53 protein-coding genes (1 of these 53 only partly in view) are annotated in these 57,417 nt (G+C 71.2%); 13 read left to right on the top strand and 40 right to left on the bottom strand.

The window, feature by feature from the left end; all coding sequences use genetic code 11:
• The 3 genes in view from solA to KBO27_RS27015 are tightly spaced (at most 18 nt apart) and all read left to right on the top strand, a layout consistent with a single transcriptional unit that may run on beyond the window.
• Positions 1–823 carry the 3' portion of an N-methyl-L-tryptophan oxidase gene (gene solA, locus KBO27_RS27025; protein WP_210972672.1) on the top strand. It extends 305 nt beyond the left edge of the window, so 823 of the gene's 1,128 nt are visible here — the last part of the coding sequence; its start codon lies off the left edge, out of view; it ends in the stop codon at positions 821–823.
• An 18-nt stretch (positions 824–841) separates the two neighbouring features.
• A complete protein-coding gene (locus tag KBO27_RS27020) occupies positions 842–2,275 on the top strand; it encodes a sodium:solute symporter family protein (RefSeq protein WP_210972671.1) in 1,434 nt (477 codons plus the stop codon).
• Positions 2,272–3,441, top strand: a complete 1,170-nt coding sequence (locus tag KBO27_RS27015; protein WP_210972670.1) for an NAD(P)/FAD-dependent oxidoreductase — start codon at positions 2,272–2,274, stop codon at positions 3,439–3,441. Before KBO27_RS27020 ends, KBO27_RS27015 begins: the two co-directional genes overlap by 4 nt.
• A gap of 364 nt (positions 3,442–3,805) precedes the next feature.
• Here KBO27_RS27015 and KBO27_RS27010 read toward each other — a convergent pair whose 3' ends face one another.
• The 4 genes from KBO27_RS27010 to KBO27_RS26995 all read right to left on the bottom strand — a co-directional run bounded on the left by KBO27_RS27010 (position 3,806) and on the right by KBO27_RS26995 (position 6,609).
• Positions 3,806–4,489, bottom strand: a complete 684-nt coding sequence (locus tag KBO27_RS27010; RefSeq protein ID WP_210972669.1) for a dienelactone hydrolase family protein — start codon at positions 4,487–4,489, stop codon at positions 3,806–3,808.
• Positions 4,490–4,577: 88 nt separating this feature from the next.
• Complete coding sequence (locus KBO27_RS27005; RefSeq protein WP_246538135.1) at positions 4,578–4,970, bottom strand: VOC family protein; 393 nt, start codon at positions 4,968–4,970, stop codon at positions 4,578–4,580.
• Positions 4,971–5,003: 33 nt separating this feature from the next.
• Positions 5,004–5,408, bottom strand: coding sequence for a DoxX family protein (locus tag KBO27_RS27000; RefSeq protein WP_210972668.1), 405 nt, complete (start codon positions 5,406–5,408; stop codon positions 5,004–5,006).
• A gap of 97 nt (positions 5,409–5,505) precedes the next feature.
• Positions 5,506–6,609, bottom strand: coding sequence for a J domain-containing protein (locus KBO27_RS26995; RefSeq protein ID WP_210972667.1), 1,104 nt, complete (start codon positions 6,607–6,609; stop codon positions 5,506–5,508).
• A 526-nt stretch (positions 6,610–7,135) separates the two neighbouring features.
• Between KBO27_RS26995 and KBO27_RS26990 the strand changes: the two genes are divergently transcribed.
• Together KBO27_RS26990 and KBO27_RS26985 are read left to right on the top strand one after the other, a co-directional pair.
• Positions 7,136–8,032 (top strand): dihydrodipicolinate synthase family protein, encoded by an 897-nt coding sequence (locus KBO27_RS26990; protein ID WP_210972666.1) that lies wholly within the window; start codon positions 7,136–7,138, stop codon positions 8,030–8,032.
• Positions 8,032–8,805, top strand: coding sequence for an SDR family oxidoreductase (locus KBO27_RS26985; protein WP_210972665.1), 774 nt, complete (start codon positions 8,032–8,034; stop codon positions 8,803–8,805). The genes KBO27_RS26990 and KBO27_RS26985 overlap by 1 nt, the downstream gene beginning before the upstream one ends.
• Before the next feature lie 84 nt (positions 8,806–8,889).
• On the opposite strand, the gene KBO27_RS26980 is transcribed toward KBO27_RS26985, so the two are convergent.
• Positions 8,890–9,699, bottom strand: a complete 810-nt coding sequence (locus tag KBO27_RS26980; protein WP_210972664.1) for an SGNH/GDSL hydrolase family protein — start codon at positions 9,697–9,699, stop codon at positions 8,890–8,892.
• 319 nt (positions 9,700–10,018) lie between these two features.
• Between KBO27_RS26980 and KBO27_RS26975 the strand changes: the two genes are divergently transcribed.
• Complete coding sequence (locus tag KBO27_RS26975) at positions 10,019–11,578, top strand: aldehyde dehydrogenase family protein (protein ID WP_210972663.1); 1,560 nt, start codon at positions 10,019–10,021, stop codon at positions 11,576–11,578.
• Positions 11,579–11,651: 73 nt separating this feature from the next.
• Here the strand turns inward: KBO27_RS26975 and KBO27_RS26970 are convergent, their stop codons facing one another.
• The 4 genes from KBO27_RS26970 to KBO27_RS26955 all read right to left on the bottom strand — a co-directional run bounded on the left by KBO27_RS26970 (position 11,652) and on the right by KBO27_RS26955 (position 15,051).
• On the bottom strand, positions 11,652–12,191 hold the full coding sequence (locus tag KBO27_RS26970) for a GNAT family N-acetyltransferase (RefSeq protein WP_210972662.1): 540 nt from the start codon (positions 12,189–12,191) through the stop codon (positions 11,652–11,654).
• A gap of 20 nt (positions 12,192–12,211) precedes the next feature.
• Complete coding sequence (locus KBO27_RS26965; RefSeq protein WP_210972661.1) at positions 12,212–13,522, bottom strand: FAD-dependent oxidoreductase; 1,311 nt, start codon at positions 13,520–13,522, stop codon at positions 12,212–12,214.
• A complete protein-coding gene (locus tag KBO27_RS26960) occupies positions 13,519–13,836 on the bottom strand; it encodes a (2Fe-2S)-binding protein (RefSeq protein ID WP_210972660.1) in 318 nt (105 codons plus the stop codon). The genes KBO27_RS26965 and KBO27_RS26960 overlap by 4 nt, the downstream gene beginning before the upstream one ends.
• A 240-nt stretch (positions 13,837–14,076) precedes the next feature.
• Complete coding sequence (locus KBO27_RS26955) at positions 14,077–15,051, bottom strand: M28 family metallopeptidase (RefSeq protein WP_246538133.1); 975 nt, start codon at positions 15,049–15,051, stop codon at positions 14,077–14,079.
• A gap of 268 nt (positions 15,052–15,319) precedes the next feature.
• Here KBO27_RS26955 and idi point away from each other — a divergent pair, with 268 nt between their 5' ends.
• Complete coding sequence (gene idi / locus KBO27_RS26950) at positions 15,320–15,898, top strand: isopentenyl-diphosphate Delta-isomerase (protein WP_210972659.1); 579 nt, start codon at positions 15,320–15,322, stop codon at positions 15,896–15,898.
• A 60-nt stretch (positions 15,899–15,958) separates the two neighbouring features.
• Here the strand turns inward: idi and KBO27_RS26945 are convergent, their stop codons facing one another.
• The 7 genes from KBO27_RS26945 to KBO27_RS26915 form a co-directional block, all read right to left on the bottom strand.
• Positions 15,959–17,257: a GNAT family N-acetyltransferase gene (locus KBO27_RS26945; protein ID WP_210972658.1), complete on the bottom strand. Its 1,299-nt coding sequence runs from the start codon at positions 17,255–17,257 to the stop codon at positions 15,959–15,961.
• A 96-nt stretch (positions 17,258–17,353) separates the two neighbouring features.
• Positions 17,354–18,001 carry a class II aldolase/adducin family protein gene (locus KBO27_RS26940; protein WP_210972657.1) on the bottom strand — a complete coding sequence of 216 codons (648 nt, stop codon included), beginning with the start codon at positions 17,999–18,001 and terminating at the stop codon, positions 17,354–17,356.
• 10 nt (positions 18,002–18,011) lie between these two features.
• Entirely contained in the window at positions 18,012–18,488 is a 477-nt protein-coding gene (locus tag KBO27_RS26935; protein WP_132685848.1) for a ribose-5-phosphate isomerase, read from the bottom strand.
• The gene (locus KBO27_RS26930; RefSeq protein ID WP_210972656.1) at positions 18,485–20,215 is read right to left on the bottom strand and encodes a dihydroxyacetone kinase family protein; all 1,731 of its coding nucleotides are present in this window, start codon (positions 20,213–20,215) and stop codon (positions 18,485–18,487) included. Before KBO27_RS26930 ends, KBO27_RS26935 begins: the two co-directional genes overlap by 4 nt.
• 1 nt (position 20,216) lies before the next feature.
• The gene (locus KBO27_RS26925; RefSeq protein ID WP_210972655.1) at positions 20,217–21,677 is read right to left on the bottom strand and encodes an FGGY-family carbohydrate kinase; all 1,461 of its coding nucleotides are present in this window, start codon (positions 21,675–21,677) and stop codon (positions 20,217–20,219) included.
• On the bottom strand, positions 21,674–22,729 hold the full coding sequence (locus KBO27_RS26920; RefSeq protein ID WP_210972654.1) for a 2-hydroxyacid dehydrogenase: 1,056 nt from the start codon (positions 22,727–22,729) through the stop codon (positions 21,674–21,676). The genes KBO27_RS26925 and KBO27_RS26920 overlap by 4 nt, the downstream gene beginning before the upstream one ends.
• Positions 22,730–22,771: 42 nt before the next feature.
• Positions 22,772–23,464: an HAD family hydrolase gene (locus KBO27_RS26915; protein WP_210972653.1), complete on the bottom strand. Its 693-nt coding sequence runs from the start codon at positions 23,462–23,464 to the stop codon at positions 22,772–22,774.
• A 122-nt stretch (positions 23,465–23,586) separates the two neighbouring features.
• Here KBO27_RS26915 and KBO27_RS26910 point away from each other — a divergent pair, with 122 nt between their 5' ends.
• Complete coding sequence (locus KBO27_RS26910; protein ID WP_210972652.1) at positions 23,587–24,375, top strand: DeoR/GlpR family DNA-binding transcription regulator; 789 nt, start codon at positions 23,587–23,589, stop codon at positions 24,373–24,375.
• 273 nt (positions 24,376–24,648) lie between these two features.
• A complete protein-coding gene (locus KBO27_RS26905; RefSeq protein ID WP_210972651.1) occupies positions 24,649–25,992 on the top strand; it encodes an RbtT/DalT/CsbX family MFS transporter in 1,344 nt (447 codons plus the stop codon).
• Here KBO27_RS26905 and KBO27_RS26900 read toward each other — a convergent pair.
• From KBO27_RS26900 to KBO27_RS26890, 3 genes are read right to left on the bottom strand one after another with little or no spacing between them, the layout of a single operon-like run.
• On the bottom strand, positions 25,989–27,638 hold the full coding sequence (locus tag KBO27_RS26900) for a PIG-L family deacetylase (RefSeq protein ID WP_210972650.1): 1,650 nt from the start codon (positions 27,636–27,638) through the stop codon (positions 25,989–25,991). The genes KBO27_RS26905 and KBO27_RS26900 overlap by 4 nt on opposite strands.
• A complete protein-coding gene (locus tag KBO27_RS26895) occupies positions 27,635–30,064 on the bottom strand; it encodes a GtrA family protein (protein WP_210972649.1) in 2,430 nt (809 codons plus the stop codon). The genes KBO27_RS26900 and KBO27_RS26895 overlap by 4 nt, the downstream gene beginning before the upstream one ends.
• Positions 30,064–31,002: a glycosyltransferase family 2 protein gene (locus tag KBO27_RS26890; RefSeq protein ID WP_210972784.1), complete on the bottom strand. Its 939-nt coding sequence runs from the start codon at positions 31,000–31,002 to the stop codon at positions 30,064–30,066. Before KBO27_RS26890 ends, KBO27_RS26895 begins: the two co-directional genes overlap by 1 nt.
• Before the next feature lie 484 nt (positions 31,003–31,486).
• Between KBO27_RS26890 and KBO27_RS26885 the strand changes: the two genes are divergently transcribed.
• The gene (locus tag KBO27_RS26885) at positions 31,487–33,565 is read left to right on the top strand and encodes a S9 family peptidase (RefSeq protein ID WP_210972648.1); all 2,079 of its coding nucleotides are present in this window, start codon (positions 31,487–31,489) and stop codon (positions 33,563–33,565) included.
• Here KBO27_RS26885 and KBO27_RS26880 read toward each other — a convergent pair.
• From KBO27_RS26880 to cmk, 5 genes are all read right to left on the bottom strand, one after another.
• The gene (locus tag KBO27_RS26880; RefSeq protein ID WP_307870636.1) at positions 33,562–34,632 is read right to left on the bottom strand and encodes a sensor histidine kinase; all 1,071 of its coding nucleotides are present in this window, start codon (positions 34,630–34,632) and stop codon (positions 33,562–33,564) included. The two genes, KBO27_RS26885 and KBO27_RS26880, sit on opposite strands and share 4 nt — an antisense overlap.
• A 5-nt stretch (positions 34,633–34,637) precedes the next feature.
• Entirely contained in the window at positions 34,638–35,315 is a 678-nt protein-coding gene (locus tag KBO27_RS26875) for a response regulator (protein WP_210972647.1), read from the bottom strand.
• Between the two features lie 91 nt (positions 35,316–35,406).
• Complete coding sequence (gene der, locus KBO27_RS26870; RefSeq protein ID WP_210972782.1) at positions 35,407–36,819, bottom strand: ribosome biogenesis GTPase Der; 1,413 nt, start codon at positions 36,817–36,819, stop codon at positions 35,407–35,409.
• An 11-nt stretch (positions 36,820–36,830) separates the two neighbouring features.
• Positions 36,831–37,502, bottom strand: coding sequence for a lysophospholipid acyltransferase family protein (locus KBO27_RS26865; RefSeq protein WP_210972646.1), 672 nt, complete (start codon positions 37,500–37,502; stop codon positions 36,831–36,833).
• A complete protein-coding gene (cmk, locus tag KBO27_RS26860) occupies positions 37,499–38,212 on the bottom strand; it encodes a (d)CMP kinase (protein ID WP_210972645.1) in 714 nt (237 codons plus the stop codon). Before cmk ends, KBO27_RS26865 begins: the two co-directional genes overlap by 4 nt.
• Before the next feature lie 183 nt (positions 38,213–38,395).
• Between cmk and KBO27_RS26855 the strand changes: the two genes are divergently transcribed.
• The gene (locus tag KBO27_RS26855) at positions 38,396–38,878 is read left to right on the top strand and encodes a cation:proton antiporter regulatory subunit (protein WP_210972644.1); all 483 of its coding nucleotides are present in this window, start codon (positions 38,396–38,398) and stop codon (positions 38,876–38,878) included.
• An 82-nt stretch (positions 38,879–38,960) separates the two neighbouring features.
• The gene (locus tag KBO27_RS26850) at positions 38,961–40,136 is read left to right on the top strand and encodes a cation:proton antiporter (protein ID WP_210972643.1); all 1,176 of its coding nucleotides are present in this window, start codon (positions 38,961–38,963) and stop codon (positions 40,134–40,136) included.
• Between the two features lie 71 nt (positions 40,137–40,207).
• On the opposite strand, the gene KBO27_RS26845 is transcribed toward KBO27_RS26850, so the two are convergent.
• From KBO27_RS26845 to KBO27_RS26770, 16 genes are all read right to left on the bottom strand, one after another.
• Positions 40,208–40,981 (bottom strand): pseudouridine synthase, encoded by a 774-nt coding sequence (locus tag KBO27_RS26845; protein ID WP_210972642.1) that lies wholly within the window; start codon positions 40,979–40,981, stop codon positions 40,208–40,210.
• A complete protein-coding gene (scpB, locus tag KBO27_RS26840) occupies positions 40,971–41,642 on the bottom strand; it encodes an SMC-Scp complex subunit ScpB (protein ID WP_210972641.1) in 672 nt (223 codons plus the stop codon). Before scpB ends, KBO27_RS26845 begins: the two co-directional genes overlap by 11 nt.
• The gene (locus tag KBO27_RS26835; RefSeq protein WP_210972781.1) at positions 41,642–42,496 is read right to left on the bottom strand and encodes a segregation and condensation protein A; all 855 of its coding nucleotides are present in this window, start codon (positions 42,494–42,496) and stop codon (positions 41,642–41,644) included. The genes scpB and KBO27_RS26835 overlap by 1 nt, the downstream gene beginning before the upstream one ends.
• Positions 42,497–42,543: 47 nt before the next feature.
• A complete protein-coding gene (locus KBO27_RS26830) occupies positions 42,544–42,903 on the bottom strand; it encodes a hypothetical protein (protein ID WP_132675727.1) in 360 nt (119 codons plus the stop codon).
• On the bottom strand, positions 42,900–43,841 hold the full coding sequence (locus tag KBO27_RS26825; RefSeq protein ID WP_132675729.1) for a ParA family protein: 942 nt from the start codon (positions 43,839–43,841) through the stop codon (positions 42,900–42,902). Before KBO27_RS26825 ends, KBO27_RS26830 begins: the two co-directional genes overlap by 4 nt.
• Before the next feature lie 174 nt (positions 43,842–44,015).
• Complete coding sequence (gene xerD / locus KBO27_RS26820; RefSeq protein WP_210972640.1) at positions 44,016–44,963, bottom strand: site-specific tyrosine recombinase XerD; 948 nt, start codon at positions 44,961–44,963, stop codon at positions 44,016–44,018.
• Positions 44,960–45,607, bottom strand: a complete 648-nt coding sequence (locus tag KBO27_RS26815; protein ID WP_372448885.1) for an NUDIX domain-containing protein — start codon at positions 45,605–45,607, stop codon at positions 44,960–44,962. The genes xerD and KBO27_RS26815 overlap by 4 nt, the downstream gene beginning before the upstream one ends.
• An 85-nt stretch (positions 45,608–45,692) precedes the next feature.
• Complete coding sequence (pyrG, locus tag KBO27_RS26810; protein ID WP_372448884.1) at positions 45,693–47,408, bottom strand: CTP synthase; 1,716 nt, start codon at positions 47,406–47,408, stop codon at positions 45,693–45,695.
• A gap of 236 nt (positions 47,409–47,644) precedes the next feature.
• On the bottom strand, positions 47,645–48,589 hold the full coding sequence (locus tag KBO27_RS26805; RefSeq protein ID WP_210972637.1) for a copper transporter: 945 nt from the start codon (positions 48,587–48,589) through the stop codon (positions 47,645–47,647).
• The gene (steA, locus tag KBO27_RS26800) at positions 48,586–49,770 is read right to left on the bottom strand and encodes a putative cytokinetic ring protein SteA (RefSeq protein WP_210972636.1); all 1,185 of its coding nucleotides are present in this window, start codon (positions 49,768–49,770) and stop codon (positions 48,586–48,588) included. Before steA ends, KBO27_RS26805 begins: the two co-directional genes overlap by 4 nt.
• 307 nt (positions 49,771–50,077) lie before the next feature.
• Positions 50,078–51,874: a DNA repair protein RecN gene (gene recN / locus KBO27_RS26795; protein ID WP_210972635.1), complete on the bottom strand. Its 1,797-nt coding sequence runs from the start codon at positions 51,872–51,874 to the stop codon at positions 50,078–50,080.
• Positions 51,875–51,975: 101 nt separating this feature from the next.
• Positions 51,976–52,863, bottom strand: coding sequence for an NAD kinase (locus KBO27_RS26790; protein WP_132675740.1), 888 nt, complete (start codon positions 52,861–52,863; stop codon positions 51,976–51,978).
• Positions 52,860–53,714, bottom strand: a complete 855-nt coding sequence (locus KBO27_RS26785) for a TlyA family RNA methyltransferase (protein WP_210972634.1) — start codon at positions 53,712–53,714, stop codon at positions 52,860–52,862. The genes KBO27_RS26790 and KBO27_RS26785 overlap by 4 nt, the downstream gene beginning before the upstream one ends.
• Positions 53,715–53,718: 4 nt before the next feature.
• Positions 53,719–53,949 (bottom strand): hypothetical protein, encoded by a 231-nt coding sequence (locus KBO27_RS26780; RefSeq protein ID WP_207918964.1) that lies wholly within the window; start codon positions 53,947–53,949, stop codon positions 53,719–53,721.
• A gap of 91 nt (positions 53,950–54,040) precedes the next feature.
• Positions 54,041–55,039, bottom strand: coding sequence for an HAD-IIA family hydrolase (locus KBO27_RS26775; RefSeq protein WP_210972633.1), 999 nt, complete (start codon positions 55,037–55,039; stop codon positions 54,041–54,043).
• Positions 55,036–55,761: a tetratricopeptide repeat protein gene (locus KBO27_RS26770; RefSeq protein WP_307870635.1), complete on the bottom strand. Its 726-nt coding sequence runs from the start codon at positions 55,759–55,761 to the stop codon at positions 55,036–55,038. The genes KBO27_RS26775 and KBO27_RS26770 overlap by 4 nt, the downstream gene beginning before the upstream one ends.
• Positions 55,762–55,800: 39 nt before the next feature.
• Between KBO27_RS26770 and KBO27_RS33980 the strand changes: the two genes are divergently transcribed.
• The gene (locus tag KBO27_RS33980) at positions 55,801–57,090 is read left to right on the top strand and encodes a hypothetical protein (RefSeq protein ID WP_246538131.1); all 1,290 of its coding nucleotides are present in this window, start codon (positions 55,801–55,803) and stop codon (positions 57,088–57,090) included.
• The last annotated feature ends 327 nt before the right edge of the window (positions 57,091–57,417 follow it).

The raw sequence follows: 57,417 nt of genomic DNA, 5'->3' as shown, positions 1-57,417 counted from the left end.
CCGCTGCGCCGAGGACGCCGGTCTCGACCACGAGGTCCTCGACACCGCAGAGGCGCGAAAGCGGTTCCCTCAGCACCGGATCGACGACGGCGAGGTCATGGTGCTCGACCCGGCGGCAGGCGTGCTGCGACCGGAACCCGCCGTGCAGGCCGCGCTGCGGTCCGCCGAGGCGGCGGGGGCTCGGATCCTGTCCTACCACCCCGTCACCGACGCCACCGAGACCGCGAACGGCTGGCGGATCACCAGCAACGACACCACCTTCGACGTCGACCACGCGGTCTTCGCACCCGGCCCGTGGGCGCGACAGCTCGCGCCACTGCGGGACCTCCCCGTCCAGGCTCGGCTGATCACCGCCTACTGGTTCGCCGCGCGCGACGTCGCGGCGCACTCACCGGAGTCGCTTCCCATCGCCATCCGCAGGCACCCCGAAGCCGGGTTCTCCTGCTTCCCCGCCCTCGACGGAGTCGCGATCAAGATCGTGCCGCACCACCTCGGGTGGACCGACCTCGAGGGCCCCGACGACCTCCCGCGCACCTCCACCACCGACCACGCACGAGCCGCTTCGGCCGCCGCCGCGCGACTGCTGCCGGGGGTGACACCGCACCCGATGCGGACCGGCACCTTCGCCGAGGGCTTCACCCCCGACGACCACGCCCTGCTCGGTCCGCTCCCGGGCCACCGCCGGGCCACCGTCATGACCGGGTTCTCCGGGCACGGCTTCAAGCTCGCGCCCGCCTTCGGCGAGATCGGCGCGGACCTCGCGCTGACCGGAGGCACCTCGCACGACATCGCAACGCTCGACCCGAACCGCTTCCCGCTGTGAGCCCACTGGAGGCCAACCATGCTCACCGGTTCCACCGGCCAGATCGCCGGGATCATCATCGCCAGCCTGCTGGTCATCGGATTCGGCATCGGCATGTCCGTCTACTTCGGACGCAAGGCGAAGAACTCCGCGGACTGGCTGTCCGCGGGTGAATCGCTGCCGCTGATCGTCGTCATCATCACGCAGTTCGCCACCGCCACCGGCGGCGGCGTGCTCATCGCGCACGTCGGCATCGGCTACCGCTCCGGGTGGTCGGTCTTCCTCTACGAGGGATGCGTGCTGGTCGGATTCCTGGTGCTGATGTGGATCGCGAAGTGGCTGCGCGAGCAGCGCTTCACCACCGTTCCCGACATCATCACCAAGCTCTTCGGCCGCAACCGGCTGGCCATCGCGATCGCCGCGCTGGCCGCCCTGGTCGTGCCGTTCGGCTGGCTCGCGACCCAGTTCGTGGCGTTCGCGCAGCTCTTCGGTCAGCTCACCGGTGTGTCACCGACCACGCTCATCCTCGTGATCATGGTGGCGTCGCTGCTGTTCGTGCTGCCCGGCGGCCTGACCTCGGTCGCCTGGACCGACTTCGTGTTCGGCATCTTCATGATCGCCATGTCCCTGGGCGTGGCCGCCTACGCCGTCCACCTCGCAGGCGGTTGGGGCCAGATCACCGCGACCGTCCCGCAGCAGCTGTGGGGCTGGGAGGGGTTCACGGCGGCCGGCTGGGACCAGATCTGGCTGTGGGTCGCCGCGATCCTGCCCGGAACCCTCACCAACCAGCTCTACTACCAGCGCGTCTTCGCCACCAAGAAGGTCTCCGACGCCCGTCGCGGGCTCGGCCTGTCGGGCCTGACGATGCTCATCGGGGGCGTCTACGCCGGGTGCATCGGCCTCGCCGTTCACTCCATGAACCCGGGCCTGGCCAACGAGGAGGACGCCGCAGGCTGGCTGCTCACCCAGCTGCCGGCTTGGCTGGTGATCGTCTTCGGCGCGTTCCTGGTGTCCACCATCATCTCCACCACCGGTGCGGCGCTGCAGTCGGTGGTCGCCAACCTGACCCGCGACGTCTACCAGAACATCGCGGGCAAGCAGGCCGGTGAGCGGCAGACCGTGACGCTCTCGCGGATGATCACCGTCGGCGTGTCGGTGCTCGCCGCGGTGCTGGCGATCCTGTTCCCGAAGGCGTTGACCTGGCTGGTGGCGACCTACGCCTACTCCGCGGCGGCGCTCGCGGCGCCGATCTTCCTCGGGTACCTGCTGCACCGGCGACGCCGGCTCACCCCGGCCGCCGCCATCGCGGGCATGGTCGCAGGCATCCTGGGGTGCGCCCTCGCCCAGCTCGCCGACACCACCGTGCCCTACGCGGTCTACGGCATCGCCGTCTCGGCCGTGGCAGTGCTGGGAACCGCGCTGCTGACCCCCACCCGTCCCGCAGTCGAGAACGAAAGGGCAGTCCGAGCATGAACATCGCCGTGATCGGCCTGGGTGTCCTGGGCGCGGCAATCGCGCGCTCGCTGAGCCTCGCAGGTGCCCAGGTCACCGTCTTCGAACGCACCGCGCCGCTGGCGGGCACCTCGAACACCTCGTTCGCCTGGGTGAACTCGCACAGCAAGAACCCGCGCCCGTACCACGACCTGAACGTGGCGGGCATGGCCGAGCACGACGTCCTGGCGGCCTCGCCGGGCCGGTGCGCGCCGTGGCTGACGCTGGGCGGGAACATCGAGTGGGCCGCGGACCCGGCCGGGACCGAACGGCTGGCCGCCTCGGTGCGCGAACTGGAGGAGCGGGACTACCCGGTGGAGTGGATCGGGCCGTCGCAGGCCCGCGACCTGGTGCCCGACCTCCTCGTTCCGGACGGCGTGCGGGACATCGCCCACTACCCCACCGAGGGCCACCTGATCCCGGCTCTGCTGGTCGCGCGCTTGTGGGGAGAGGCCCGCGAGAACGGTGCCGAGCTGCGGTGCCCGGCCGAAGTCGTCTCGGTGTCCGAGACCGGGGACGGGGTGCGGATCACCCTGTCGGACGGGGAGGTCGCCACCGCCGACGCGGTGGTGTTCGCGGCCGGGCGGTGGACCGAGGCGCTGACCACGACCACCGGGCACCGGGTGGCGATGGCCGATCCGGACGTCGCCGGATCGGCCACCGTCGGACTGCTGGGCTACACCGCTGCGCTGCCGACGCGGCTGGACGCCGTGCTCACCACGCCTGCCCTGAACGTGCGCCCCGACGGCGGCGGGCGGCTCGTGGTGCAGGGCCTGGACCTGGACGCCGACGCGGATCCGGCGAATCCGCCTGCGGTGGACGGCCACCACGCCCAGGAGCTGTGCCGGCGGCTGAACGACCTGCTGGCGGGGACCTCCGGCGCGGTGCTGGAGTCCTTCCGGGTCGGACAGCGGTCGATGCCCGGTGACGGGTTGACGGCGGCGGGCTTCCTCGGCGAGACCGGTCGGGTCTACGTGCTGGCCACGCACAGCGGGGTCACGCTGGGACCGCTGCTCGGCAGACTCGCCGCGTCCGAGGTGCTCGGTGGTGGAGCCGCTCCCGAGCTCCGGGACTTCCGCCCTGACCGGCTCGTCGGTCGAGACTCGTTGCCGCCCTTGGAGAAGGTGCGGTTCGCGGGCCAGCAATGACGGTCACTCCGCAGTGGTGTGATGAAACGCTCTCCGCTCCAATCGATTTCGGAGCGTGATCAGGTGGATCATCCCATCCAGCGATCGCCATTCGCTCGCGTTTTCGAATGCGCGGCGGCACAATGGGCACATGAGTTCGACGACTCGGGCACTGACCCGACACCGGTTGCGAGCACCTGGATGCGGTGGCGTGGCGAGGAATTCCGCCCAACGCGACGTGACTCACCTGCTGGTCCCCAGACCACGGGATCACGAGCCAGGCGCCGTCAGATGATCACCGAGGACCGGCCTCCGCGGAGACCGGTCCACCCGGTACGCCCCTCCAGAGCACGGCTGTTGTTTGACAACTCCACAGCGGGAAAGCTCAGCCCAGGTGGCGGTGCAGGAAGTCCAGGGTGCGCGGCCAGGCGACGCGGGCCGATTCCTCGTGGTACGAAGCGGGGTTCTGGTCGTTGAAGAACGCGTGGCCGGCCGCGTACACGTGGATCTGGGGGTGGACGTCCGTCTGCTTCTTGATCTTGTCCGCCACCTCGCCGACGGCGTCCACCGTGACGCCGCGGTCGTACTCGCCGAAGTGTCCGAGCATCGGTGCCGTCATCGCGGAGAAGTCCGTCTCGACCGGCGGAATCCCGTAGAAGGGGATGACGGCGCCGATGCGGTCACCCTGCTGAGCGGCCAGGACCAGCGCGAACTTGCCTCCCATGCAGAAGCCGACCGTGCCGACGGCCGACCCGGTCACCAGCTCGTGCCCCAGCAGGTAGTCCACCGCGCCTGCCAGGTCACGCGCCGCCCGGTCGACCGGCAGCTCCTGCATCATCCGGGCGGCTTCCTTCGCGTCGTGCGTGGTGTGGCCGCCGTAGAGGTCCGGGGCCAAGGCCACGAAGCCCTCGGCGGCGAAGCGGTTCGCGACATCGGCAACGTGGTCGGTCAACCCCCACCACTCCTGGATCACCACCACTCCCGGGCCCGGTCGCCCGGGAGTCGCCAGGTAGCCGTGGGCGGTCCGCCCGTTGCTGGCGAAGCTGACGTTCTGGTGCGGGTTCGTCACGCTCGTGCTCCTTCGTCGGAGGAAGACCGTTCGCCGGGGCCGCTCGTGCCCGCACCATGATCCCGCCGCGAACGGCTGATCGCAGCCCTCAGTCGAGCGGCATGTGGAAGATCTCCCAGGTGTGCCCGTCCGGGTCCTCGAAGCTCCGGCTGTACATCGGGCCTTCTTCCACGACCTCCCCGATGCGCGGCGACCCCGCCTCGCGGGCCTTCGCCACGAGCTGGTCCACCTCCTCGCGCGAGTCGGCGGTGAGGGCGGTGATGAACTCGGTGACCTTGGTCGAATCCGCCAGGTCCTTGGTGATGAAGGACTTGAAGAACGGTTCCACGAGCAACATCGCGTAGCTGTCGTCGTTGATCACCATGCAGGTGGCGTTCTCATCGGTGAAGTTCTGGTCGAAGGTGAACCCCAGCGCGGTGAAGAACTCCACCGAACGATTCAGGTCCTTGACGGGCAGGTTGAGGAAGGTCTTCATGGCCATCGTCATCACTCCACTCAGTTGAGGTCGGAACTGTCAGGATCGGGCGAGGAAGGGGACGGTGCCGCGCCGAGCCCACGCGACGAGCAGCAGCACCACGCACAGCACCAGCGGCGACAGGGCCACCACGGGGGCGCCGAGCGGGAAGATCTGCGCCAGCACGGCGCCCACCATCACCAGCGCCAGCCCGAACGCCGCGAGCCCGCACAGCCGCGGGATCAGCAGGCCGATAGCACCGAGCAGTTCGACCGACCCGGTCAGGTAGCGGAACCACTGCCCGAAGCCGATCAGGTCGAACATCTGCACGGCCATCGGATCACCGAGCAGCTTCGGGACCGATGCGAAGACGAAGAACGCGGCGAGCAGCACCTGCAGCACCCAGAGCCCGATGTTGACCGCCCGTCCCGGCGGAGCCTTGGTCTCGTTCGCACTCGTAGTCATTCGGACGCACCCTTCCCAAACGCGCTGTTGAGATTCGATCGCAGGTATCGACTCGACGCGCGCTGGAAACTCATCGGTGTCGCCGACGAAAGGGGTGTCAGTCCACCAACTGGTCGAGCACAGTGGTGAAGACGTCGCGGTCCACGGTGACCGGGTCTTGGGCGAGCCAGTGCCCGATGTCCTTGACGAACTGCGCCGGGGTCATCGGCACCACCTGCTCGTCAGGTTGCTCGACGGTGGTGATCTCGCCTGCTCGGCTGGGGTAGATCAGCACCGCACCGCGCACCTCGACCTCGGGCAGCAGCGCCTCGAAGTTGGCCACGCCCTCGTTCAGCCGGGTGACGCCACCGCGGAACGGGTGCCCGTTGCGCCACAGCGACCCCTTCTCGTCGGTCGTGTAGTGGCCGGGCAGCCAGCTCTTGGACTCCACGAGCACCAACCGGCGTCCGCACAGCACCGCGTGGTGGACGTCCTCGAACACCGAGTCCGGCCAGGTCAGACCGTGGAAGACCCGCACACCGGGCAACCGGATGAGGTACTTCGCGCACAGCTCGGCGGTGAGCAGCTGGGCCCGCTCGTGCTGGATGTCGGGCAGCCCGAAGATGCGCTGGTTGCCGAACTCGGCGGTGAACATCCGGTGCTCCCGGTGGGCGCCGATGTGGCGGCGCAGGAGCACCACGATCACGACCCCGGAGCTGATCAGCAGTCCCAGCCAAGTGGCCATCAGCACCGCGTTGAGCTCGACGGCCATCCCGGCCAGCAGCAGCAACGACCAGGCGCCGACCAGCGCGAACGTCGGCATCCGGTCCGGGCCGAGAACCGGCAGGTACTGCACTCGCGCCTGCGGGTCGACGCCGTCCCACCAGTCGAGGTCGTCGAGCCGCACCCGCGGCATCCGGGGCACGTAGTCGGGGTCCTCCCCGAAGTCGCGGCCGGGCCGCCTGGTTCCCCCCGGCCGTCGCGGACGCCTCGGCGGAGCGGCCTCTGCCTCGACCGGACGGCGCCGAGCGCTGTCGTAGGAAGCGCGGCGCACCGGGTCGGTGAGCGTCTCGTAGGCCTCCTGGAGGAGCCGGAACGCACCGTCGCTACCCCCGACGTCGGGGTGCATGCTGCGGGCGAGCGTCCGATAAGCCGATTTGATCTCGACCGGTGTCGCGTCGCTCCCCACACCGAGGAGTTCGTAGTAGTCGACCCCGCGCACTACCCTCCCCGCCTCCCGGACCGCGCGGCAACAACGAGCTGCAATGAGAACGCCCGGCAATGATAGGACGTGAGCCGAGATCAAGATCAACCGACCGGCAGGAAATCACCACGAACCGGACCACCAACCGCCCTGCGGGAACGAAAAAACCCGCTGACCTGCTTGGCCAGCGGGCTCTTCCACGCGGATGACCGAGGCGGCGCTCCGCCGCCCCTCCCTTTTGGCCATCCGGGAGCCGGGCTCGGTCCTGGATGGCGCCTGGGACCGGCTCGGCCTGCTGTGCGGTGCGCGACCGCGTAAGTCTGGGTGAGTGCTCGGCGGGCGGGGACCCGTCCGGCATCGCCGTCCACCATAGCCGATGGAGGCCGCGTTGTGGGCGAAATCGACTTCCGAACCGGCGAGCCGTTCGGCCGGATGCGCTGTGGGCGCCCCCTCGGACTGGCCGAGATCACGGGGCGCGACCTTGACGCGATCTGATTCGACGTGCATAAGATCGCCGGTCGAGCCGCTGGCTGAAAGGGTGCAGATGGCTGCGGATCCGCTCGCTCCCGGCGTCTGGGGCGTGGTCGCCACCCCGTTCACCGAGTCCACACAGGACGTCGATCTGGCGTCGCTGGCCACGCTCGTCGGGCACTACCGCCGGATCGGCGTCACCGGGCTGACCGTGCTGGGCGTCTTCGGCGAGGCGGTGCGCCTGTCGGCGGCCGAGAAGCGAGCGGTGCTCGAAGTCGTGGTGGAAACCGTGGACCTGCCGATCGTGGTGGGTGCCTCCAGCACCTCGCCGGCACCCGTGACCGAAGAGGTCGAACTGGCCACCGACGTGGTCGGCGACCGGCTGGCCGGGGCGATGGTGCAGGTCAACACCCCTGACCCGGCGCTGCTGGCCACCCAGCTCAACGCGTTGCACGCGGCGACCGGCGCCGGCCTGGTCGTGCAGGACTACCCGCTGGTCACCGGCGTGTCGATCAGCGCGGTCGACCTGGCCTCGGCGGTCGAGCAGGTCGAATCGGTGGTGGCGGTCAAGGCCGAGGCCCCGCCCACTCCCCCGACGATCGCCACGCTGACCGCGCGCACCGGTGTGCCGGTCTTCGGTGGGCTCGGCGGCGTCGGACTGCTGGACGAGCTGGCCGCGGGCTCGGCGGGAGCGATGACGGGGTTCTCGTTCCCCGAAGGGCTCAAGGCCTGCGTGGACGCGTGGCGGCGAGGTGGCTACCAGGCAGCGCTCGAGGCGTACCTGCGGTACCTGCCGCTGGTGAACTTCGAGGCTCAGGCCCGCATCGGGCTGGCGATCCGCAAGGAGGCGCTGCGCCGGCGGGGCCTCATCGCCGAATCGCGGGTGCGAGCACCTGCGCCCGGCATGCCGGAGAGCCTGGAGAAACAACTGGATCGGCACTTGGCGGCCGTGGAGAACATGGAGAACTGATGGATCTGGGAATCGCCGGCCGCAATGCGCTGGTCTGCGCCTCGACAGGTGGACTGGGTGAGGCGACCGCGCGGGCGCTGGCAGCCGAGGGCGTCAACGTGGTGGTGTCCGGCCGTCGCGGTGAGCGCGCGCAGGCGATCGCCGCCGAACTGCCCGGTGCCACCGGCGTCGAGGTGGACCTGACCGCGCAGGGCGGGGCCGAGAAGCTGCTGTCGGCGGCGCAGGACGCGCTGGGGCAGATCGACATCCTGGTGCTCAACGGCCCCGGGCCGCGCCCGGCCAGCGCCTCCGAGGTCGGTCCGGACGACACCGCCGAGGCGGTGCGGAACCTGCTGCTGGTGCACCAGAAGCTGGTCGGCGGCGTGCTGCCGGGGATGCGGGAGCGCCGTTGGGGCCGGCTGCTGGCGATCGCCTCCAGCGGCGTGGAGGCCCCGATCCCGAACCTCGCGCTGTCCAACATCGGTCGCAGCGCGCTGGCTGCCTACCTGAAGAGCCTGTCCATCGACGTGGCCGACGAGGGAATCACCGCCAACCTGCTGCTGCCGGGCCGGATCGCCACCGACCGCCTGTCGTCGCTGGACGGCGCCACGGCGGAGCGCGAACGCCTGCCGATCGAGGAGGTCCGCGCCCGGGGAGAGTCTGCGATTCCGGCCAAGCGCTACGGCGAGCCCGCCGAATTCGGCGCCACGGCGGCGTTCCTGTGCAGCGCCCACGCCTCCTACATCACCGGGACCGCGATCCGCTGCGACGGGGGCCTCGTCCCCACCTTGTGACACCAGCGATGGCTGCACGAGGCGTGCCGCACGGAACGACGGGAGGTTTCTCCGCGCGACACGCCTCTTCCGCCTCCGGGAGTGTCAGCCGGTGACGGAGTTCAGGGTCGGCAGGTACGCGTTGGCGTGCCCGTCGACATCGGGGTGGAAGGACTCCTGGATCGGGTTGCTCGGCCCGTTGATCCACTCGTCGGAGGCGCACACGCCGTGCCCTTCGAAGGCGCTTCGCGGGTCGGCGAAGGAGAACCCGGCGGCCGAGGCTCGTTCGGAGATCACCGAGGCGAGTTCGTCGGCGCCCTCGTTGATCCGCTGGCGCTTGTACTCGGAGTAGAACGGGATCCCGCAGTCGCCCATCTCGTTGATCTTCGGGTACCCGAGCACCACGACCTCGGCGTTGGGCGCGGCGGAGCGGATGTTGGCGTAGGTGGTGTCGAGCTTGGCCGGCAGCTCGTTGTGGGCCTTCTCGGAGGCGTCGTTGACGGCGTTGTCGCAGCCCTGGTCGGTACCGGCGACGCAGCTGGTGATGACGTCGACGAATCCGATGTCGTTGCCGCCGATGGAGATGGTGACCAGCGTGGTGTCGGCGCTGAGCGAGCCGAGCTGGTCGGCGTTGACGTCGTCGGTGACGGCACCGGAGCAGGCCGCGAACTCGAAGCTGGCGACTCCGTGCGAGTCGGCCCACAACTGCGGATATGCCTTGGGGCTTCGAAGACAACTCCCGCTGTCCTCGAAGTACTCCCGGGTGCCGGTTCCCGAGGCGTAGGAGTCGCCCAGGGCGACGTAGTTCTCGGCGGCGGATGCGGAGTCGGAATCAGCTGCGAAGGCCGGTGCGGCCGTGCCCGAGACGACCGTGCAGGCTGCCACCGCACCGATGAGGTACCTTGCGTGACGCATGTTTTCCTCCGTTCGGAGCGCGAAAAGCTCCTTCATTCAAGGAAGTCCGCGCCGAATTTCGGAGAACTTGGCGAGTACCCGCCAGTAACCGGCTCTCGCGGCAGCTCGAACGTCACACCGGTAGCCGCCATCAGGACAATTCCGGGTTCCGGTTTCGCCGGTTTTCCCAATCCCGGCGGAGCGGCGAGGCCCTGAAAGGGCTCACAAGACGCACGTACGTTTTGTTCGAATTCGTACGATTGCAGCAGGCGCGGCGCCTCACGACCTGGCATAGTCCTATGCCTCCCGGCACCCCATCCCAATCTTTTGAGGAGGGCGTATGACACTCCGGGTTCCCGATCACCACACCGCTTCGGCGGTGCTCTCGCGGGCCATCGCCGCAGTGCCGGAGGCGTTCGACGACGGCGTGCCCCGCAACCTCATCGACCGCCGCTGGCAGGCCGTCGGGGAGCCCGCCCCGCAGGTCACCCCGGTGGACGGCACGGTCTTCTCCCAGCTGCCCAAGATCGACGCCGCGACCGCGCAAGACGCCGTGCGCGCAGCGGCCAGGGCCCACCAGGCGTGGGCGCAGACGACCTTCGAGCAGCGTCGCGAAGCGGTGACCAGCGCGGTCGAGGCCATGTCGCAGGTCCGCGACGACCTCGCACTGCTGCTCGCCTGGGAGATCGGCAAGCCGTGGAAGGCCGCCTGCGCCGACGTCGATCGCTGCCTCGACGGCGTGCGCTGGTACGCCGAGCACACCGAGCAGATGCTCAACCAGGACGTGGAGGGCGCGCCGTACAAGCGCCAGCCGCTGCCCGGCCCGGTGAGCAACATCGCCAGCTGGAACTACCCGATGAGCGTCCTGGTGCACGCCGAGCTGGTGCAGCTGCTCGCCGGCAACGCCGTGATCGCCAAGACACCGACGCAGGGCGGCGCGGTGACGCTCACCGTCGCACACGCGCTGATGGCCCGCGCCGGGCTACCGGCCACGCTGCTGTCCGGGGACGGGTCGGCCCTGTCGGACCCGCTGGTGCGCTCGCCCGAGGTGGGCGCGCTCGCGTTCGTCGGCGGACGATCCAACGGCGGCAAGATCGCCGCGCAGCTGGTCGACACCGGCAAGCGGCACATGCTGGAGCAGGAGGGCCTCAACACCTGGGGCCTGTGGGAGTTCTCCGACTGGGACGGACTGAGCGCGCACCTGCGCAAGGGCTTCGAGTACGCCAAGCAGCGCTGCACCGCCTACCCGCGGTTCGTGGTGCAGCGGAAGCTGGTGGACAAGTTCCTCGCCACCTACCTCCCGGTGGTGCAGTCGGTGCGCTTCGGCCACCCGCTGGCCGGCGAGAACGGCGAGCCGCCCGCGCTGGACTTCGGCCCGCTGATCTCGGCGGCGAAGGCGACCGAGCTGGAAGGCCGGGTCGCCGAGGCGTTGCGCCACGGTGCCGTTCCGCTGCACCACGGCGACCGCTCCCAGGGGCACTTCCTGGAAGGTCAGGACGTCTCCGCCTACGCCGCACCGGTGACGTTGCTGGCGCCGCCGGGCGCCAGCCGGCTCATGCACGAGGAGCCGTTCGGGCCGGTCGACACCATCGTCGTGGTCGACACCGAGGCCGAGCTGCTGGCGCAGATGAACGCCTCCAACGGCGCGCTGGTCGCCACCGTCGCCTGCGACGACGAATCGTTCGCCGCCGAGCTGGCCGAGAGCGTCCAGGCGTTCAAGGTCGGCATCAACAAGCCGCGCTCGCGCGGTGACCGGGACGAGCCGTTCGGCGGCCGGGGCGCGTCGTGGAAGGGCGCGTTCGTCGGGGGCCAGCACCTGGTCCACGCTGTCACCCAGGGGCCTCCGGGAGAGCAGCTCTACGGCAACTTCCCGGGCTACCACCGCTATCCGCAGACCTGATCGCGGCGCGAGCGAACGGGGAACCCCGCTGCGGCGGGGTTCCCCGTTCGTCATCGGTGGGAGGCCGGCGCGATCACCAGGGTTCGCCGGGGCGGGGGTCGCAGGTGAGCGGCATGCTGCGGTCGAGGGCGGCCCCGGCCGGGTAGTAGTAGATCCAGCCGTCCTCGTCGGGCGTCGGGTGGATCCCGGTGGGCGTGAGAGCCCTGGTCGGCGCGGGCCAGGGCTTCCAGCCCCGCGCTTCGTAGAAGGGGCGGCCGGCTTCGCTGGCGCCGAGGGCGCCGAGGTCGTAGGCCGCGCGGATCATGCGCTCGACCTCGGCCATGAGGGCGGCGCCGATGCCCTGGCCCTGGCGGTCTCCTCGCACCGCGACGCCCTCCACGTAACCGGTGCGCAGGGCGCGGTCGCCGAGCAGCAGGCGCCGCATCACGAGCGCGGCGTGCCCGACCAGTTCATCACCCTCCCAGGCGAGCACGTGCATGCCGCCGAGGCAGTGCTCCCAGTCGGCTTCGGTCATGGCGTCGTCCTCGATGAAGACGTCCCACAGCAGCCCGCGCGCCGCGCGCAGGCTCGCCACGTCGAGATCCGCGGTGTGCGCTGTCCGCAATTCGGCCATGCGGCACATGATGGCAGGAATCAGGCGACCGGGGGCTCTTTCGCGGACGTCCGGATCAGGTTCTCGGCGAGCTCGCTGGCGTTGCGCCCGCACATCCGCCCCTGGCAGGACCCCAGTCCGACGCGGCAGGACAGGTTCAGCGAGCTCGCGTCGCGCTGGGCGGGCGCGCTGTCCCGAAGGGCCTGGTAGGGAACCTCTTCGCAGCGGCAGACGACGGTCTGCGGGGTGAGCCACTCGTTCCAGTCCTCACCGATGCGGGTCGCCGACGCCATCGCCCTGCCGAAGCGCTGTCCACATCGGACGACGAGCATGGCTCGGCGAGCGGATTTTTCGACCTCGCGCCACGCGGCCGCCTCGACGTGCACCGCTGCGGCGAGGCCCGCGACGGCGCCCTCGGCCGCTGCGGCTCGGGCTCCGGCGATGCCGGTGGCCTCACCAGCCGCGAACACCCACGGCGTCGAGCTCCGCTGCGCTCCGTCGACCCGCACGAAGCCGTCCTCGATCGCGCAACCCGCCGCTCTCGCGAGTTCCAGGCGCGGTTCCAGGCCGTGGGCGACGCAGATCGCGTCCACCGGGATCCTCCGGTGCGTGCCCGGGACCGGCCGCCACCGCGCGTCGAGCTTGGCGACCACGGCTTCCTTGACCCGTTCCTCGCCGACCGCCGCCACGACACCGGCCCGGGTGCGGAACTGCGTGTTGCCGACGAGCCTGCGCAGGTAACCGGCGAACCCGGCGAGCTTGTCCCACTGCCCGGCCAGATCCGGTGCTCGCCGCAACCAGGCCGCCGGGCTCCCCGCGTCGAGCACGGCCACCACGTCGGCTCCCACACCCAGCAGCGATTCGGTGACCGGCAGCAGCAGCGGCCCGGTTCCCGCGACCAGCACCCGACTTCCCACCGCGATCCGCTGGCCACTCGCCAGCGCGTGCGCGGCCCCAGCGGTGAACACGCCGGGCAGCTCCCAGCCCGGGAACGGCAGCACCCGGTCGTGCGCTCCGGTGGCCAGCACCAGCGCGTCGGCGTGGGCGGTCTCCCCCGCGCCCCCGGGGCCGGTGGTCACGTGGACGTCGTGCCCGTCCAGCGATCTCACGCCGCCGGACAACCGCCGGATGCGCGGGTGCGCGCCGACCTCCTCGGCGAGGGTCGTGACACTCCCCTGCCCTCGCCGGATCCGCTGCGGTTGGGCGAGGCCGAACTGCTCGGGCGGGGCCTGGTGGTACTTCCCGCCCAGTGCGGTCGAGGAGTCGACGAGCAGCACCTCGGCCCCGGCTCGGGCTGCGTTCAGGGCGGCGGTCATGCCGGCCGGGCCCGCACCCACGACGACGACGCTCATCCCCGCTCCTCCCTGCCGCGGGTGCTGATCACGTCGCCGGGTTCGACCGACCGCAGGCAGGCGCGAACGCCCGGGGTTCCGTTGACCAGCAGCACGCATTCGGCGCACACGCCGATCCCGCAGAACAGCCCGCGCCTCCGGCCACGACCGCCGGATTCGCGCCACGAGGTCAACCCCAGCGACATCAGCACGGCGGCGACCGTCTGCCCGGCGTGCGCGGTGATCCGGCGTCCGTCCACCTCGACGGCGAAGCTGGCCTGGTAGCGCGGTTGCGCGGGGTCCAGGTGGGCGGGCAGCAGGTACGGTCCGGTCAACAGCCGCCCACCTCCTGGATCTGCACCGGCACGGCGCTCTCACCCGGTGCCCGGTGCGCTCGGTTCCCGATCGAACCGACAGGAGAAATTGAACTGCCCCAGAACAGATCGCGCATCAATCCATTGATGTAGGCCCGTCAGACATGGGACTGATGCGCGAGAACAGCCGTCCCCGGCAGCCACCGCCTGCGCTGCGGTGCTGCCGGGGACGGCCTCTTCCCTCTCCCGATGGCTTGAGATCTACGGCTGCGGGAACTGCGCCGCGTAGGTCTTCACGGCGTTGGCGATGGCCGCGAAGTTGCGTTCCAGGGCTTGGGCGTCGACGTTCTCGACGGTGTCGCAGGCCTGGTGGTAGCAGGCGTCGAACGCCTCACCGGCCTGGCCGCCCCACTTCTCGGCCTGCTCCGGGCTCTTGGTCTGCTCCGCGCCGGTGAAGGTGCCACCGGCTGGGATACCGACCTCGATGAACGGACCGTAGTCGGAGCGACCGTCGAAATCGGTGCCCTCGGCGGGCGCACCGGCCGCACCCAGCGAGTCGTTGAGCAGCTTCTCGATCTGCGCCGAGCCCTCCGGGCCCGGACCGGCGCCGACGCCGTCGGAGTCGTCGCCGTCGTAGGTGAAGTAGCCGGCGTTGGGCGAGCCGACCATGTCGAAGTTCAGGTAGGCGGCGATCTTCCCGCGCTCGGCCTCCGGCAGCGTCTCCACGTAGTGGGTGGAGCCCACCAGGCCCTCTTCCTCCGCGCCCCAGAAGGCGAAGCGGAGCTTGTTGGTCGGCGTGTCACCGCCGGCCGCGTAGTCGAGCGCGGCCTGCAGGATCGCGGCCGAACCGGTTCCGTTGTCGTTGATCCCCGGCCCCTCGCCCACGCTGTCCAGGTGGGCGCCGAACATGACGACCTTGTTGGCGTCGCCACCCGGCGTTTCGGCGATCAGGTTGTAGGTGGGACCGCCGAGGGAGTCGAACTCCTGGACCGACGTGGTGAAACCGGCTTCGTCGAGCTTGCCCTTGATGTAGTCCAGGGAAGCCTGGTAGCCGGGCGTGCCGGCGGCTCGGTTCCCGCCGTTGGCACCGGCGATGTTCTGCAGTTCCTGCAGGTGGTCCTGCACGGCCATGGCACCGGCGCGTGCGCTGTTGTCGGCAACGGCCGCGGTGGGCAGCACCAGCGCTGCGGCCGCCGCGAGCGCGGCAGCGGTGGCGAGCATCGGGCGGTTCGGCATCTCCGCGATCCCCTTCGTCGATGTCGGAGTCGATCTCGATCGATCGCGTATTCGCCAGGCGAACGTATCGGCGGAAATCACGAGGGAGACCGTTTTGACCAAAAGTCGCCTCAGCAACACGTTTTTCCCGTATTCGCGGCGGGATTTCACGGTTGCGGAGCACAACCGGACGCTCGGTGCGCTCGGCCCGATCGGGGCTCGCGTTGTTCTCCCGGCGGTGCTGAGGCAAGCTGGGGCGACACCCCACTACCCCATGGAGGTACCGCACGTGGAACAGGTGGTCCTGCTCGACGAAGCCGGCCAGGCGATTGGCGTCGAGGACAAGGCGACCGTGCACCACCAGGAGACGCCGCTGCACCTGGCGTTCTCCTGCTACGTGTTCAACGACCACGGCGAATTCCTGCTCACCCAGCGGGCGCACCACAAGCGGACCTTCCCGAGCGTGTGGACCAACACCTGCTGCGGGCACCCGGCTCCGGAGGAGGAGATGAAGGCCGCCATCACCCGCCGGCTCGGTGAAGAGCTCGGCCTGGAGGTGCGCGGGCTCGAACTGGCGCTGCCCGCGTTCCGCTATCAGGCCACAATGGACAACGGGGTCATGGAGAACGAGATGTGCCCTGTGTTCGTCGCTTTCACCGACAGCACCCCCGCGCCGAACCCGGACGAGGTCGCCTCGACTCGGTGGTTGGGTTGGAAGGAGTTCAGCACCGGGGTCCTCTCCGGTGACACCGAGGTCTCCCCCTGGTGCGCGCTGCAGGTGCGCGAGCTCACCGAGCTGGGGCCCGAACCCGCGCAGTGGCCCATCGGCACCCCGGCGAACCTCCCGCCGGCGGCCCGCGTGGCCTGAGAACCGCGCAAAGCCGAGCGGCCCCGGGACTCGGCTGAGTCCCGGGCCGCTCGGCGAGCGCTACTCGGCCCGTGCGAGCGAGGTGAGGTCGCGCGACCAGCTCCACTCGCCGGGTTCGGGCGCACCGACCAGCTTCATGCCCGCGCTCCGCAGCGTCCGGGAGATCGCGGTGTTGTCTACGTGGGTGTGCGCGGTGAGCGTCGTGATCCCCAGCTCAGCGGCCTGGTCGACGATGTGCTGGGCGAGCACCGCACCGACGCCCCGGCGCTGCCAGTCGTCGCGCACCAGCAGGGCGAGCTCGCCGCTGTCGCCGTCGTACATCAGGTTCCCCATCCCCAAAACCTCGCCCTGCGGTCCGAGCGCCAGCGTGGAGCGCCCCAGCGCCGGAGTCAGGAGGCGTCGCAGCCCGCGTTCGCCCGGGGCCGGTCCGGGGCTGAAGTAGCGGCGGAACCGCGCCGCGCTGGAGCAGCGCTCGTGGAACTCAGCGACCAGGTCGAGGTCGGCGCGATCGGCCGGGCGCAGGGTCAGCTCGATCCCGCCGGGTGTGGTCGCGGTCCGCTCCGTCGGCCGAACGCGGGCGCGGCAGCTGGTGACCAGGTCGACCAGTGCGCGGGAGCGGGCGAACTCGGCGGGGGTGAACGCGCCTCCGGGCCGGGTCAGCACGAGGAACCCGCCGCCGGGTTCGGCCAGGCACAGCGCATCCTCGGTGAAGACCCCGGCTTCCATAGACGGCTCGGGTTCCTCCTGCCAGCGCACGTCGACGTGCCCCAGCAGCGAGCGCAGACCCCGCACCAGGTCGGTCCGGCCGTTGACCAGGTCGTTGGCGAGGGTGGCGGTGCGGGTGGGCACGTCGTCGAGCTCGCGGACATCGGCCCGCGAGGCGGTCACGTCGTAGCCGCCGGCGCTCTCCACCGCGCCGACCAGGTCGGCGTGCCGGATCCGAGTGGGGACGTGCAGCAGCACCTCGTCGACCGCCCCGTCCGCGACCGGGTGCACCTGCATGGTGCGGATGTCGCCGCCGAGCGCCGCCAGCGCCCCGGCCAGCTTCGCCAGGCGGCCGGGCGTGTCGGTGACGCGAGCCCGCAGCCGCCACAGGTTCTGCGGGACGAACGCCACCTCGGACGGGACCGGTTCCGTACCGTCCTCGGCCGTGACGGTCCCGCGGCGCGACCACCACCGCGCGGCACCCGCCACCAGCAGGGCCGCTCCGAGGGACATCAGCACCAGCGTCGCGGCGGAGTGGCTGCGCACGCCGGTGACGACGAGGTTCGCCGCGCCTGCGACCAGCAACAGCGCGGCCAGCTCGATGATCTCGCGGGTCCAGTCCCCGTGGGCTCGACGGTGCTCGCTGGGAGTCATGCCCCCATGCTTCAGGCACCACGTTTCACCGGGACGAACCCGGATCACACCGGTGTTAACAGCCGGGCATCACACCGAGCGGTGCACGCGCGAGCATCAGCGAACCGATTGGCCGTAGCCCGCGAAGAGGGTCGCACAGTGGGCGAGCTCTTCGTCGGAGAGCACGGCCGGGTCGCCGAGCTTGGCCGCCGTGAGCCAGAGCTCGCAGAGCCATTCGAGCTGCCGGGCCCGGTTGTAGGCCTTGGTGAGGCTGTTGCCGATGGTGACCGTGCCGTGGTTGCGGAGGATGCAGCCGTTGCGGTCGCGCAGCGCCTCGGACATCGACACTGCGAGGGCGTCGGTGCCGAAGGTGGCGTAGTCGGCGACGCGCACGGCACCGCCGTAGTCGGCCAGCTGGTAGTGCACGGCCGGGACCTCGTCGCGCAGCAGCGACAGCGCCGTGGCGTGCAGCGAGTGGGTGTGCACGACCGCGCCCGCGTCGTGCTCCACGTAGGCGGTGAGGTGCATCGGCAGTTCGGAGGTGGGCTTGAGCTCGCCCTCCACGACCTCACCGCTGAGGTCGACCAGCGGGATGTCCACCGGCCGCAGCTCGTCGTACTCCACGCCCGAGGGCGTGACCGCGACGAGGTCGCCGCTGCGCACCGACACGTTGCCGGAGGTTCCCACCACCAGCCGGTCGGAGGTCATCCGCCGCGCGATGTCGATGACCTCGCCGCGCTGCTCGGCCAAACGCAATGCGCTCATCCCTTCCCGCTCAACAGGCCACCCCGGTGCCCTCGTAGCCGTCGATCGCCGCGACCTTCTCGGCCGAGGCCGAACTCGTGTCGAAACGGTAGTCGAGCCACTCACCGGCGAGCTTGCGGGCCAGTTCGAGCCCGATCACGCGCTGCCCGAAGCACAGCACCTGCGCGTTGTTGCTCAGCACCGACCGCTCGACCGAGTAGCTGTCGTGCGCGGTGACAGCCCTGATCCCGGGCACCTTGTTGGCGCTGATGGCCACGCCGAGCCCGGTCCCGCACACCAGAAGCGCCCGGTCGGCCGACCCCTCGGCGACCAACCGGGCGGCCTGGACCGCCACGTGCGGGTAAGCGGTGTGCTCGTCGTTGCCGACACCGACATCGACGACGGAGGCGACCCGGGAGTCGTTCTCCAAGTCCTTCTTCAGCGCGTTCTTGTACTCCAGCCCGGCGTCGTCGGATCCGACGACGATGCGGTACGGCTCTTCGCTCACTGGTCCTCTCCCCCTTCGCGGTGTTCGCCGATCAGCTCCCCGACCCGGGTGAGCACGAGCGCCAGCGACGTCGCGCCCGGGTCCGGTGTTCCCACGCTGCGTTCGGCCAGCGGCCTGGCCCGGCCCGTCCGGGGCCGCAGTTCCGCGGTGGCGGTGGCCGCCTTGGTCGCCACCGCAGCCGCGCGACGCCACGCCGCGGCGGCGCCGCTGCCCTCGTCGACCGCGCCGCGGAGCTCGTCGGCGAACGGCACCAGAGCGTCGACCAGGGTCTTGTCGCCGAGTTCGGCGCGTCCGAGGCGTTGCACCGAGGCCAGCGCGGCCGCGGCACCGGCCACCAGGTCGGCCGCGCGAGCCTCGCGGTCGTCGGGCAGCAGGTCGCCGAAGGAGCGCAGCGCGGCTCCCCACAGCACTCCCGAAGTCCCGCCGGCCTTCGACGCCCACGCGTCGCCGGCCGCCAGCAGCACGGCTGCGGGACCGACGCCCTGGGCCGCTGCGGCCACGGCGGCGTCGACCGCCGCCGAGCTGCCGCGCGTCATGCCGCGTCCGTGGTCACCGTCGCCCGCGATGGCGTCGAGGCGCCCGAGCTCGTCCTCGTTGTCGCGCAACAGGTCTGCGACCGCGCGCAACGACGCGACCACCTCGGCGGCCGTGGCCTGCCCCTGCTCCGGTGCGACCACGACCTCCGGTTCGGCCACCACCGGGTCCTCGACCTCGACGTCCGATGTGGACGGTTCGACGACTCCCCTGCGGTAGGCGGGAGTGTCGGCCGGGGCCAGCCAGAGCCGTTCGAGCTCGTCGTCCAGCCAGGTCAGGGTCAGCGAGCAGCCGGCCATGTCCAGGCTGGTCACCAGCTCGCCCACCTCCGGGGCCACGACCTCGACACCGGCTTCGGCCAGCAGCCGCGACGCGGTTCCCCACACCACGAACAGTTCCTCGTACTTGGTGGCACCGAGCCCGTTGAGGATCGCCGTGACCCGACCACCTCCGGCCGGGGCCTCGGCCAGCAGGCCGTCCACCAGGGTCTTCGCCAGCTCCGACGCCGAGGGCATGGGGGTCTCGGACACGCCGGGCTCGCCGTGGATGCCCAGGCCCAGGCCCATCCGGCCTTCGGGCACCTCGAACAGCGGGTGGTCCTGGCCGGGCAGCGTGCAGCCGTCGAAGGCGACTCCGAGGCTGCGGGTGCGCGCGTTGGCGTGCTCGGCGACGCGCACCACCTCGTCGAAGTCGTAGCCCTCCTCGGCCGCCGCGGAGGCGACCTTGAACACCACGAAGTCGCCCACCACGCCGCGCCGCTTGGCCTGCTCCTCGGTGGGAGCGCTGGCGACGTCGTCGGTGACGACCACGTTGTGCGCGCGGGTTCCCTCGCGTCGCAGGCGTTCCACGGCGAGCCCGAAGTTCATGTTGTCGCCGGCGTAGTTGCCGAAGGAGAACACCACTCCAGCGCCTCGGTCGGCCGCGCGCGCCACGGAGTAGGCGTCGGCGGCCGAGGGCGAGGTGAAGATGTTGCCGATCACCGCACCGTCGGCGAAACCGGGCCCGACGACCCCGCAGAACGCCGGGTAGTGGCCGGATCCGCCGCCGGTGACCACGGCGACCTTGCCCGGCCGGGCCGGTCGGGAGCGCACCACGCCGCCGGGGACGCGGCGCACGTGATCGGGGTGCGCGGCCACGAAACCGGTGACCATGTCCTCGGTGAAAGTGGCCGGATCATCGTACAAGCGCGTCACGTCAGCCCTCCTCGACGGGCGCCCAGTGCGGCCGGGCGCGTTCGATGGCGGTCAAGTAGTCGTGGTAGCCGCGGTCGTAGAACTCCACGGCTCGAGGGTCGGGGTGCACGACGCGCCGGTCGGCGGCCCACTGCTCCCGGTCGACGGGTTCGCCCAGCGAGTCCCACGCGGTCATCGCCGCTCCCCGCGCGCCGACGCCCTCTTCGTGCGGGACGTTCAGCGGCCGGCCGAGGACGTCGGCGAAGATCTGGCTCCACGCCTGCGAACGGGCACCGCCGCCGCAGGCCGCGACCTCTCCGCTGAGCCCGGCGCTCTCCAGGTTGTGCCGGGCGGCGTAGGCGACCGCCTCGCACATCGCGCGCACCATGTCGGCGGGCGTGGTCTCCAGCGACAGCCCGGTGAACTGGCCGCGCGCCCGCGAGTCGACGAACGGCGCGCGCTCGCCCGAGGAGGACAGGAACGACAGCGCCGACACGCCACCGGCTCCCGGCCTGCTCTGCGCGAGCAGGGTTTCCAGCTGCTCGACGCTCGATCCCGTCGTGGACAGCACCCAGTCCAGGTTGGCGGTGCCCACCATCGCGGGCATCACCCGCAGGTAGCGCTGCGGGATCGGCGTGGCCAGCCACATCCCGGCGGGTTCGCCGCGGGGGTCGATGACGACCTCGTCGCGCAGCACCTGGCAGCCCAGCGTCGTGCCGATCACCAGGCTCCCGTCGCCGATGTCGCTGACACCGGAGCCGAAGGCGCAGGCGGGCAGGTCGAACGGCCCGGCCGACACGGGAAGTCCGGACGGCAGCCCGAGTTCGGCCGCGGCCTTGCCGGAGAGCGCGAAGAGCTTGCCGACGGGGGTGGTGTCGGCCAGCAGGCGGCGGTGCTCGGCGATGCCGCAGGCTTCCAGAGCCTCGGTCGAGTACACGCGCTCGGGCACGTCGAGGAACGGCATCGAGGCGTCGGAGGCGTCCACGGTGACCTCACCGGTGAAGCGCTGGACGATCGCGTCCACGCAGTACCCGGCGACGGCCGCGCGTTCGAGGCGTTCCGGCTCGTGCTCGGCGAGGTGGGCCAGCAGCGGCCCGGCCGAACCGGGGAACATCCCGGAACCGGTCAGCGCGTGCACCTTCCGCTGCACGCCGCTGGCCTCCCAGTCGCGCAGCACACCGGCGGCGCGGGCGTCCAGCCAGGAGATGACGCGCCCGACGCCGCGCCCGTGCTCGTCGCGCAGCCACAGCCCGTCGCCCTGGCCGGTGATGGCCAGGGCCTGCACGGGTTCGGTGGCGGCGGCCGCGACCTGGCGGACGACCTGGACGACCGAATCGACGACCTCGTCGAGGTCCTGCTCCACCAGTCCGGGCGCGGGCCGGTGCAGAGTGGAGCGCACGCCGCGGGTCAGCAGCGCCGACCCGTCGCGGCCCAGCAGCGATGCCTTGGTCACCGAAGTGCCGACGTCCACTCCGATGATCATGGCCGCAGGTCTCCGAACTTCGCCAGCACGTCCGGGTTGGCCACGAACCGCGGCCGCTGCCCGTCGAGGAACCTGGCGACCTCACCGGCCACGATCTCGGCCGCCCGGTGCGCGGTCTGGCGGGTGGCACCGGCCAGGTGCGGGGTGGTGATCACGTTCGGCGCGTCGAACAGCGGCCAGTCGCGCGGCGGGGGTTCGATGTCGTAGACGTCGACCGCCAGCGCGCCGAGCTTGCCGGTGCGCAGCAGGTCGGGCAGCGGCGCGTAGTCCAGCAGCCCGCCGCGCGCCGAGTTGACCAGCACCGCGCCTTCCGGCAGCAGCTTGAGGTTGTCGGCGTTGAGCAGGTTGCGGGTCTCGGGGGTCAGCCGCGCGTGCAGGCTCACCACCGAGCTGCGCCGCAGCAGTTCCTCCAGCTCGACCAGTTCGACGCCCTCGCCGGCGACCTCGGCGGAGTTCACGAACGGGTCGGCCACCAGGACGTTCGCCCCGAACGCGCGCAGCACGCGGGCGACGATGCGACCGATCGCGCCGTAGCCGACGAGTCCGGCGGTGGAGCCTTCGAGCTCGATGCCGCCGTTCTCGTAGGCGTAGTAGTCGCCGCGCCAGTTGCCGTCCTTGAGCTCGGCGTCCGAGCCCGGGATCCGGCGCAGCGCGGCGAGCATGAGCCCGACGGCGAACTCGGCCGCGGCGGCCGCGTTGCGACCGGGCGCGTAGCTGACGATGACGCCGTTGTCGGTGGCGGCCTGCAGGTCGACGTTGACCGGGCCGCCCCGGCACACGCCGACGAACTTGAGGTTCTCGGCGGCGCTCAGCACGTCTCCGGTGAACGGCGCCATCTGGGTGGCGACGATCTCGTTGTCGCCGAGGGCGTCGAGCAGCCGCTGCTCGGTGCCGCTGGCCTCCTGCACGTTGCCGACCGGGCCGAACGGCTCCACCGGCCACGGCAGCTTCAGCGTGTCGAAGCGCAGTTCGCGCGTGGTCGCGCGGCGCAGGGCGTCGACGAACACCTCGGGGTGCACGAAGTGGTCGCCGGCGGCCAGAACGCTTGTCATCTCCGGACTCCTTTGTCGCGAGGTGTGCGAGCTCAGCTCAGTTCAGCGTGCCTGCGGCAGCGAGCCGACCAGCTTCAGCCGCACGTCATCGAGGTCGGTGGCGATGTGGGCGGCTCCGGCGAGCGCGTCCTCGGCAGGCGGGTAGTCACCGTTGGGGATGGCCACCACCGTCATGCCCGCTCGGGCGGCGGCGCGCAACCCGTTGCTGGAGTCCTCGACGGCCAGGCAGTGCTGCGGCTCGTGGCCGAGCTTCTCGGCCGCGGCCAGGTACACGTCGGGGCTCGGCTTGCCGCGCGGCACCTCGGCGCTGGACACGGTCGCCGAGAAGTGCGGGGTCAGCCCGTGGCGGTCGAGGACGGCGTCGATGAGCCGTCGCGGCGCCGAGGAGGCCAGCGCGATGGGTGCACGGGCGGCGACGTCGGTGACCATCTTCTCCGCGCCCGTCAGCAGGTCGATCTCGCCGTCGTCGAGCGCGGTGATCATGTCGTCGACCACGATCCGCTCGGTCTCGACCGCGGATTCAGCGGCCTCGCTGAACTCGGCGAGGAACGCGGCCCACTCCGGCGCGCTCATGCCCTGGACCTGCCGGGTCTCCTGCCCGGTCCAGGTGCGTCCGCGAGCCGCGGCGAAGCGGGTCCACATCCGCTCCCACAGGTGCTCGCTCTCGACCAGGACGCCGTCCATGTCGAACACGACCGCGCTGTGGGCGCTGTTCGGCCGATCCGGCTGGGTCATACGTACCTCCCGCCAATCACTGATGCACCCAAATTAACACTCAGGCCGTTAACTGTCACTAGTAGAGTGATACTCCGGCAGGTCTGCGCCGCTCCGCGCACCCGACGAGGCAAGATGAGCCCATGGCGTCAGCACCGAAGAAGCAGTCCCCCCGCCTCCAGCGACAGCAGAAGATCGTCGATCACGTGCTCTCGCAGGGGTTCGCCAGCGCCGCGGAGCTGTCCACGCTGACCGGGGTCAGCCTGATGACCGTGCACCGCGACCTCGACGACCTGGCGACGCGGGGCCTGCTGCGCAAGTACCACGGCGGGGTTTCGGCCCAGCCGTCCACGGTGTTCGAGTCCAGTTCGGACTTCCGGCTGCACACCCACACCGCCGAGAAGGAGGCGCTGGCCGCCGACGCCCTGCGGTTCATCACGCCCGGCATGTCGGTGATGCTCGACGACTCCACCACCGCGCTCGCGCTGGCCAGGCTGCTGCCGGAGGTCGGCCCGCTGACCGTGGTCAGCAACTACCGGCAGGTCCAAGAGGCGCTGCGCGACGTGCCCGACATCCGGCTCATCGGCCTCGGCGGCGAATACTCGCGCACGCACGACTCCTACCTGGGCCTGCCGTGCCAGGAGATGATCTCGACGTTCTCGGTGGACATCGTGTTCCTGTCCACCTCCGCCATGAACGCCCGCCTGACCTACCACCAGGAGCAGGAGATCGTGCTGGTCAAGCGCGCGATGATGGGCAGCGCCACGACCAAGGTGCTGATGATGGACGCCAGCAAGGTCGCCCGCTCGGCGCTGCACCAGCTCGCCCCGGTCAGCGCCTTCGACCACGTCCTGCTCGCCGGGAAGCTCGACGACGCGCTGGTCGAGGAGATGCGGGAGCAGACCGAGGTCCGCCTGTCCGCGACGAGCTGAGCGCGCCCCGTCAGGCGAGCGACGCAGCCGCTTTCTCCTCAAACAACCGCGGGTTCTTCAGCGGCTTCGCGGCGTGCACGTCGTGTTGGCATGCAGGAGCTGCGCGCGGAGCCCGCGAAGCTGCTCGGCGTCCGCCACCCGCGCCGCTGAGCAAAATGACCACTGATGCGGTTTAACATCTTGTGCGTTAACTTCCACAGGGTGCATGATGGCCGACATTCGTTGGCTAGGTGCGGCGACGCACCGACACATCCGACCTTGTTGGAGACAGTGATGTCCCAAACGTCCGCAGCCGGGTACCCGGGCTTCCTCGACCGCATAGGCATTCCGCGGCAGCTCTTCTGGGGTTTCGTCGCCGTGCTGATCTTCATGATCGGCGACGGCGTGGAGACCACGTTCCTGTCCGACTACCTGCAGCGACCCGAGGGCGGCGCGCTGCCCGGCGCGACGGCCTCGTTCGCCACGGTCACCCTCTACGGTGTCGCGGCCATGATCGCGGCGTGGTTCTCCGGAACGCTCTCTGCGATCTGGGGTCCGCGCCGGGTGATGTGGCTCGGCGGTGCGTGGTGGGTCGGGTTCGAGTGCCTGTTCCTGTTCGTGGCGCTGCCCTCGCACAGCGGAGCGTTCATCGTCGCGACCTACGGCATCCGCGGCCTGGCGTATCCGCTGTTCGCGTTCTCGTTCCTGGCGTGGGCGCAGGTCGCGAGCCCGACGAAGATGCGCGGTTCGGTGGCCGGCTGGTTCTGGTTCGCCTTCACCGGTGGTCTGCCGACTCTGGGTGCCGCGCTGGCGGCGCTGTCGATCGGCGTGTTCGGCCTCAGCGACTACGAGACCCTGGTGCTGTCGCTGGTCGTGGTGACGGTCGGCGTGCTGCTGGGGTCCTTCGCGGTGCGCGAGGAGCACGGGCTCAAGCCGATCGCGGATGAGACGGTGGAGAACCCGCGCAGCCTCAAGCGGCTCGCGGAAGGCGTGGACATCCTGTGGCGGGACCGCCGGGTGCTCGCCGGTGGCCTGATCCGCATCGTCAACACCGCGCCGCAGTACGGGTTCTTCGCGATGTTCCCGTTCACCTTCGGGCCTGCGGCGCCGGACGGCGGATTCCTGACCGCGGCGCAGGTGGCGTCGCTGGCCTCGATCGCCTACGGCGCCAACATCGCGGCGAACCTGTTCTTCGGCGTGTTCGGCGACCGCTTCGGCTGGCGCCGCACGGTGACCTGGTTCGGCTGCCTGGGTTGCGCGATCGCCACCCCGCTCTGGTACTTCAGCTCGGTGGCCTCGCAGAGCTTCGCCGTGGCGGCCGTGCTCGGCGTGGTCTACGGCCTGCTGCTCGCCGGTTTCGTGCCGCTGTCGGCGCTGATGCCCTCGATGGTCGCCACCAAGGACAAGGGTTCGGCGCTGGCGGTGCTGAACTTCGGCGCCGGTGGCGCGGCCTTCGTCGGCCCGGTCGTGGTGACGGTGCTGTACCCGCTGGTCGGGGGCGGTGGCGCGACGATCGTGTTCTGCCTGATGTACCTGGCGGTGGGCGTGCTGTCGCTGCGCATGAAGGACGACAGCGACCCGGGCGAGCACCGCGCGCCGCGCGCCGGGGCACCGGAAGCCGCTGGGGCTTCGGCCTAGGGAACGGAGAAGGTCCTGATCAGGCCGTCGCCCGTGAGGGCGGCGGCCTGATCTCCGTTCGGCGACAAGGCGGGTTGCCCTTCGACGGGTCCGAGAGTGGTCGTGCCGTCCGGCCGGAAGATCTGCAGGAGTCCGTCGGCGTTGCGGGCGGCCAGCACCGGGCCCGGGGCGATCGCCGGGTCGGAGATCGCCCCGGCCGCGATGGTCCGCACCCGCTTCCACCCCGCGTGCTCGGCCAGCACCACCAGATCGCCTCGGGAGTCGCGGTAGGCGGCGTACCCGCTGGTGGTGGCGATGGCGCCGACCGGACGCTCGGAGGAAGCAAGGGGCGCACCGCATCCGGAGTCGGTCAGCCGCCAGTGCAGCATCCCGCTCCGGGAAGCGGCCATCACGTGGATCCCGCCGCTCCCCGAGACCAGCACCGACACCTCGTCGCCCACGTCGGAGCCGCCGAGCCGGCACCACGCCCCGGTGTCGCGGACGCTCACCCCGCCGCCGGAGTCGCGGACCGCGACCACCACGCGCCCCCGCACCGACACCGCCGACGGCGGCCCGAGGTCCACGCCCGGTTCCCGCGGCGGTGGCACGCCCAGAGACCGCCACGGCCGGCCCGCGGCCTTGAGCCACACCGCACCCGAATCCCGGTCCTGCACCAGCAGCGTCGCGGGATCGGCGAAGGACGCCGACCCCTCGCGCGGATCGAACCCGGGTGTGTCCACAACGGATTCCCCGATCACCAGGTCACGGCCGCGCACGTGCGCGTGGCGACCGCCGGTCAGCCACCGCGTTCCCCACGGCCTGCGCAGGCGCATCGCGGCGAGCCAGGCGTCGTAGGGCTCGTCGAGGCTGACCAGCGGATCGTGCTCGGCGTAGCGGGCGAACACCGCGCGCTTTGCTTCCACCACGCGTTGCGGGAGGTTCGGCGGTGCGTCGGCGACGTTGTAATCGCGGTAGTGCAGCAGCGGCAGATCGGTTCCGATCAGCGCGGTTTCGGTGAACCGAGCGGTGGCGAGGTGGTCGGGGTGGTCGTGGGCGCTCCCCCACTGCTGCTGGTGGCGCGGGTCCGGTCGCGGGTCCTGGGTGCGGACGAGCGTCGGCGCGAACAGCTCCCGGAGGCGGATCAGCGCATCGATCACTGAACCGCGGTCGTGGCCGGTCACGGGCACGACCGACCCCGTCGCGGCGACGGTCTCCACGCGGTGCGCCGGATTCCGCCAGAGCTCGCTCAGCGCGTGCCGCGCGCGCGGGTCGTTGTCGTCGGGCAGGCCGAGGAACACCAGGCCCACCGAGGGGCGCCCGCGGAGCCGGTGCAGTTCCGCCCAGCGACCTCCGGGGAGGTCCAGCGCCGAGCGCGTCCAGTCGTCGGCGACCCCGGCCATCGCCGCGAACGCGGCGCGAGCACCGGCCTGGCGGCTCGCCGCGTAGTCCGCGGGCGGGCGCACGTCGCTCTCGCCGGCGGTGAGGAACACCGTCGTGACCCGAACACCCGAGCGGATCGCCAAGGGCACGTCCGGGCTCATGAACAGCATGTCGTCGTCGGGGTGCGCCACGACCTGCAGGTGCGACGGCCTCGGTGAACCCGCCGCCGCGACCCCCGAGGCGACCAGCAGCAACGCGACCGCGAGCAGCAGCGCGGCAGTTCTCATCGCGCCCACCGCCACGACATCCACAGCGCGCCCAGCGCCCCCGCGACCACCAGCAGCAGCCCCACCTCGGCGCCCGGTGGCGACCACGACAACGTCAGCGTCCCGCCGGAGATCTCACGCGGAACCCGCACGTGCAGCAGCCCCGGTCCGGTCGCGGACATCGGCACCGGACGTCCGTCCACAGTGGCCCGATAGCCGGGCCAGAACAGCCGCGCGAACACGAGGTCCCCGCTCCCGGTGAACCTCACGGTCTCGGTCCGCGCGCCGCGCTGCACGTCCTCCAGCACCTCAACCCCGCGAGCCGCGCTCAACCGCCCCTGCGGCCACGGCACCGGAGCGATGCGGGTGAGCACGACGACCTCACCGCTGCGGTGCGCGATCCGCCAGCCCGGCGGCGGCTGGGTGACCTCGCGCAGCCGTCGCTGCACCACGACGTGGGTGGCCTTGAGCTGGTCGGCGAGCCGATCGGGACCCCACAGTCGATCGTAGGCACGCGGACACGTTCCGCCGAAGTAGCTGAGGCACAACGACGTGTGCAGGGCGTCGTGGCCGATCCCGGTGTAGGACACCAGGCTCGCGACACCGGCAGCGGCCGGCATGTTGCCCAGCAGCAGGTCCGACCACGCGCTGCGGTCGGCGATGTGCTCCGGCGGGATCCGCTCCCGTGCCGCCACCTGCACCACCGTGCCGCCGCGCAGCGGCGCGTGGGCGCGGCGCAGGGCGTCGACGTCGGTCGGGAAGTTGTAGTCGGCGACGTCGCGGTTGATCGGGAACCACAGCAGCTGGAGCCCCAGCACCAACGCCGTCCCCAGGTGCAGCACCGGGAACACCCTGCCGCGCAGGGCCCACGCCAGCAGCCCGGCGACCAGCACCAGTCCGAGCAGGTGCTTGGGCGCTTGCGCGGGCCAAGCCGCGAAGGCCAGGTAGCCGCCCGCCAGCATCAGAAGCGCCGAGGCCGCCGTGCGCGTCGAGGCGCGGTCCCGTCGCAGGCCGCTGGACAACGCCACCGACAGCAGCACCGCCACGGCCAGGTGCACGACCGCGATGTGCCGCAGCGGCCAGCGGAACATCCACACGTTCGACGGGCCCAGGCACAGCAGTGCGAAGAACCCCGCGACCAGCACCACCGCGGTGCACCGCCGCCACGGCATCTCGCGCCACCTCAGCCAGGGCAGCAGCGGGACGGCGAACCACGACAGGAAGGTGGCGGGGACCGTCATCCGGTAGTCGCCGAAGGAGATGATCTGCGGCAGGAACCCGGGCGTGCTCGCGTTGAGCAGATCGCCGATGCCCGGCACCAGCAGACCGGAGTTGAACAGCTCGCGACCGGACCTCCAGCCCACCGCGGCGGTCGCCAGCACCGGCCAGAACACCAGCGGCAGGCACCCGGCCACCGCGACACCGATCGCGACCAACCGGCGCGGCCCGGATTCGACCGCCAGCCCGGCGAAGACCAGGCACAACGCGAGCAGGCCGTACGGGTCTCCGGCCGAGACGCACAGGTAGCACAGCCCGAACGGCAGCACCGCCGGTGCGCCTCCGTTCAAGTACCGGCGCAGCGCCCACCACGCCCACGGCAGCCACGCCAGACCCATCAGCCCACCGGCCCAGCTCGCGGCCTGGAAGTGCAGCACGAACCCGGACACCGGCAGCGCCACCGACATCACCGACGCCGCAGCGGGTTTCGCCCCGTAGCCCAGGCTCAGCAGGTAGGTCCCGACCGCCAGCAGCACCAGGAACTGGATCTTCACCACCGCCGCCGCGACCGCCAGGTCGCCGATCAGCGCGACCACGACGAAGTCCAGCAGGTGCACCGGGTTCCAGATGCCGAACAGCGACTCGGCGGCCAGGTTCCCGCCCATCCACGAATCCGGTTCCAGCCCCAGCGCCCACTCGCCCGCCAGCAACCGCTCGCCGAGGCGGTGCCACATCGGCAGGAACTGGGCGGCGCTGTCGTCGGCGAAGTAGAACGAGGGGTTGACCAGCAGCGGCAACGTCCCGAGCCCGGCCACGGTCAGCCCCACCCCGGCAGCACCGCGCCACTCACCGCGGTCCGGGCGGGTCAGCGCCGAGCGGCTGGCCATGAACGTCACCGGCACCAGCGCGAACCCCACCAGCGGCGCGAGCCTCGGATCGACCCCGAACACGGCCACCGCGAGCGCCACCGCCGAGGTGCTCACGCCCAGCAGCACCAGGCTCGACAGCGGGAACAGCAGCAACGAGCGCCCGCTCGGCCGCACCCGGAAGGTGAACCGGCAGTTCAGCGCGTAGGAGCACAGCATCGCCGCGCCGGTGGCCAGCGCGTGCGCCACCAGGTACGGCAGCACCAGCCACAGCGCCAGGTACACCGCCCAGTGCACGCCGGTGTTCACCCCGCCCACCAGCGCGAACCGGCCGAACTGCGAGGACCCGATCAGCCGCCGCATCACGACACCAGTCCCGCGGTGCACAACCGGTGCTCGCCGGGCAGCGGCTCCGGTACCGGACCGGTCTCCTTGACCAGGTAGTGCGGCCGCCGCCGGGACTCGGCGTAACCGCGACCGACGTACTCCCCGAGAACGCCGAGCATCAGCACCTGGACACCGCCCAACCCGAGAGGCACTGCTGCCCAGCGCTTCTCGGCTCCGGTGAGCGCTGCGAGCACGCCCGCGAGACCGGCGACGAGCAGTCCGAGGTAGATCGCCGGGCGGAGCGGCTTGTCGTTGAACGCGGTCAGCCCGTCGATGCCGTGATCGACCAGGTCCGCCAGCCGCCACCGCGACTCACCGGTCTCGCGCGGCACGTTGCGGTAGGTGACCCAGCCGGTGTCGAAACCGATCCAGGCGAACAGCCCCTTGGAGAAGCGGTGGTGCTCGGGCAGGGACAGCAGCGCATCGGCCGCGCGCCGCGACAGCACCCGGAAGTCCCCGGCACCGTCCTGCAGCCGCACGTCCAGCCACCGGCTCGCCAGCCGGTAGTAGGCGCGCGACGAGGCGGTCCGCCAGGCCCGTTCGCCGGAGCGGCTGCGCCGGGCGACGACCTGGTCGTAGCCGGTGTCGAGCAGCACCAGCATCCGGGGGAGCAGTCGCGGTGGGTGCTGCAGGTCGGCGTCGAGCAGCGCCACCCGGTGGCCGCGGGCGTGCCGGAGCCCGCAGAGCATCGCGGGCTCCTTGCCGAAGTTGCGGCTCAACGACACGTAGCGGAACCGCGGGTCGTGCTCGCTGAGGCGCCGGGCCTCGGACAACGTGCGGTCGGTGCTGCCGTCGTCGACCAGGATCACCTCGTAATCCCGGACGTGTCCGGACAGCGCCTCGACCAGCGCGTCGCGCAGCCGTTGCAATCCGTGCTCCTCGTTGAAGCACGGCACGACGATCGACAGGTGCATGGTGCAGTTCTCATCCGTCTCGGGGCCGGCGGCCCGCGCACCCCGGAACTCCGGAAACCGCTGCGGGCCTTGCTGGATCGCCCCGAACCATGCCCGCCGCACCCACCTCCACCCCCTCCCAACACACCGGCGAATCCCCCACCCCAGCGTCAGTTCCTCACCGGAGAACCGGATTTCAGTGGAAATCGGAACGCGGAGATCCACTGACATCCGCATCCCGATTTCCACTGAAATCCGGTCGTGGGAGTGCAAGTCAGGGATCAGGCGCCTCGTGCCCCGGAAAACGGCGGTAATCGGGCCCCCGAAAACGGCGGTGTTCGGGGGCCCTCGTGGAGGTGGCGGAGGTGTGGTGTCCAGGTCCGGTGCCGGTCGTGGAGGGGTGTCCACGGTGCCGGGCACATCGGTCGACGCGTGGTGGTGGCACCGGTGGGAATGACCGGACCTGGTGCGGCATCGGGGTGTGCGTGATGGCAGGCTGGTTCGCATGTCGTCCGCATCGTTTCCTCGCCGGAGCGCGCGCACGCAGGGGTTCAGCCTCGGTGCGCCACGCAACTTCACCGTCGTCGGCGACGGCGCGCGCGTCCTGTTCCTGCGCTCCACCAGCGGCACCGACCGCACCACGGCGCTCTGGGCACTGGACACCGCCACCGGAGCCGAGCGGTTGCTGGTGGACCCGGCGAAGCTGCAGGCCGACGACCAGGTGACCGCCGAAGAGCAGGCCCGGCGGGAACGCGCGCGGGAACGGGCGACCGGAATCACCGGCTACAGCACCGACCGCAACGGCGAGCAGGTCGTGTTCACCCTGTCCGGACGCCTGTTCATCGCCGAGGTCTCCACCGGTGACGCCCGCGAGCTCCCGGTCCAGCAGCCCGTCGCCGACCCGCGCCCCTCCCCCGACGGACGGCACATCGCCTACCTCTCCGCCGGTCAGCTCCGCGTGATCGCCGCCGACGGCTCCGGCGACCGCGCCCTGGCCGAACCGGACGGCGACAACGTCACCTGGGGAGCCGCCGAGTTCATCGCGGCCGAGGAGATGGACCGCCACCGCGGCTACTGGTGGGCGCCCAGCGGCGAGGAGCTGCTGGTCGCGCGCGTCGACGAAACCCCGGTCCGGCACTGGTACCTGGGCGATCCCGCCCACCCCGACCGCGTACCCGTCGCCACCCGCTACCCGGCCGCCGGGACCGCCAACGCCGAGGTCACGCTCGCCGCGATCGGGCTGGACGGGCAACGCGTCGCCGTCGAGTGGGACCGGAGCGCCTACCCGTACCTGGTCACGGCGCACTGGTCGCGGCACGGCAGCCCGCTGATCGCGGTGCAGACCCGAGACCAGCGCACCCAGCTGCTGCTGGCCGTCGACACCGAGGCCGGCACCACCACCGAGATCCACCGGGACACCGACCCGCACTGGATCGACATCAAGCCGGGCTGGCCGTCGTGGACTCCCGGCGGTGAGCTCGTGCGCATCGACGCCGCCGAGGGCGCCTACCGCCTGGTCGTCGGCGACCGGCCGTGGACGGCGGCTCCGCTGCAGGTGCGCGGCATCGTCGACATCGGTACCGAGGACGTGCTGGTCTCCGGTTCCGAGGACGACCCGGCCGAGGTGCACCTCTACCGCGTCACCACGACCGGGCACGAGCGCCTGACCAGCGGTTTCGGCGTGCACACCGGCACCCGCGGCGGCGACGTGCTGGTCGTGGCCACCAGCGACCTGGACCGGGCCCGGACGGGCGTGGTCGTGCGGCGCGGTGAGCGGACGATCGCCGAGATCGACAACCACGCCGAGGCCCACGGCCTGGACCTCGACGTCCGGCTGCTGCGGCTCGGGGAGCGCGAGCTGCGCAGCGCCCTGCTGCTGCCCAGCGGGTACACCGCGGCGGACGGGCCGCTGCCGGTGCTGCTGGACCCCTACGGCGGCCCGCACGCCCAGCGGGTGCTGGCCCGCCAGCAGGGCTACCTGACCTCACAGTGGTTCGCCGACCAGGGCTTCGCGGTGCTGATCACCGACGGCCGCGGGATGGCCGGGCGCGGGCCCGACTGGGACCGGGCCATCGCCGGTGACCTGGCCGGTCCGCCGCTGCAGGATCAGGTCGACGCGCTGCACGCCGCCGCTGCCGAACACCCCGAGCTCGACCTCGACCGGGTGGCGATCCGCGGCTGGTCCTTCGGCGGCTACCTCGCCGGACTGGCCGTGCTGCGCCGCCCGGACGTCTTCCACGCCGCCATCGTCGGAGCCGGGGTCGTCGACTGGCGGCTCTACGACACCCACTACACCGAGCGCTACCTGGGCGATCCCAACACCTCGCCCGAGGTCTACGAGGCGAACTCGCTGCTGCGCGACGCCGCGAAGCTGGAACGCCCGATGTTGATCGTGCACGGCACGGTGGACGACAACGTGGTCCTGGCCCACGGCCTGCGCCTGTCGGCGGCGCTGACCGCCGCCGCACGCCCGCACTCGGTGCTCCCGCTCGCGGGCGTGAGCCACATGCCCACCGACGAGACGACCAGCGAGAACCTGCTGCTCATGCAGGTCGACTTCCTGCGCGCGTCGTTGGCGCGCTAGGAATCCTGCGGGAGCAGCGCGACGAGCCGGAAACCGCCGTCCTCGGACGGGCCCGCGTCCAGCTCGCCGCCGGCCATGCGGATCCGCTCTGACAGGCCCTCCAGCCCGGCTCCGCCGGTGAGCTCGGTGATCGGCTCGGCGTCCGGGGCGTCGTTGGTGACCACGATGCGCAGCGCGTCGGCCCGGTTGCTCAGGTCCACCCGGACCCCCGCGCCGGGCGCGTGCTTGGAGGCGTTGGTCAGCGCTTCCTGCACGACCCGGTAGGCCGCCCGCTCGACGGCGCCCGGCACCTCGTGGTGCTCCAGCTCGCCGGTCAGCTCGACGTCCACACCGGACGCGCGCGCCTGGCCCACGAGGTCGGTGATCGTCTTGGCCTCGGCCTCGGCCGTGCTCGAGCTGAGCCCGAGCGTCGTGCGCATCTCCTCCAGCGCCTGCTTGGCCAACCCGCGCACCCGCGTGGCGGCCTCGCGCACGGACGCCTCACCGCTGCTCGCGCCGAGCGCGGCGGACTCGACGGCGATCAGCGTGACGTGGTGGCCGACGGCGTCGTGGATCTCCCGGGCGATGCGGGCGCGCTCCTCGGACTTGGCCATCTCGGCCTTGGCCTGCGCGACCACTTCACCGGCGTCGGCGAGCCGCTGGAGGCTCTCGGCCAGCTGCTCGCGCAGCGCCACCAGCAGCCCCAGCACGGCGGGCGCCCCCGCCGACAGCACCACGAACGCCAGGGTCAGCAGGATCGAGCCGGGTGTCAGCGACTGCGTGATCAGCACGGGCGCGACGGCGACCACGCAGGTCAGCAGAACCCACCCGGCCAGTTCGGGCGGCTTCGGACGCACCCGCCCGAGGCGGAACATCGCCACCAGGATCGCCGCCCAGCCCAGGCCACCGGCCATCGCCGGCATGCACAGGAGCACGGCCAGCCGGGGCCAGCGATGCCGCAACGGCAGCAGCAGTCCCGCCGCTAACCCGGACAGGACCTTGTAGCCCATCGGGTCCGGGGTGGCGATGACGGCGGCAACGGGCAGGCCGGCCGCCAGGACCTCCAGGCCCCAGAACCGCCAGTTCACGCCGTTCACCGCGCACCGCCGACGCCGGAGACCCGCTGCGCGATCAGAGCGGCCTGCACCCGGTTCTGCGCGCCGAGCTTGGACAGGACGGTGGAGACGTAGCTCTTCACCGTCGCCTCGGTCAGTCCCAGCCGGGAACCGATGTCGGCGTTGGAACGACCGTCGGCGAGCAGTTGCAGCACCTGCCGCTCCCGCGCGGACAGCGCCTTGACCAGGTCGAGCTCGCGGGCATTGTCGCTGGTGACGCGCAGCCGCGGCAGCAGCCGCGCGGTGATCCTCGGGTCCAGCACCGCGCCGCCTCCGGCCAGGTCCTGCACCGCGCGCACCAGCACCTCCGGCTCGGCGTCCTTGAGCAAGAACCCCTGAGCGCCGAAGCGCAGCGCGTCGGCGACGTAGTCGTCGAGGTCGAACGTGGTCAGCACGGCGGACACGGGTGGCTCGGGCAACCGCGCCACCTCGCGCAGCGCGGTGAGCCCGTCCTTGCCCGGCATCTGGACGTCGATCAGGGCGACGTGCGGCCGGTGCGCGCGCACCTGGGTGAGCAGTCCGTGACCGTCACCGGCCTCGGCCACCACCTCGATGGTGCCGCTGCTCTCCAGCATGACCTTGAGCCCGCGTCGCAGCATCGGCTCGTCGTCGGCCAGCACGACCCGGATCGGCCCGCCGCCGTCGGTTGCCGCCACCTCTCGGTTCACCTCCGCCGTTCCCGAGGGTCGCCAGCAGACTAACGGGAGCGGATGTCCTCAGCGCACGCACCACCCGCGGACGACCGGCTCAGCGCTTGCCCTTGGCCTTGCGCTCGCGGACCCGCACGGAAATGCGCACCGGGCTGCCGACGAATCCGAAGGTCTCGCGGAACTTGCGCTCCAGGAACCGCCGGTAGCCGGCCTCCAGGAAGCCGGTGGTGAACAGCACGATCGTCGGCGGCCGGGTCTGCGCCTGGGTGGCGAAGAGGATCTTCGGCTGACGACCGCTGCGCGCGGGCGGCGGGTTGGCCGCGACCAGCTCGTTGAGCCAGCCGTTGAGGCGACCGGTGGAGACCCGGGTGTCCCAGGAGTCCAGCGCGGTGCGCAGCTGCGGCGCCAGCTTGGCCACCGAGCGGCCGGTCAGCGCCGAGACGTTGACCCGCTCCGCCCAGCGCACCCGCACCAGCTCGCGGTCGATCTCCTTCTCCAGCTGGTTGCGGCGGTCGTCGTCGACCTTGTCCCACTTGTTGTAGGCCAGCACCAGCGCGCGTCCCGCCTCGACCACCATCGTGATCACCCGCAGGTCCTGCTCGCTGATCGGCTCCGAACCGTCGACCAGCACGATCGCGACCTCGGCGGCCTCGATGGCGGCCTTGGTGCGCAGCGACGCGTAGTACTCGGTGCCGCTGGCGGTTTTGACCCGCTTGCGCAGGCCGGCGGTGTCGACGAAGCGCCACACCTGGCCGTCGAGCTCGACCAGCGAGTCGACCGGGTCCACGGTGGTGCCGGCGACGTCGTGCACCACCGAGCGGTCCTCGCCGGTGAGCTTGTTGAGCAGGCTGGACTTGCCGACGTTGGGCTTGCCGACCAGCGCGACGCGGCGAGGTCCGCCGGTGGCGCCGAAGACCTCGCGCGGGGTTTCCGGCAGCGCCTCCAGCACCCGGTCCAGCAGGTCGCCCGAGCCTCGCCCGTGCAGACCGCTGACCGGCATCGGCTCGCCCAGGCCCAGCGACCACAGCGAGTGCACGTCGGACACGCCGCGCTCGTCGTCGACCTTGTTGGCCACCACGATCACCGGCCGCTTCGAGCGGCGCAGCACGCGGGCCACGGCTTCCTCGGTGGCGGTGGCGCCGACCTTGGCGTCGACGACCAGCACGATCGCGTCGGCGGTGTGCATGGCCATCTCGGCCTGAGCCGCGACGGCGCTCTGCAGCCCCTTGGCGTCGGGCTCCCAACCGCCGGTGTCGACGACGGTGAAGCGGCGTCCGCTCCACAACGCGTCGTAGGCGACGCGGTCCCGGGTCACGCCCGGGGTGTCCTGCACGACGGCCTCACGACGCCCCAGCAGGCGGTTGACCAGGGTGGACTTGCCCACGTTGGGGCGTCCGACCACGGCCAGGACCGGTTGCGGCTTCGGCGGCGCCTCATCGCCCTGCGCGGCGGCCTCGTCGAATTCCGCCCATTCGGACTCGTCGGACCACGTGCCGTCCAGGTCCTCCAGCGACTCGTCGGTCACGCTCGTTTACCTCTCACATCGTCAGTGGTCCGGTCGGCGACCTGCCGATCCAACTCGGCGATCAGCTCGACCAGTTCGTTGCGGACGGTCTCGGTGGCCGCCACCAGCCCGGCGCGGCCCTTGCCGCCCGCCGGGGAAATCGGCTCCCCGAACAACACGTCGATCCTGGGTAACAGCCTACGGCCCGATCCATCGGGACGTCGGGTGCCCCGGCACGCCACCGGCAGGATCTGCGCCCCCGAGGCGCGCGCGAGCCACGCCGCCCCGTGCTGGGCGTTGTCGATCTCCCCGGAACCACGCGTGCCCTCGGGGAACACCCCGACCACGCCGCCGCCCTTGAGCACGCGGACCGCGGTCAGCAGCGGGGTTCGATCGGGTTCACCGCGCCGGACGCCGATCTGCCCGATGCGGGTCAGGAACCAGCCCAGCGCACCGCTGAACATCTCCTGCTTGATCAGGAACACCATCGGGCGCGGAACCATTCCCAGCAGCAGCGGACCGTCCAGCAGCGAGCTGTGGTTGGCCACCAGGACCACCGGACCGCTGCGCGGGATGTGCTCGCGACCGCGCACCTTCACGCGGAACGGCAGCCGCAGCGGCCAGCGCGAGATCCACCGGGCCACGCGGTGCAGGCCGGCCGAGGCGCCCTCGGGAAGTTCTTCGCTCACGCCGCACCTCCCAGCAGGCCGCGCGACTCCACGAGCTTGGTGAGCTGTTCGAGCACCCCGGCGATGTCGAGGTCGGTGGTGTCGACCTCGACGGCGTCCTCGGCCTGGCGCAGCGGAGCCACCGCGCGGCCGGAGTCCAGCGCGTCGCGGCGCTGCACGTCGGCGTGGGTGCTGCGCAGGTCGCTCTCGCGGCCGTCGGAGGCGTCCTGCGCGGTCCGGCGCGCGGCGCGCGCGTCCGCGGAGGCCGTCAGGTAGACCTTCAGGCCCGCGTCCGGCACGACGACCGTGCCGATGTCGCGGCCTTCGACGACCATGCCGCCCGGCTCCTCGATCGCTTCGCCGATCAGCTCGCGCTGCATCGCCACCAGCAGCTCGCGAACCTCGGGCACCGCGGAGACCGCCGAGACGGCGGCGGTGACCTCGGGGCCGCGGATCTCCGGTTCCGCGTCCGCGCGGTCGAGCCGCACGGCGGGCGCGAGCGGATCGGTCCCCATGCCCAGCTCGGCGGCGCGAGCGACCCGGGTCACCGCCGCGGCGTCGGTGGGATCGACACCCGCGCGCAGCACTGCAAGCGTCACCGCCCGGTACATGGCACCGGTGTCGAGGTAGGTCGCGCCGAGAGCCGCCGCCAACTTCTTCGACACCGTGGACTTGCCGGTACCCGACGGTCCGTCGAGAGCCACTACTCCACGAAGCCTGGCCTGCGCCACGTCGCCGTTCCTCCCCGTTCACGGAATCCTTCCCGGCGGATCGCCGGAACCAACCAACCATTCTGCCTGGCCGCTACCGGTGAATCCCAATCGCGTCCGGTTCGGGATCGGAACCGGACCGAGACCGGGAACTTCCCCCGGGCGGATCAAGGAATACGCGCAAAGCCCTTTAGGGTTGCAAGAGTGGACGTAACTGTGACTCCGCTGCCGGGGCTCGGCACGCGCCAGGACTTCACCACTGGATCTGGTCACCGCGTCGGGGTGATCACCTATCGGGACGGGCGTTTCGAGCTGATCGTCTCCGACCACGAGGACCCGGACAAGGTCGCCGCCTCGGTCGAGCTGTCCAGCACCGAGACCAGCACGCTGGCCGGTCTGCTGGGGGCGCCTCAGCTGGTGTCGAAGCTCGCCGAGCAGCAGCGGGAGGTCGCCGGGGTGACCACCTGGCAGCTGCCGGTCCCCGCCGGTTCGCCCTACGCGGGCCGCGAGCTGGGCGACACCGAGATGCGCACCCGCACCTCGGTGTCGATCGTCGCGGTGGTGCGGGAGGGCGTCGTCCACCCGTCGCCGCGGCCGGACTTCGTCTTCGCCGCCGGTGACCTGGTGGTCGTGGTGGGCACGGCCGAAGGGCTGCGGGCGGCCGGGGAGATCCTCACCCAGGGCTGAGCCGGCAGAGCACGGCCGGCGAAGGTCGACGCCGACCGACCGTCACAACTCCATACGCAGGGAACACGCGAGAGGAAACACGGTGCACGACACGGCGATCTCCCTAATCGAGCTGGGAGCGGTGTTCTTCGGTCTCGGCATCCTCGGGAGACTCGCGTGGAAGATCGGCATATCACCGATCCCGCTGTACCTGCTCGGTGGAGTCGCGTTCGGCACCGGCGGACTGATCCCGCTGCACGGCATCCAGCCGTTCACCCACATCGCCTCCGAGATCGGCGTGGTGCTCCTGCTGCTGTTATTGGGGCTGGAGTACTCCGCAGGCGAACTGGTCACCGGGCTGCGCCGCTCCTGGGTGGCCGGGCTGATCGACATCGTGCTCAACGCCGCTCCCGGAGCCATCGTGGCGCTGATGCTGGGCTGGGGCCCGATCGGCGCGCTGGCGATGGCCGGCGTCACCTACATCTCCTCGTCGGGCATCGTGGCCAAGGTGCTCGGCGATCTGGGCAGGCTCGGTAACCGCGAGACACCGGTGATCCTGTCGATCCTGGTCTTCGAAGACCTCGCGATGGCCGTCTACCTGCCGATCCTCACCGCGCTGCTGGCCGGGGTCAGCTTCGTCGGCGGTCTGACCGCGGTCGGCATCTCGCTGCTGGTGATCACCGTGGTGCTGCTGATCGCGCTGCGCTTCGGCAAGTACGTCTCCGCGATCGTGGACAGCCCCGACCCCGAGGTCTTCCTGCTGCGGCTGCTCGGCGCCGCGCTGCTGGTCGCCGGGCTGGCCTCCGAGCTGCAGGTCTCGGCCGCGGTCGGCTCGTTCCTGCTCGGCATCGCGATCTCCGGGTCCACCGCGCAGAACGCGACCCGCATGCTGGAGCCGCTGCGCGACCTGTTCGCCGCGGTGTTCTTCGTCGTCTTCGGCCTCAACACCGATCCCGTGCAGATCCCGCCGGTGCTGCCGATCGCGCTGGGCCTGGCCGCGCTGACCTGCGCCACGAAGGTGCTCACCGGCTGGATCGCGGCCCGCATGCAGGGCGTGGCCCGGATGGGCCGGCTGCGCGCGGGCGCGGCCCTGGTGGCGCGCGGCGAGTTCTCCATCGTCATCGCGGGCCTGGCGGTGTCCTCCGGCGCGGTCGACGGCGAGCTCGCGGCCCTGGCCACCGCCTACGTCCTGCTCATGGCCATCATCGGCCCGGTCGCGGCCCGCGTCGTCGAGCCCCTCGCCCGCGCGGTCCTGATGCGCAAGCCTCAGACCGCGTGAGCGGTGCACCGCCCAGAACGAAGAAATCCGCGGCCGGGAAGTCCCGGCCGCGGAGTGTTCTCAGCTGAAGCTCACATGTCGACGATCTTGTAGAGGGACGCGATCTCCTGGCCGTTGAGCGGCCGGATCGCTCCCTGGCGCTCGGTGGTGAGCTGCACGTCGCCGATGCGGGTGCGCACCAGGCGCTGCACCGGGTGCCCGACGTGCTTGAGCAGCCGGCGCACGATGCGCTTGCGACCCTCGTGCAGCACGATCTCCACCAGCGCGCGGTTCTGGTTCTGGTCGACCAGCTTGAAGCGGTCCACCTTCACCGGGCCGTCCTCCAGCTCGACGCCCTCGCGCAGCCGCTGCCCGAGGTCCTTCGGGATGGGTCCCAGCACCTCGGCCATGTAGGTCTTGCGAACCTTGTACGACGGGTGCATCAGCCGGTTGGCGAGCTCGCCGTCGTTGGTGATCAGCAGCAGACCCTCGGTGTCCTGGTCCAGGCGCCCCACGTGGAACAGCTTGCCCTGGCGCTCCCGCAGGTAGTCACCGATGCACGGACGTCCCTTGTCGTCGGACATCGTGCACAGGATCCCGGCGGGCTTGTTGAGCAGCAGGTGCGTCAGGTTGGTGTTGGTCATCACCCGGCTGCCGTCGACGTGGATCACCGCGGTCTCCGGGTCGACGCGGCGGCCCAGCTCCATGACGACCTCGCCGTTGACCTCGATGCGGCCCTCGACGATCATCTCCTCGGCTGCCCGCCGAGACGCGACACCCGCCTGCGACAGCACCTTCTGCAGGCGCACCCCCTCGTCGTTGGGGTCCTTCGCGGCACTGGACGGGGAACGGCGTTCAGACGTCATCGATCGAATCCACTTCGGGCAACAGGGGTGCGAGCGGCGGCAGGTCCTTGAGCGACGACAGCCCCAGCCGTTCCAGGAACAGCTCGGTCGTGCAGTACAGGATGCCGCCCGTCTCCGGGTCGGTGCCGGCCTCGCTAATCAGACCGCGCCCCACAAGGGTACGGATGACGCCGTCCACGTTCACACCCCGTACCGCCGCGACGCGGGAGCGCGTCACCGGCTGACGGTAGGCGATCACCGCGAGGGTCTCCAGCGCAGCGCGGGTCAGCTTGGTCCGCTGCCCGTCGAGCAGGTAGCGCTCGACGTAGGGCGCGTACTTCTCGCGCGAGTAGAAGCGCCAGCCGTCGCCGACGTAGCGCAGGTCGATGCCGCGCTCGCTCTCCGCGTAGGCCTCGGACAGCCTCCGCAGCGCGGAGCGGACCCGGGCCACCGGCTGCTCCAGCGTCTCCGCGAGCAGCTCGTCCCCCGCCGGCACGTCCACGACCAGCAGCAACGCCTCCAGCGCGGCGTCCAGCTCGGAATCGGCGGTGAGGTCGGGAGCACCGGGGGTCTCCACCGCCTCGTCGGCCACGGCCTCCGGGCCGGGTTCGGCGGGAGCTTCCTCCGCGCCCGTCACCTCCTCCGGCTGCACGTCGACCTCGGGTTCCGCTTCGGCGGCCATCAGCCGTACTCCTCTTCTTCCTTCGTGGCTCGCTGCGCCTCGGCCTCGGCCTGCGCCTGGGCGAGGCTGCCGCCGACCCAGGTCACCTGCAGCTCGCCGAGCGGGCTGTCCTGCTCGAACTGCAGCACCTTCTCCCGGTACAGCTCCAGCAGCGCCAGGAACCTGGCCACGACCTCGACGGTGTGCCCGCAGTCCGACACCAGGTCGGTGAAGGTCAACGTGCCCTTCTCCGCCAGCCGCACCCGCAGCAGAGCGGCGTGCTCGCGCACCGACACCCCGTGCTGGTGGATGTGGTCCAGCGACACCGTCGGCGGCGGTTTCGGCCGGAACACCGAGGCGGCGATCTCGGCGAACCGCTGCGGGTCGACGCCGATCACCACCTCCGGCAGCAGGTTCTCGTAGCGCTCCTCCACCGACACCGAGCGCGGGTAGCGGCGCAGCGCACCGGCTTCCAACTCGGCGAACAGCGCGGCGACCTGCTTGTAGGCGCGGTACTGCAACAGCCGCGCGAACAGCAGGTCGCGGGCTTCCAGCAGCGCGAGGTCGGCCTCGTCCTCGACGTCGGCGGCGGGCAGCAGCCGGGCGGCCTTGAGGTCCAGCAGCGTCGCGGCGACCACCAGGAACTCGGTCGTCTCGTCCAGGTCCCAGTGCTCACCGAACGTGCGGGTGTAGGCGATGAACTCGTCGGTGACCTTGTGCAGCGCCACCTCGGTGACGTCGAGCTCGTGCGCGGAGATCAGTTGGAGCAGCAGGTCGAAGGGGCCTTCGAAGTTCTCCAGCCGAACGGTGAACTTCCCGTCACCGGACTTCGCCTCGGTCTCCGCTAACGCGGAATCCTGTTGTGCTGCATCGATCCCGGCGTCGGACGGTGCGAGTTCGGCGCCGGGTTGTGGGGCATCGGTCACTCGCCGGACTCCCGCAGGTGCCGGACCAGCACCGAGTCCGCACCGTGCTCGGTGAAGTCGGCCAGCAGCACCGCGATCGCCTCGCGCACGACGCGGCCGCGGTCCACGGCGATGCCGTGGTCCGCCCGCAACGCGAGCCGAGCCTGCTCCAAACCCAGCAACTCCTCGTCGGACACGTACACGGTGATCTTCGAATCGTGCTTGCGCCGACCCGAACCCGCCGACCGTGCCCGCCCCTGCTCCTTGACCGGGGCCGCCGGCTTCGGGTCCTCCTGCGGCGCGGAGCCCTGATCCGTCCGAGGAACAGTAGTACGGAACAGTTCCGCGGCTCCGGGCAGGGCGACCCGACGCGTCATCGAGCGATCACCTCGCGGGCCAGCGCCCGGTACGCCTGGGCACCGGCGGAACGGGGCGCCCACCTGGTGATCGGCTCGCCGGCGACCGTGGTCTCCGGGAACCGCACCGTCCGGTTGATCACCGAGTCGTAGACGACGTCGCCGAAGGCTTCCACCACGCGCTGCATGACCTCGCGGGAGTGCAGCGTGCGCGGGTCGAACATCGTCGCCAGGATGCCGCTGATCTCCAGCTTCGGGTTCAGCCGCTCGCGCACCTTCTCGATGGTGTCGATCAGCAGCGCCACCCCGCGCAGGCTGAAGAACTCGCACTCCAGCGGGATGATGACGCCATCGGCAGCGGCCAGCGCGTTCACCGTGAGCAAGCCGAGCGAGGGCTGGCAGTCCACCAGGATGTAGTCGTACTCCTCGATCGACTGCCGCAGCACGCGGTGCAGCGTCTGCTCGCGGCCGACCTCGGTGACCAGCTGCACCTCGGCGGCGGAGAGGTCGATGTTGCTGGGCAGCAGGTCCATGCCCTCGACGGTGGTGCGGCGCACCACGTCCTCGACGGTGACCCCGCGCTCCATGATGACGTTGTAGATCGTCTGCTCGAGCTGGTGCGGCTGAACGCCGAGACCGACCGAGAGCGCGCCCTGCGGGTCGAAGTCCACCAGCAGCACCCGGCGTCCGTGTTCCGCGAGCGCGGCACCGAGGTTGATCGTCGAGGTGGTCTTGCCTACGCCGCCCTTCTGGTTGCACATGGCGAGCACCGACGCGGGACCGTGCTCGTCCAGCAGCGGGGGTTCGGGGATGTGCCGGAGCGGCCGACCGGTCGGACCGAGACCGCGGGCGTCCTGGTTCTGATCGGCGTTGGCCGCAGGACCTGTGGTCTCGGGGGCGATGCTCAGGTCGACCGCGCCCCGAGGCCGCCGGGCGGCGGAAGGATGCGGCAACGACATGGCGATCTGACTCCTTCGGTACCGGTGGCGATCGATCGCAGCCTAAGTCGCTCAAACGACCTGCGGCAACGTGCCTCGCCGTCGTGTCGGTAATTGGGTCGGCGGAAGTTCGTGATGTGCGTGTGATGAAGATCTACCGCTTTCGTTGATCACGCGCATGCGCAAGCGGTGATCTCACCCCGAAAGGTGTGCGCGCGGATGTGCCGTGGCGTAGACCTCCCGAAGCGTGTTGACCGTGACCAGCGTGTACACCTGCGTCGTCGTCACCGAGGCGTGCCCCAGCAGCTCCTGCACCACGCGCACGTCCGCCCCGCCTTCGACCAGGTGCGTGGCGAAGGAATGGCGCAGCACGTGCGGCGAAACCGTTTCCGCGATTCCCGCCCGTTGCGCAGCCGTTTTCAACGCGTTCCACGCGCTCTGGCGGGAAAGTCCGGTGCCGCGCGAATTCAGGAACACCGCCGAACTGCCGCGCCCGCGCGCCACCAGCACCGGCCGCGCCCGCACCAGGTACGCCTCCAGCATCGCCAGCGCGGGACGCCCGATCGGCACGAGCCGCTGCCTGCCGCCCTTCCCGTCCAGCAGAACGGTGCGGTCGGTGCGGTCGATGTCGTCGACGTCGAGCCCGACCGCTTCGGAGATGCGCGCCCCGGTCGAGTAGAGCAGTTCCAGCAGCGCCCGGTCCCGCAGCCCGCGCGGATCGTCCCCGCCGGCGTGCTCCAGCAGCCGTCCGACGTCGTCGACCGACAGCGCCTTCGGCAGCCGCTTCGGCGGGCTCGGAGGCGCGACCTCGCGCGCCACGTCGACGGCGATCCTGCCCTCGGCGTGGGCGAACCGGTGCAGGCCGCGCGCGGCCACCAGCGCCCGCGCCGCCGACGACGACGCCAGCGGCGGTCGGCCTTCGACGCCTTCCCGGAGCTGCGCCAGGAACTCCGCCAGGTGCTCGGTGCGCACCTCGTCGAGCCCGGAAACGCCTTGCGCCACCAGGAATTCCGCGTACCGGCGCAGGTCGCGGGCGTAGGAGTCCAGCGTGCTGCGCGCGGTTCCGCGCTCGACCGCGAGGTGGTCGAGGTATTCGCCGACGGCGGTGCGCAATCCCGGCGGCAGCGACTCGAAACCCTTCACCGGGCAGCGAATCGCCGCGGCCGGTCGACCCACTCGGCGTCGGCCGGGCGGGTCTGCGCGACACCGCTGCGGGCCGCCTGGGCGGCCAGCAGACCGGCCACCGCCGGACCGTTCACGATCTCCCCCGCGAACGCCATCCGGATCGCTTCCGCCAGCGGGAACCGCTCGATGATCAGGTCCGCTTCCTCATCGCCGACGGCGTCGGGACGGGTCACCTCCGACAGGCCGGTGGCGAGGAACACGCGCACCACCTCGTCGGTGAAGCCCGGCGAGGTGGCCACGTCGACCAGCACCGACCAGTCCTCAGCGGCCAACCCCGCCTCCTCGGCGAGCTCGCGCTGCGCGGTGCGCACCGGCGGCTCACCGGCGACGTCCAGCAGACCGGCGGGAAGTTCCCACAGCCTGCGGCCGATCGGATAGCGGTACTGGTGGACCAGGACGACCCGGTCCTGCTCGTCGACCGCGGCGATGGCCACGGCGCCGTAGTGCTCGACGACCTCTCTGCGGGCGTGACCTCCGCCGGGCATGCCCACTTCGTCCGCCCGCAGCGCCAGGATCCGCCCGACGTAGACGTCTTCGCTGGCCAGCGTGGTGAACTCGTGCTCTCCGTTGGTGCGCGCGACACCGCTACCCGTGGTCTCCACGAGCACCACCCTAGAGCCGATCGCCCACCGATGAAGCGGCCCGCACCACCGTCACCGGTCGTGCGGGCCGCTCACCTGCGAGGAATCAGGCTCCGGCGGGTTCGGACTCCGGTTCCGAAGCGGCCGTCTCCAGCTCCACCGGAAGCCGCTCGGCCGCCTGGTAGTCGATGGCCGCCTTCACGAACGCCGCGAACAGCGGGTGCGGGCGGGTCGGACGGCTCTTGAGCTCCGGGTGCGCCTGCGTGCCCACGAAGAACGGGTGGATCTCGCGGTCCAGCTCGACGAACTCGACCAGGCGGTCGTCGGGCGAGGTGCCGGAGAAGACCACGCCGGCCTTGCTCAGCCGGTCCCGGTAGGAGTTGTTGACCTCGTAGCGGTGCCGGTGCCGCTCGTGGACCTCGGTCGTGCCGTAGGCCTCGGCGACGAGCGAGCCCTCGGCCAGCTTCGCCGGGTAGGAACCCAGCCGCATCGTGCCGCCCATGTCCCGGTCACCCGAGATCACGTCGTGCTGGTCGGCCATGGTGCTGATCACCGGGTGCTGGCAGGGCTCCTCGAACTCGGTGGAGTTCGCGCGCTCCAGACCTCCCAGCGACCGGGCCGTCTCGATCACCATGCACTGCAGGCCCAGGCACAACCCGAGGACCGGGATGTTGTTGGTGCGCGCGTAGCGGATGGCACCGAGCTTGCCCTCGATGCCGCGCACGCCGAACCCGCCCGGGATCAGCACGCCGTCCACGCCGGCCAGGGCCTGCGCCGCACCGGAGTCGGTCTCGCAGGTGTCCGAACCGACCCAGGAGATCTCCACCTTGGCGTGGTGGGCGAACCCGCCCGCGCGCAGGGCTTCGGTCACCGACAGGTAGGCGTCGGGCAGGTCGACGTACTTGCCGACCAGCGCGATGCGCACCCGCTCGGACGGGTTGTGCACCCGGTCCAGCAGGTCGCCCCACACCGACCAGTCGACGTCGCGGAAGGGCAGCCCGAGCCTGCGCACCATGTAGGCGTCCAGGCCCTCGCTGTGCAGCACCTTCGGGATGTCGTAGATCGACGGCGCGTCCGGGCAGGCCACCACGCCGTCGGTGTCGACGTCGCACATCAGCGCGATCTTGCGCTTGAGGTCGGAAGGCAGCTCGCGGTCGGCGCGGCAGACCAGCGCGTCGGGCTGGATGCCGATGTTGCGCAGGGCCGCCACCGAGTGCTGGGTGGGCTTGGTCTTGAGCTCGCCCGACGGCGCCAGGTACGGCACCAGCGAGACGTGCAGGAAGAAGCAGTTGTCCCGGCCCACGTCGTGGCGGACCTGGCGGCAGGCCTCCAGGAACGGCAGCGACTCGATGTCGCCGACGGTGCCACCGACCTCGGTGATCACCACGTCGGGCGTGACGCCGTTCTCGTCGGGCTCGGCCATGGCCCGGATGCGGGCCTTGATCTGGTCGGTGATGTGCGGGATGACCTGCACCGTGTCACCCAGGTACTCGCCGCGGCGCTCCTTGGCGATGACCGCGGAGTACACCTGGCCGGTGGTGACGTTGGCGTTGCGGGTCAGATCGCGGTCCAAGAACCGCTCGTAGTGACCGATGTCCAGGTCGGTCTCGGCGCCGTCCTCGGTGACGAACACCTCACCGTGCTGGAAGGGGTTCATCGTCCCCGGATCGACGTTCAGGTAGGGGTCGAGCTTCTGCATGGTCACCCGCAGGCCGCGGGAGGTGAGCAGTTCGCCCAGGCTGGACGCCGTGAGCCCCTTCCCCAACGACGAGGCAACGCCCCCCGTTACGAAAACATGCTTGATCGTGCGTGCTTGCGGCACCAACAAAAGCTCCCCGTGGTCAAGCCGTCGCCTGGCTGGATTTCTGCGCTGGCAGGACGGCTGGATCCGTCGCTCCCACGGAATTCCAGCCTAACGCACGACGGTCGGGGCCCGCACCGAGACCCGCCCTTCCTGGAAATGGCGAACCGGCCGGGTCAACCGCCATCCGGCGGTCTACCGGCCGGTCAACCGTGACGTCTCGGTGAACCGCGCACGACCAGGGGCGAACCCGCGGGTCACGAAGCGCCGCGGGTGCCCGGCACGGGTCCCTGCGCGCTGCTGGCCACACCGTAGTGCCCGGCCTGGCGGTCCGCCTGCTCGCGGGCGGCCATGACGACCGCCACGCGACCGGCACCGGTCTCCGCGTTGTCCACCGTGGAGAGGCTCGACGACATCGCCGGGTCGACGCGCGCCACGCCGACCGCGCCGCGCCCGTCGGCGGAGCCCGTCGTACCGGCCAGGACCGCGCCCTGCCCGGAGCGGTCGATCTGCGTGGCCAAGCGCGCCAGCGCCGTCGCCCGGTCCGCCGCGTTGTCGCCCTCCATGCGACCGCCGGTGAGCACCACCGCCAGCTGCGCGGGGCGCAGCCCCTCCGACGCGGTCGCGTAGCCGCCGCCGGCCAGGCCGGACAGCGCCGCCGCGCGGGCGTCATCGGCGGCTTGCGGCTGCCCGGTCTGGGGGTTGACCAGCGCCAACGGGCCGATCAGGCCACCGGCGAGGGTGCCCGGGTCCGCCGCCGTGGGCAGCTGGACCCCGGCGGGGAGCAGCTGGGTGACGACGCCGCGCAGCTGATCGGTGCGGTCCGGGTCGGTGAGCGCCTCGCCGAGGCGAACCTCACCGGTGATGTCGGCGCCGGAGTCGCGCAGCAGCTCGGTCATCGCGGCGCGGTGGCCGTCGTCGGTGTCGGCGGAGCTGATCACGACCACGCTGCGGCCGGAGAGCTGACCCCGCACGGCCATCGGCGCGATGGTCGTGTCGAACCGGTCGGCGGCGTCGGCCTGGGCCTTGAGCTGGGCGCGCTCGGCACCGAGCTCGTCGACCTGAGCGCGCAGCTCCTGCTTCTCCCCGCTCACGGCCGTCAGCAGGCCTTCGCTGACCGAGCTGGTGCCCAGCACCACGCCCACGGCCAGCGCGAGGAAGACCGCGGCGATCGAGACGATGTGGTAGCGCAGCGTGATCACGAGAACAGCCCCTTGAAGTAAGCCGACACGACACCGGCGGTGTCGGCCATCTGGCTCATGGCGGCGGCGCCGAGCCCGGACACCAGCAGCGCCACGGCGACCACCAGCAGCACCGCCAGCACCAGCAGCACCACGGCCGACATCGGCGTGCGGTTGCGCTGCAGAGCGGCGACGGCCGGGCCGTCGATGACCTTGCTGCCCAGCCGCAGCCGGGTCAGGAACGTCGACGGGTTCGAACCCGAGCGGCCGCGGTCGAGGAATTCGCTGAGCGTGGCCTGGAACCCGACGGTCACCACCAGGCTCGCCTGGTGCGCGTCCGCCAGCAGCAGCGCGAGGTCCTCCGGGTTGCCGGAGGCGGGGAAGGTCATGGCGCCCACGCCGAGGTCCTGGATGCGCTCCAGACCGGGCGCGTGCCCGTCGAGGTGCGCGGGGATGACCAGTTCGGCACCGCTGCGCAGCGTGTCGGTGCTGACGGTGTCCGGGGCGCCGACGATGACGTTCGGCTTGTAGCCGGCGCGCTGCAGGGAGTCGGCGCCGCCCTCGACGCCGATCAGCACCGGCTTGTACTCGCGGATGTAGCGCTTGAGCGCGCGCAGGTCGTCGGCGTGGCCGTACCCGGGCGCGACCACCAGCACCTGCCGGCCCTCCATGGAGCCGGACAGCTCGGGAACGCCGATGCCGTCGAGGATCAGCGTGCGCTCGGTGCGCAGGAACTCGATGGTGTTGGCGGAGAACGCTTCCAGCTGCGTGGCCATCCCGGCCTTGGCCTCGATGAGCTGGTCGGCGATGGAGTTGGCGTCCTGCTCGACGCCGCGGCCCAGCTCGCGTTCCCCGGCGAAGACACCGCCCTCGAACAGGCGGATCTTCGCGCCGTCCTTGACCTGGTTGAGGATGTCGCTGCCGATGCCGTCGACGAGCGCGATCCCGGCGGCGAGCAGCACCTCGGGACCGAGGTTCGGGTAGCGCCCGGAGATCGACGGGGCGGCGTTGACCACACCGATCACCCCGGCCGCGACCAGTGCCTCGGCGCTGCGGCGGTCCAGGTCGGCGTGGTCGATCACCGCGATGTCACCGGCGCGGACCCGGCGCGGCAGATCACCGGAGCGGCGTTCCACCCTGGCGATCCCGGCGAGACCGGGCAGGTCCTCCTGCTGTCGAGTCAGCAGTCCGCTGATTTTCATACGCCGATGGTGACAAACCCATCACCGATCGTGGCCGCGCCACGCCGAAACCACTGCGCCATATACCGCAACACGCAATGGACTAACCAGCCCAGTCATCCAGGAGCAGCCCACCCGTCAGGCAAGCGCCGAAGGCGCTTTCTCCGTGCCCCACCCGAGCAACCGGCACCGCCGCGGGTTCTCAGACGTCTTCTGGCGAGGACAGCCGTAGCGCCGTGTATTTGGCGTACATCAGTCTCGGATCCCGGAGCCGGAAGGCGTCTGAGGTTCCGCTACCCGCACCGCTGAGCACGAGGACCACAGAGCCCTAGGACTTCTTCTTGGCGGTCTTGGCCTTTCGGCCGAACTTCTCTTGGGTGAGCTTGTACGTGTTCGCGGTCTCGAGCAGCTCCTCGGCGTGCGCGCGCCCGGTCTCGGTCGACTCCATGCCCGCGAGCATGCGCGCGAGCTCCACCACCCGGCGCTCGTCGGCGACCAGCCGCACGTCGCTCTTGGTGAGACCGCCGTCGACCTGGCCTTTGTCGACCACCAGGTGCCGGTCGGCGAACGCCGCGACCTGCGGGAGGTGGGTGACCACGATGACCTGGTGGGTGCGCGCGAGCCGGGCCAGCCGACGCCCGATCTCCACCGCCGCACGGCCGCCGACGCCGGCGTCGACCTCGTCGAAGACGAGCGTGGGCACGGTGTCCGCGTCGGCGAGCACGACCTCCAGCGCCAGCATGACGCGGGAGAGCTCACCGCCCGAGGCGCCCTTGTGGATCGGCAGCGCGGGCGCACCGGAGTGCGCGATGAGCTGGAGCTCGACCTCGTCGACGCCTTCCGGCCCGGCGTGCAGCCTGCGGTCGTCGACCGGGATCCCGTTCGGGTCGCCGTCCTCGGCTTCCTTGGCGTGCACCAGGACCTGCAACTTGGCCTGCGCCATCGCCAGTCCGGACAGCTCCTCGGAGACCGCGTCGGCCAGGCGCACGGCCGCTTCGGCGCGGGCGGCGCTGAGCACCTTGGCGTGCTCGGCGAGTTCCACCGCGAGCTCGTCGCGGCGGGCCGCCAGCGCGGCCAGCGCCTCTTCGGAGGTGTCCATCCCGGACAGCCGGGAGCGGGCGTCCTCCGCCCAGGCCAGCACTCCGTCGACGTCCGCGGCGTACTTCTTGGTGAGCTGCTTGAGCTCGGCCTGGCGGGCCAGCACCTGCTCCAGGCGGGCCGGGTCGGCGTCGAGCTTGTCCAGGTAGGCGCCCAGTTCGCCGCCCACGTCGGAGAGCACCGCGACGGCCTCGGCCACGCGCGGTTCGAGTTCCCGCAGCGCCGGGTCCTCCGAGGAGGACAGCCGCCGGGCGGCCTCCCCGATCAGCCCGATCGCGCCCGGAGCCTCCGGGTCGGCGTCAGCGGAACCGGACAGCGCGTGCTGCGCGCCCGCGGCGATCTCCCGCAGCTGGTCCACGTCGGCGAGTCGCCGCGCCTCGTCGACCAGCGAAACGTCCTCGCCCGCTTCGGGGTTGACGGCTTCGATCTCGGCCAGCCCGTGGCGCAGCAGGTCGGCTTCGCGGGACAGCTCGCGGGACCGCTCGGTGCGCTCGGTGAGCTCGCCCACCACCTCGGCCCACTCGGTGCGGACCCGCTGGTAGTCGGCCAGGACGTGCAGCACCGGTTCACCGGCGAAGCGGTCGAGCACCGCGCGCTGCTCGCCGGGGCGCAGCAGCCGCAGCTGGTCGTTCTGCCCGTGCACCGCGAGCACCTGCTCGGAGAGCTCCGAGAGCACGCCGTTGGGCACCGAACGCCCGCCCAGGTGCGCCCGCGAACGCCCGTCGGAGGTCACCGTGCGCAGCGCGATCAGGCTTCCGTCGTCGTCGGGTTCGGCACCGGCGTCGCCGGCGACCTTCGCCGCCGGTGAGTCCGGGGTGGTCGCGAAACGGCCCTCCACGACGGCACGCTGCGCACCGGACCGGACCCGCGAGGCGTCGGCCCTGCCGCCGCTGAGCAGATGGAGTCCCGTGACCACCATCGTCTTGCCCGCGCCCGTCTCACCCGTGACCACGGTCAGGCCGGCGTGCAGTGCGAGCGTGGCGTCGTCGATGACGCCCAGTCCCTGGATACGCATCTCCGCCAACACACTCAGCACCCTATCGGCACTGAGCCCCGGAGAACGCCCCACTGCGGTGATCGCCACCGAAATCGTTAGACACTGTGTTCGATCTGTTCGGCGGGCGGTCGCTACTTGGCAGGTCCGCGCCATCCCTGGACGGGAAGCTCGAACTTCCGGACCAGCCGATCGGTGAACGACGTGTCGTGCAGGCGCACCAGGCGGATCGGCGTGGAACCGCCGACGACCTCCACGCGCGCACCCGGCGGCAGGTCGAACTGCCGCTGACCGTCGCAGCACAGCACCGCGTGGTGCCCGTGCTGGTCGATCTCCATCGCCACCAGGGAATCCCGCGACACCACCAGCGGTCCCGCGAACAGCGCGTGCGCGTTGCTCGGCACGACCAGCAGCGCCTGGACGTCCGGCCACACCACCGGTCCGCCCGCGGAGAACGCGTAGGCCGTGGAACCGGTCGGGGTCGAGCACAGCACGCCGTCGCAGCCGAACGCCGACACCGGGTGGCCGTCGACCTCGACGACCACGTCCAGGATCCGCTCCCGGCTGCTCTTCTCCACGCTGGCCTCGTTGAGCGCCCAGGTGGCGGCGACCTGGTCACCGTTGAGCGTCGCGGTGACCTCCAGGGTCATCCGCTCCTCGACGTGGTAGCGGGATTCGACGACGGCGGCGATCGCCTCGTCGAGGGCGTCGGAATCGGCACCGGCCAGGAACCCGACCCTGCCCAGGTTGACCCCGAACAGCGGCACCCCGGCGGGTCTGGCGAGTTCGGCGGCGCGCAGCAGCGTGCCGTCACCGCCGAGCACGAGCACGAGCTCGGTGCCGACGGCGGGGTTCTCGTCCGGTCTCGCGACCTCGCACGCGGAATCCCGCAGCTCATCGGCTTCGCCGGCGAGCGCCCGGACCTCGATCCCCGCGTCGAGCAGACGACCGGCGACCTTCTCCGCTGTGCGCAGGTTCTGCTCCCTGCCGGTGTGGACCACCAGCAGCACCCGTCGGGTCAACTCCCACTCCCTTGCCGGGATGAATTCCTGGTCGAAGTCTGCGGTCCGCGCTCGACCGCGTCCGCCACCATGCTGCTGGCGCGGTCGTGGTCCGCTTCGGCGCCCGGCCGCAGCCAGACGAAGAACTCGACGTTCCCGGACGGGCCCGGAAGCGGGCTGGCGACGACGTCGCGCAGGCCCAATCCGTGCTCGGCGGCGAAGTCGACCACTTCCAGCACCGCTTCGGCGCGCAGCTGCGGATCGCGCACCACGCCACCCGAGCCTAGCCGTTGTTTGCCCACTTCGAACTGCGGTTTGACCATCAGGGCGAGATCAGCCGTCTCGGTGGCGCAGGCGACCAGCGCCGGCAGCACGAGCTTCAGCGAGATGAACGACAGGTCGGCGACCACCAGGTCCACCTGACCGCCGATGTCCTCGGGCGTCAGCGACCGCACGTTGGTGCGGTCGTGGATGTGCACCCGCTCGTCGGTCTGCAACTTCCACACCAGCTGGCCGTAGCCGACGTCGACCGCGACGACCTCGCGGGCCTCGCGCCGCAGCAGCACGTCGGTGAACCCACCGGTGGAAGCACCCGCGTCCAGGCAGCGCTTGCCCGCCACCGACAGCCCGCCGGGCTCGAACGCCTCCAGCGCGCCGACCAGCTTGTGGGCACCGCGCGAAGCCCAGCCCGGGTCGTCGACGTCGTCGGTGACCAGCACCGGTGCGTCGATCTCCACGGCGGTGGCGGCCTTGCGCGCGATCATGCCGCGCACGCTCACCCGGCCTGCGGCGACCAGTTCTCCAGCGTGTTCCCGGGATCGGGCCAGCCCGCGCCGAACCAGTTCGGCGTCCAGGCGCGCCTTGCGAGGCACTTCGTCAACTCCGAGGGGTGTTCTGGGACTGCAGGTGGTCGGCCTTCGACAACGCCTCGGTCAACGAGCTGTGCACGTTCTCGAAGCGCTGCACGTGCTCGGCGACCGGCTGGTCGCGCACCTCGTCGAGCTCGGTCATCGCCGCGGAGATCGCGTCGATCGCCGACTGCCCGTCGTCGGCCTGACGCGCCAGCATCGCCGGGTTGGGCGCCTGCTGCTGCCACGGAGAGGTCATGGGCGGGTACTCCCCTCGATCACCGGTGGGCGCGAGCGTTGCGCGACACCACCTTCACGCTAGCCGACAGATCGGCGCCGCTCCCGTCAGGTCAGTCGATGTCCAGCGCTCGCAGCGCCGCACGGGCCGCGTCGTCGCTGCCCTCGACCTGCACCGGGCCGGAACCCGCCGACCACCACGCCGCGCACAGCGCGCGCAGCGCACCGAGCTCGTCGCCCTCGCCTCGCGAGGCCAGTTCGAGCCGGTCGCCGACCGTCACCGACCACGCCGGCTGCGCGGCGATGGCGACCTCGGACTGGGACGAGAACAGGCCGCGCAGATCGGCGGCGACGCTGCTCGGCCGCTCACCGGGAGCCGCCTCCAGCAGGTGGCGAGGCGTGTTGACGCCGGTGAGCACCATCAGCGAGGGCATGCCGGCCTTCACCGCGCCGGCGATGTCGGTGTCCAGCCGGTCCCCGACCATCAGCGGCCGGTCGGCTCCGGCCGAGGAGACCGCGCGGTCGAGCAGCGGGCGCTCCGGTTTGCCCGCGACCAGCGGGTCCTGGTCGGTGGCCGCGCGCAGCAGCTCGACCAGGGCGCCGTTGCCGGGCATCAGCCCGCGTTCGGTGGGCAGCGTGCGGTCGGCGTTGCACGCCACCCACAGCGCACCGTCGCGGATCGCCAGGCACGCCTCGGCGAAGTCGCGGTAGCCCAGTTCCGTGGACAGGCCCTGCACCACCGCGACCGGCTCGTCGGCGAACTCGCTGACCGGCACCAGGCCGAGCCGGTCCACTTCGGACTCCAGCGCCGCGGAACCGACGACCAGCACCCGGGAACCGGCGGGCAGCTTCTCGGCGAGCACCGCCGCACCCGCCTGGGCGCTGGTGCTCACCTCGCTGCGCTCGGCCTTCAGCCCGAGCCCGACCAGGTGGTCGACGACCGCCTGATCGGGCTTGGAAGCGTTGTTGGTGACGTAGCGGACCGGCACGCCGCGGGCGTGCACCTGCTGGATCGCTTCCAGCGCGCCGGGAACCAGTTCCCCGCCCCGGTACACCGTGCCGTCCAGGTCGAACAGCACGACGTCGTGATCGTCGAGCAGCATGCCGCTCACCGCGTCCGCGATCCTCCTTCGGCCGCGGGCTCGGCGCTGCCGCCGTCCTCGTCGGCCTTCGCGTCGTCCGCCTCGTCGACGTCCTCATCGAGGTCGCCTTCCTCGGCGTCGTCCTCGTCCTCGTCCTCGTCGAGGTCGTCGGCGTCGCCGTCGAGGTCGTCTCCGTCGGCGTCGTCCTCATCGAGGTCATCGTCGTCGTCGATCCCCGCTGCGGCCTCGGCCTCGTTGACCAGCTCCTCGACGACCTCCGGGCCACCGAGCTGCACCGCGAGCTCCTCGAGGCGCTCGGGAGCGTCGGTCTCCTCCTCGTCGTCGGCGTGCGCCGCGTGGACGAACCAGGTGAAGGCGTCCCGCTCACGACCGGCGGCCAGGAGGTTGTCGGCGTAGGCGTAGAACAGCCGGGCGCTCCACGGCTCCTGGATCTTCGGGTCCAGCTCCGGGATCTGCAGGCTGACCACGGACGCCTCGATCTCGTCGAGGTCGCGCCGCGCGCCGGCCGCGACGATCCGCAGCTCGATCTCGTCCTCCTTGTCGAGCTGCAACGCCTCCTCGCTGCGCACCAGCTCGATCGCCCGCTCCGGACGTCCCATCGCCCGCTCGCAGTCGGCCATGATCGCCAGGTGGCCCGGGCCGCCGCCCATCCGCCGCGCAGCGCGCAGCTCGGACAGCGCCTCGTTCCACTCGCCCGTCAGGTAGGCGGTGAGACCGTTGGCCTCGCGCACCGACGGGGTTCGCGACGCCTTCTGCCGCGCGAAGCGGGCGTGCGCCAGAGCGCGCTCGGGGTCCTCGTCGATCAGCTGACCGGCTGCGACCAGGTGCTGCGCGACCTTGTCGGCAGCGCCCTTCGGCAGCGACAGCAGCTCGCGGCGGACCTCCGGGTCCAGCTCCGACGGGTCGACACCGCTCTCGGGGAGCTCCGGCTCGACGGGCTTCGGCGCGTCGTCGTCCTTGCGCTCCGGCCTGCGGTCTCCGTCGCGCTTGAAGCCGCCGTCGTCCTTGCGGAAGCCGTCCTTCTTCTTGAAGTCGTCGCGCCGGCCACCGCGGTCATCGCGGCGCGGGCGGTCATCGCGCTTGAAGCCGCCGCGGTTGTCGCGGTCGTCCCGACGCGGACGGTCATCCCGATTCCGGTCGTCACGACGGGGGCGATCGTCGCGGTTGAAGCTCCCGCGGTTGTCCCGGTCATCACGACGAGGACGGTCGTCCCGCTTGAAACCGCCCCGGTCGTCCCGACGCGGACGGTCATCGCGGTTGCGGTCGTTGCGGTACCCACCGCGGTCGCCGGCCCGGTTGTCCCGGCCACGGTCATCCCGGTTGAAACCGCCACCACGGTTGTCCCGACGATCATCACGACGGTCGTCACGCCGGAAACCATCGCGGCCACCCCGGTCATCACGGCGGGGGCGGTCGTCGCGGTTGAAGCTTCCGCGGTTGTCCCGGTCATCACGACGCGGGCGATCGTCACGCTTGACGCCACCGCGGTCATCGCGGTTGCGGTCGTTGCGGTACCCACCGCGGTCGCCGGCCCGGTTGTCCCGGCCACGGTCATCCCGGTTGAAACCGCCACCACGGTTGTCCCGACGATCATCACGGCGATCGTCGCGCCGGAAGTCGTCACGACGCGGACGATCGTCACGGCGGGCGCCACCGCGGTCGTCCCGGTTGCGGTCGTCGCGCGGGCCCCGGCGGTCGTTGTCGTTGAACCGGTCGCGGTTGTTGCGGAATCCGCCGCGGTCATCACGCGGACCCCGGTTGTCCCGGTCACCCCGGTTACCACCGCGATCGTTGCGGTCGTTGCGGAAACCACCCCGGTCATCCCGGTTGCGGTCGCTGCGGTAGCCGCCGCGCTCGCCGCCCCGGTTGTCCCGGTCGTTGAAGCGACGCTGACCACCATCGTTGTCGCGGCGCGGGCCACCGTACGAACCGCGGCCCTGCGAGTTGCCGCCTGGCTTGCGGTCGTAGTTGCCGCGGCCGCCCTGGCCGCTGCGGCCGGCACCGGCCCCGCGGCGGGGACCGCCGCGCTTGTCGTCGGAACCGGACACCGAACCTCCTGAAGAAGAAAAGCCAAAAAATCTTACCAAGGTAGTAGCCCTGGCTTAGCGCGCCCGTCATCGCGGGGTCTTGATCGACCACCTGCGCCCGTGCTGTCATCCAAGCCCCGAGCGGGACTGAACAGCCACGACCGAACCGCCTTCTACAAATCGTACAGCTCGTCAACACGCTGCGACCGGCCGGGACCACGGCCGGAGACCACGACGAAAAAGCGGGGCCGGTTGATCCTGCTCGGATCAACCGGCCCCGCTCATAAGGATTGTGTCGGCGGTGTCTTACTCTCCCACACCCTAGCGAGTGCAGTACCATCAGCGCTGGGGAGCTTAGCT

The organism is Saccharopolyspora endophytica (assembly GCF_018070075.1).
Lineage (GTDB): Bacteria > Actinomycetota > Actinomycetes > Mycobacteriales > Pseudonocardiaceae > Saccharopolyspora > Saccharopolyspora endophytica.
Note: the sequence above shows the minus strand (reverse complement) of the source record. Positions and strands in the feature narration are given on the sequence as shown.

Excerpts from the sequence above, each read along its gene's own strand:
- KBO27_RS27020 (WP_210972671.1), top strand. The coding sequence starts at position 842 with ATGCTCACCGGTTCCACCGGCCAGATCGCCGGGATCATCATCGCCAGC.
- KBO27_RS27015 (WP_210972670.1), top strand. The coding sequence starts at position 2,272 with ATGAACATCGCCGTGATCGGCCTGGGTGTCCTGGGCGCGGCAATCGCG.
- KBO27_RS27005 (WP_246538135.1), bottom strand. The coding sequence starts at position 4,970 with ATGGCCATGAAGACCTTCCTCAACCTGCCCGTCAAGGACCTGAATCGT.
- KBO27_RS27000 (WP_210972668.1), bottom strand. The coding sequence starts at position 5,408 with ATGACTACGAGTGCGAACGAGACCAAGGCTCCGCCGGGACGGGCGGTC.
- KBO27_RS26990 (WP_210972666.1), top strand. The coding sequence starts at position 7,136 with ATGGCTGCGGATCCGCTCGCTCCCGGCGTCTGGGGCGTGGTCGCCACC.
- KBO27_RS26985 (WP_210972665.1), top strand. The coding sequence starts at position 8,032 with ATGGATCTGGGAATCGCCGGCCGCAATGCGCTGGTCTGCGCCTCGACA.
- KBO27_RS26980 (WP_210972664.1), bottom strand. The coding sequence starts at position 9,699 with ATGCGTCACGCAAGGTACCTCATCGGTGCGGTGGCAGCCTGCACGGTC.
- KBO27_RS26975 (WP_210972663.1), top strand. The coding sequence starts at position 10,019 with ATGACACTCCGGGTTCCCGATCACCACACCGCTTCGGCGGTGCTCTCG.
- KBO27_RS26970 (WP_210972662.1), bottom strand. The coding sequence starts at position 12,191 with ATGGCCGAATTGCGGACAGCGCACACCGCGGATCTCGACGTGGCGAGC.
- KBO27_RS26965 (WP_210972661.1), bottom strand. The coding sequence starts at position 13,522 with ATGAGCGTCGTCGTCGTGGGTGCGGGCCCGGCCGGCATGACCGCCGCC.
- KBO27_RS26955 (WP_246538133.1), bottom strand. The coding sequence starts at position 15,051 with ATGCCGAACCGCCCGATGCTCGCCACCGCTGCCGCGCTCGCGGCGGCC.
- KBO27_RS26945 (WP_210972658.1), bottom strand. The coding sequence starts at position 17,257 with ATGACTCCCAGCGAGCACCGTCGAGCCCACGGGGACTGGACCCGCGAG.
- KBO27_RS26940 (WP_210972657.1), bottom strand. The coding sequence starts at position 18,001 with ATGAGCGCATTGCGTTTGGCCGAGCAGCGCGGCGAGGTCATCGACATC.
- KBO27_RS26925 (WP_210972655.1), bottom strand. The coding sequence starts at position 21,677 with ATGATCATCGGAGTGGACGTCGGCACTTCGGTGACCAAGGCATCGCTG.
- KBO27_RS26920 (WP_210972654.1), bottom strand. The coding sequence starts at position 22,729 with ATGACAAGCGTTCTGGCCGCCGGCGACCACTTCGTGCACCCCGAGGTG.
- KBO27_RS26915 (WP_210972653.1), bottom strand. The coding sequence starts at position 23,464 with ATGACCCAGCCGGATCGGCCGAACAGCGCCCACAGCGCGGTCGTGTTC.
- KBO27_RS26910 (WP_210972652.1), top strand. The coding sequence starts at position 23,587 with ATGGCGTCAGCACCGAAGAAGCAGTCCCCCCGCCTCCAGCGACAGCAG.
- KBO27_RS26905 (WP_210972651.1), top strand. The coding sequence starts at position 24,649 with ATGTCCCAAACGTCCGCAGCCGGGTACCCGGGCTTCCTCGACCGCATA.
- KBO27_RS26900 (WP_210972650.1), bottom strand. The coding sequence starts at position 27,638 with ATGAGAACTGCCGCGCTGCTGCTCGCGGTCGCGTTGCTGCTGGTCGCC.
- KBO27_RS26895 (WP_210972649.1), bottom strand. The coding sequence starts at position 30,064 with ATGCGGCGGCTGATCGGGTCCTCGCAGTTCGGCCGGTTCGCGCTGGTG.
- KBO27_RS26890 (WP_210972784.1), bottom strand. The coding sequence starts at position 31,002 with ATGCACCTGTCGATCGTCGTGCCGTGCTTCAACGAGGAGCACGGATTG.
- KBO27_RS26885 (WP_210972648.1), top strand. The coding sequence starts at position 31,487 with ATGTCGTCCGCATCGTTTCCTCGCCGGAGCGCGCGCACGCAGGGGTTC.
- KBO27_RS26845 (WP_210972642.1), bottom strand. The coding sequence starts at position 40,981 with ATGACGTCTGAACGCCGTTCCCCGTCCAGTGCCGCGAAGGACCCCAAC.
- scpB (WP_210972641.1), bottom strand. The coding sequence starts at position 41,642 with ATGGCCGCCGAAGCGGAACCCGAGGTCGACGTGCAGCCGGAGGAGGTG.
- KBO27_RS26830 (WP_132675727.1), bottom strand. The coding sequence starts at position 42,903 with ATGACGCGTCGGGTCGCCCTGCCCGGAGCCGCGGAACTGTTCCGTACT.
- KBO27_RS26825 (WP_132675729.1), bottom strand. The coding sequence starts at position 43,841 with ATGTCGTTGCCGCATCCTTCCGCCGCCCGGCGGCCTCGGGGCGCGGTC.
- steA (WP_210972636.1), bottom strand. The coding sequence starts at position 49,770 with ATGAAAATCAGCGGACTGCTGACTCGACAGCAGGAGGACCTGCCCGGT.
- KBO27_RS26780 (WP_207918964.1), bottom strand. The coding sequence starts at position 53,949 with ATGACCTCTCCGTGGCAGCAGCAGGCGCCCAACCCGGCGATGCTGGCG.